This is a genomic window from Pseudomonas sp. MF6776 (assembly GCF_016613125.1).
Taxonomy (GTDB): Bacteria; Pseudomonadota; Gammaproteobacteria; order Pseudomonadales; family Pseudomonadaceae; genus Aquipseudomonas; species Aquipseudomonas iridis.
This window is the reverse complement of the sequence record NZ_JAENSQ010000021.1, coordinates 56,170-97,748: the sequence shown is the minus strand read 5'-3', so window position 1 is coordinate 97,748 and position 41,579 is coordinate 56,170. Positions and strand designations below refer to the sequence as shown.

33 protein-coding genes and 1 rRNA gene (1 of these 34 running past the window's edge) are annotated in these 41,579 nt (G+C 58.6%); 20 read left to right on the top strand and 14 right to left on the bottom strand.

Going from position 1 to position 41,579, the window contains the following annotated elements:
* Together rrf and mrdA are read left to right on the top strand one after the other, a co-directional pair.
* Positions 1-75, top strand: a 5S ribosomal RNA gene (gene rrf, locus JJD74_RS31530); the annotation flags it as partial.
* 220 nt (positions 76-295) lie between these two features.
* Complete coding sequence (gene mrdA, locus JJD74_RS21735) at positions 296-2,188, top strand: penicillin-binding protein 2 (RefSeq protein WP_200616778.1); 1,893 nt, start codon at positions 296-298, stop codon at positions 2,186-2,188.
* A 12-nt stretch (positions 2,189-2,200) separates the two neighbouring features.
* Here mrdA and JJD74_RS31150 read toward each other — a convergent pair whose 3' ends face one another.
* The 3 genes from JJD74_RS31150 to JJD74_RS21725 are packed head-to-tail and all read right to left on the bottom strand — an operon-like array spanning position 2,201 to position 3,722.
* Entirely contained in the window at positions 2,201-2,332 is a 132-nt protein-coding gene (locus tag JJD74_RS31150) for a hypothetical protein (RefSeq protein WP_258558318.1), read from the bottom strand.
* Positions 2,333-2,340: 8 nt separating this feature from the next.
* Positions 2,341-2,745 carry a lysozyme inhibitor LprI family protein gene (locus tag JJD74_RS21730; protein ID WP_042560184.1) on the bottom strand — a complete coding sequence of 135 codons (405 nt, stop codon included), beginning with the start codon at positions 2,743-2,745 and terminating at the stop codon, positions 2,341-2,343.
* A 56-nt stretch (positions 2,746-2,801) separates the two neighbouring features.
* Positions 2,802-3,722, bottom strand: a complete 921-nt coding sequence (locus tag JJD74_RS21725; protein WP_200616777.1) for an ADP-ribosylglycohydrolase family protein — start codon at positions 3,720-3,722, stop codon at positions 2,802-2,804.
* 197 nt (positions 3,723-3,919) lie between these two features.
* Here JJD74_RS21725 and JJD74_RS21720 point away from each other — a divergent pair, with 197 nt between their 5' ends.
* Together JJD74_RS21720 and JJD74_RS21715 are read left to right on the top strand one after the other, a co-directional pair.
* Positions 3,920-4,408 (top strand): SRPBCC family protein, encoded by a 489-nt coding sequence (locus JJD74_RS21720; RefSeq protein ID WP_042560182.1) that lies wholly within the window; start codon positions 3,920-3,922, stop codon positions 4,406-4,408.
* 7 nt (positions 4,409-4,415) lie between these two features.
* Positions 4,416-5,216, top strand: a complete 801-nt coding sequence (locus JJD74_RS21715; RefSeq protein ID WP_200616780.1) for an aminoglycoside phosphotransferase family protein — start codon at positions 4,416-4,418, stop codon at positions 5,214-5,216.
* 289 nt (positions 5,217-5,505) lie between these two features.
* On the opposite strand, the gene acnA is transcribed toward JJD74_RS21715, so the two are convergent.
* Positions 5,506-8,247, bottom strand: a complete 2,742-nt coding sequence (gene acnA / locus JJD74_RS21710) for an aconitate hydratase AcnA (RefSeq protein WP_200616776.1) — start codon at positions 8,245-8,247, stop codon at positions 5,506-5,508.
* Positions 8,248-8,469: 222 nt separating this feature from the next.
* Here acnA and rlmM point away from each other — a divergent pair, with 222 nt between their 5' ends.
* Both rlmM and tusA read left to right on the top strand, forming a co-directional pair.
* Positions 8,470-9,543, top strand: coding sequence for a 23S rRNA (cytidine(2498)-2'-O)-methyltransferase RlmM (gene rlmM, locus JJD74_RS21705; RefSeq protein ID WP_042560180.1), 1,074 nt, complete (start codon positions 8,470-8,472; stop codon positions 9,541-9,543).
* A gap of 164 nt (positions 9,544-9,707) precedes the next feature.
* Positions 9,708-9,959, top strand: a complete 252-nt coding sequence (gene tusA, locus JJD74_RS21700; protein WP_115147206.1) for a sulfurtransferase TusA — start codon at positions 9,708-9,710, stop codon at positions 9,957-9,959.
* Positions 9,960-10,095: 136 nt separating this feature from the next.
* Here the strand turns inward: tusA and JJD74_RS21695 are convergent, their stop codons facing one another.
* Positions 10,096-11,505: an MATE family efflux transporter gene (locus JJD74_RS21695; RefSeq protein WP_200616775.1), complete on the bottom strand. Its 1,410-nt coding sequence runs from the start codon at positions 11,503-11,505 to the stop codon at positions 10,096-10,098.
* A gap of 215 nt (positions 11,506-11,720) precedes the next feature.
* Between JJD74_RS21695 and pdxB the strand changes: the two genes are divergently transcribed.
* Entirely contained in the window at positions 11,721-12,863 is a 1,143-nt protein-coding gene (gene pdxB / locus JJD74_RS21690) for a 4-phosphoerythronate dehydrogenase PdxB (protein WP_200616774.1), read from the top strand.
* A 75-nt stretch (positions 12,864-12,938) separates the two neighbouring features.
* Here the strand turns inward: pdxB and JJD74_RS21685 are convergent, their stop codons facing one another.
* Positions 12,939-13,118 carry a PA1571 family protein gene (locus JJD74_RS21685; RefSeq protein ID WP_042560177.1) on the bottom strand — a complete coding sequence of 60 codons (180 nt, stop codon included), beginning with the start codon at positions 13,116-13,118 and terminating at the stop codon, positions 12,939-12,941.
* A 258-nt stretch (positions 13,119-13,376) separates the two neighbouring features.
* On the opposite strand from JJD74_RS21685, the gene JJD74_RS21680 reads away from it, so the two are divergent.
* The gene (locus JJD74_RS21680) at positions 13,377-15,155 is read left to right on the top strand and encodes an ABC transporter transmembrane domain-containing protein (protein WP_200616773.1); all 1,779 of its coding nucleotides are present in this window, start codon (positions 13,377-13,379) and stop codon (positions 15,153-15,155) included.
* A 100-nt stretch (positions 15,156-15,255) separates the two neighbouring features.
* Here the strand turns inward: JJD74_RS21680 and JJD74_RS21675 are convergent, their stop codons facing one another.
* A complete protein-coding gene (locus JJD74_RS21675; RefSeq protein ID WP_200616772.1) occupies positions 15,256-17,184 on the bottom strand; it encodes a transglycosylase SLT domain-containing protein in 1,929 nt (642 codons plus the stop codon).
* A 214-nt stretch (positions 17,185-17,398) separates the two neighbouring features.
* Here JJD74_RS21675 and JJD74_RS21670 point away from each other — a divergent pair, with 214 nt between their 5' ends.
* Entirely contained in the window at positions 17,399-19,315 is a 1,917-nt protein-coding gene (locus tag JJD74_RS21670; protein ID WP_115147209.1) for an ATP-binding cassette domain-containing protein, read from the top strand.
* Positions 19,316-19,435: 120 nt separating this feature from the next.
* Here JJD74_RS21670 and JJD74_RS21665 read toward each other — a convergent pair whose 3' ends face one another.
* Positions 19,436-19,873, bottom strand: a complete 438-nt coding sequence (locus tag JJD74_RS21665) for a universal stress protein (protein WP_042560173.1) — start codon at positions 19,871-19,873, stop codon at positions 19,436-19,438.
* Between the two features lie 103 nt (positions 19,874-19,976).
* Here JJD74_RS21665 and JJD74_RS21660 point away from each other — a divergent pair, with 103 nt between their 5' ends.
* From JJD74_RS21660 to JJD74_RS21630, 7 genes are all read left to right on the top strand, one after another.
* Positions 19,977-20,414, top strand: a complete 438-nt coding sequence (locus JJD74_RS21660; RefSeq protein ID WP_200616771.1) for a hypothetical protein — start codon at positions 19,977-19,979, stop codon at positions 20,412-20,414.
* A 527-nt stretch (positions 20,415-20,941) separates the two neighbouring features.
* Complete coding sequence (gene fadB, locus JJD74_RS21655; RefSeq protein ID WP_042560171.1) at positions 20,942-23,089, top strand: fatty acid oxidation complex subunit alpha FadB; 2,148 nt, start codon at positions 20,942-20,944, stop codon at positions 23,087-23,089.
* Positions 23,090-23,121: 32 nt separating this feature from the next.
* Entirely contained in the window at positions 23,122-24,297 is a 1,176-nt protein-coding gene (gene fadA / locus JJD74_RS21650; RefSeq protein WP_042560170.1) for an acetyl-CoA C-acyltransferase FadA, read from the top strand.
* 98 nt (positions 24,298-24,395) lie between these two features.
* Positions 24,396-24,632 carry a DUF1653 domain-containing protein gene (locus tag JJD74_RS21645; protein ID WP_042560169.1) on the top strand — a complete coding sequence of 79 codons (237 nt, stop codon included), beginning with the start codon at positions 24,396-24,398 and terminating at the stop codon, positions 24,630-24,632.
* A gap of 114 nt (positions 24,633-24,746) precedes the next feature.
* Positions 24,747-27,377 carry a type I DNA topoisomerase gene (gene topA, locus JJD74_RS21640; protein WP_042560168.1) on the top strand — a complete coding sequence of 877 codons (2,631 nt, stop codon included), beginning with the start codon at positions 24,747-24,749 and terminating at the stop codon, positions 27,375-27,377.
* Between the two features lie 143 nt (positions 27,378-27,520).
* Positions 27,521-28,045 carry a DUF6586 family protein gene (locus tag JJD74_RS21635; RefSeq protein WP_200616770.1) on the top strand — a complete coding sequence of 175 codons (525 nt, stop codon included), beginning with the start codon at positions 27,521-27,523 and terminating at the stop codon, positions 28,043-28,045.
* A gap of 106 nt (positions 28,046-28,151) precedes the next feature.
* A complete protein-coding gene (locus tag JJD74_RS21630) occupies positions 28,152-28,385 on the top strand; it encodes a hypothetical protein (RefSeq protein ID WP_042562149.1) in 234 nt (77 codons plus the stop codon).
* Between the two features lie 97 nt (positions 28,386-28,482).
* Here the strand turns inward: JJD74_RS21630 and sulA are convergent, their stop codons facing one another.
* Positions 28,483-28,956 carry an SOS-induced cell division inhibitor SulA gene (gene sulA, locus JJD74_RS21625; RefSeq protein WP_042560166.1) on the bottom strand — a complete coding sequence of 158 codons (474 nt, stop codon included), beginning with the start codon at positions 28,954-28,956 and terminating at the stop codon, positions 28,483-28,485.
* A gap of 10 nt (positions 28,957-28,966) precedes the next feature.
* On the bottom strand, positions 28,967-29,575 hold the full coding sequence (gene lexA, locus JJD74_RS21620) for a transcriptional repressor LexA (protein ID WP_200616769.1): 609 nt from the start codon (positions 29,573-29,575) through the stop codon (positions 28,967-28,969).
* A 229-nt stretch (positions 29,576-29,804) separates the two neighbouring features.
* Here lexA and JJD74_RS21615 point away from each other — a divergent pair, with 229 nt between their 5' ends.
* The 3 genes from JJD74_RS21615 (at position 29,805) to JJD74_RS21605 (ending at position 32,431) form a co-directional block, all read left to right on the top strand.
* Positions 29,805-30,512, top strand: a complete 708-nt coding sequence (locus JJD74_RS21615; protein WP_042560164.1) for a TetR/AcrR family transcriptional regulator — start codon at positions 29,805-29,807, stop codon at positions 30,510-30,512.
* Positions 30,513-30,670: 158 nt separating this feature from the next.
* Positions 30,671-31,681, top strand: a complete 1,011-nt coding sequence (gene nagZ / locus JJD74_RS21610) for a beta-N-acetylhexosaminidase (RefSeq protein WP_200616768.1) — start codon at positions 30,671-30,673, stop codon at positions 31,679-31,681.
* A 12-nt stretch (positions 31,682-31,693) separates the two neighbouring features.
* Positions 31,694-32,431 carry an S-methyl-5'-thioinosine phosphorylase gene (locus JJD74_RS21605; RefSeq protein ID WP_200616767.1) on the top strand — a complete coding sequence of 246 codons (738 nt, stop codon included), beginning with the start codon at positions 31,694-31,696 and terminating at the stop codon, positions 32,429-32,431.
* 140 nt (positions 32,432-32,571) lie between these two features.
* Here the strand turns inward: JJD74_RS21605 and JJD74_RS21600 are convergent, their stop codons facing one another.
* Genes JJD74_RS21600 through mfd form a run of 3 tightly spaced genes read right to left on the bottom strand, consistent with a single transcriptional unit; the run spans position 32,572 to position 39,300 of the window.
* Positions 32,572-35,262, bottom strand: coding sequence for a DEAD/DEAH box helicase (locus JJD74_RS21600; protein WP_200616766.1), 2,691 nt, complete (start codon positions 35,260-35,262; stop codon positions 32,572-32,574).
* Between the two features lie 11 nt (positions 35,263-35,273).
* Complete coding sequence (locus JJD74_RS21595) at positions 35,274-35,840, bottom strand: CsiV family protein (protein WP_042560160.1); 567 nt, start codon at positions 35,838-35,840, stop codon at positions 35,274-35,276.
* Between the two features lie 10 nt (positions 35,841-35,850).
* The gene (gene mfd, locus JJD74_RS21590; RefSeq protein WP_042560159.1) at positions 35,851-39,300 is read right to left on the bottom strand and encodes a transcription-repair coupling factor; all 3,450 of its coding nucleotides are present in this window, start codon (positions 39,298-39,300) and stop codon (positions 35,851-35,853) included.
* Positions 39,301-39,654: 354 nt separating this feature from the next.
* Here mfd and JJD74_RS21585 point away from each other — a divergent pair, with 354 nt between their 5' ends.
* Positions 39,655-41,118 (top strand): glyceraldehyde-3-phosphate dehydrogenase, encoded by a 1,464-nt coding sequence (locus tag JJD74_RS21585; RefSeq protein WP_042560158.1) that lies wholly within the window; start codon positions 39,655-39,657, stop codon positions 41,116-41,118.
* A gap of 185 nt (positions 41,119-41,303) precedes the next feature.
* Here the strand turns inward: JJD74_RS21585 and JJD74_RS21580 are convergent, their stop codons facing one another.
* A protein-coding gene (locus JJD74_RS21580) for an MFS transporter (RefSeq protein WP_042560157.1) crosses the window boundary here: on the bottom strand, positions 41,304-41,579 show its 3' portion. It continues 1,023 nt past the right edge of the window; the window shows 276 of its 1,299 coding nt (coding positions 1,024-1,299); its start codon lies off the right edge, out of view; the stop codon is at positions 41,304-41,306.

Sequence of the window (41,579 nt, the reverse complement as noted above, 5' to 3'; positions counted from 1 at the left end):
GAACTCAGCAGTGAAACGATGCATCGCCGATGGTAGTGTGGGGTTTCCCCATGTGAGAGTAGGTCATCGTCAAGATTAAATTCCGAAACCCCAATTGCGAAAGCAGTTGGGGTTTTGTTTTGCCCGCGAAAAAGTTCTCGGGTGAGTCGAACCCTAGCTTTCACAAGCGTTGCCATTGGGAAAAACCTTCTTAAGTGGCCGAGCAGTTTTTGTTATGGTGCAACTCGCTTTTTTTCATGGACTGATTTTTCGCCAAAGGATAGGCACTCACTTATGCCAAAGAGTTGCTGTAGAAATGCCTGAACCCATCCCGATCAAGGATCACGAAAAAGAGACGCGTCTGGTCAACAAGCGGTTGATCGCCTGCGCCCTTTTTGTCTTCGCAGTCAGCTGCGCCCTGGTAGCGCGTCTGTACATCCTGCAAGTCGTGGAGTTCGACTACCACTCGACCATTTCCGAAAACAACCGTGTCCATGTCCTGCCGATCCCGCCAACACGCGGACTGATCTACGACCGAAACGGCGTGCTCCTGGCAGATAACCGTCCCAGCTACAATCTGACCATCACTCGCGAGCGCGCTATCGACGTCAATCAGGAGCTTGACGAGGTTATTGATCTCCTGCACCTCCCCGTCGAAGACCGTGCGGTGTTCGACAAAGCCATGAAACAGTCCCGTCATCCATTCACGCCGGTGACGCTGTTTTATGAACTGACCGAAGAGCAGATTGCCGTTTTGGCAGTCAACGAGTTCCGTCTGCCTGGGCTCGATGTCGAGCCACAGTTCGTTCGACATTACCCGCTCGGCATGCACTTCGCTCACTCCATAGGCTATGTCGGCCGGATTAACGAAAAAGAATCCAAAACCCTCGACTCGGTGGAATACCGTGGCACTCAGTCCGTCGGCAAGACTGGCATCGAACGTTTCTACGAAGCCCAGTTACACGGGCACGTCGGTTATGAGGAGGTTGAAACCAATGCCCAGGGCAGGGTGTTACGTGTGCTCAAACACACTGACCCTGTACCCGGCAAAAACATCGTCCTGAGCCTTGACGTGAAACTGCAAGAAGCCGCCGAAGCCGCCTTGGGTGGTCGTCGTGGTTCGGTCGTGGCGCTGGATCCGTCCACCGGGGAAGTGCTGGCCATGGTCAGCAACCCGAGTTTCGACCCCAACCTGTTCGTCACTGGTATCAGCTCCAAAGAGTATTCGGCGCTGCGTGATTCTATTGACCGGCCACTGTTCAACCGCGTGTTGCGCGGCTTGTACGCACCGGGCTCGACCATCAAGCCAGAAGTAGCGATCGCGGGGCTCGATGCAGGCGTTGTCACACCGCAGACCCGAGTCTTCGATCCGGGTTACTACCAACTTCCGGACTTCGATCACAAGTACCGTAACTGGAACCACAGCGGCGACGGCTGGGTGGACATGGACGCTGCGATCATGCGTTCCAATGACACCTACTTCTATGACCTGGCGCACAAGCTTGGCATTGATCGCCTGCACGACTACATGTCCATGTTCGGTCTCGGCGAAAAAGTCTCGCTGGACATGTTTGAAGAGTCTCCTGGTCTGATGCCATCCCAAGCCTGGAAACGCACTACACGTCGACAAGCATGGTTCCCGGGAGAAACGGTGATTCTCGGCATTGGTCAGGGTTATATGCAGGTCACGCCGCTACAACTGGCACAGGCCACTGCACTGATCGCCAACAAAGGCGTGTGGAACCGCCCACACCTGGCCAAGACTGTCGATGGTGTGGCGCCGGTCGATCAGAATCCGATGCCGAACATTCTGCTTAAGGATCCGCGCGATTGGGAGCAGGTCAACCACGGCATGCAGATGGTAATGCACGATGCCCGGGGCATTGCCCGTGCGGCGGCGGCGGGTGCGCAATATCGTATCGCTGGTAAAAGTGGTACGGCACAAGTGGTAGCGATCAAGCAGGGTGAGCGCTACAACCGCGCGAAGACGCTCGAGCGCCACCGCGATAATGCCTTGTTCGTCGGCTTCGCCCCAGCGGAGCACCCGAAGATCGCGATTTCGGTAATGATAGAAAACGGTGAGGCCGGTGGTCGTGTCGCCGGGCCGGTGGTACGGCAAATCATGGATGCCTGGTTACTTGATCAGGACGGACATCTCAAGCCGCAGTACGCGGCGCCGTCCAAAGCGCCGGATGATCCGCACGTGTAACCGGCAACAGCATCACAGCACATGCTCACGCAGGCTGGGGCTGTGCTGGAAGTTGTCGAGGTCTACGCCTGCATGCAAAGGACTAGTTGCCGCAACCGTACCGACGCTATCGCTGGCTTGCCAGCGATAGCGTCTTGTAGTCACTACAACAATCAGGCCCCTGGCACCGGGCAACTCATGTCACCTTCTTCACACTTCAAGTACTGCTTCAACGCTTCAACCCGCACCTTGGTCACAGCGGTCATGCAATTGCTATAAATCAGCGGATACACACTTCCGCCCGTCACGCCCGAAGACGAAAACTTGCACTCGGCATCACGAAAACCGATCCATGCGCGTTGCGCACTGACCAACAGCTTCTTGCCGTCAGGGTTGTCCTTCAAACGCCCGGTGATCTGCTGATACACAGCGTTCAATTCTTTGTCGGCAGCTTTGTAATCCTGCCCGGCGCACTGATTCATCGTCGCCTGATCACTGGCGTTGGCGCAGTCAACGGCGGCGTGGGTGAGGGTGGTGAATAGCAAAGGCGTCAGGGCCAGGAGCTGACGTGGGGACATGGAGATTCTCGCTGTGTCGAATGTAAGTGCAGAACAGTGTAGTGATTGCACAGGATCTATTCAGGTACTTGTTGTCTTGAGGCTTCCAGCAAGCGGTCCGCTGTAGCCGCAATCTCTTCACCGTCATGCAGCAGGTCCAGCCAATTGGCGGGAATGGCTCGAACGCCGTAGTGGGCGCCGGCCAGCTGGCCAACGATCGCTGCCGTGGTATCGGCGTCATCTCCCAGATTGGCGGCTTGCAGGATTGCCGCCGCAAAACTGTCGGTGTGCTGAAAACACCAAAGCGCTGCTTCCAGCGACTGGACGCAGTAGCCGCTACCGCAGATTTCGTCTATTGATTTCGTGAAATAGTTACCTCGAGCAATCTCCGCGACTTTCGGTTGGCTGAAGGTTGAGTCTGGCAAAAAGCGCAGTTCTGTTTTGGACGCTCCAAGCAGTGCTTTGTTGATCAGCTCTGCCAACAGTTGGCAGCTTTCGATTGCCTCGGGTGCTGCGTGGGTAGTTCGCGAACTTTCGCTGGAGAATTTTCTGACTTTCCGGTCGTCCGGGAAGTAAAACAGCACCACCGGTGCCAGTCGCATCAGAGAGCCGTTGCCAGCACTATTGGGCTCGGTCGACCCCGCAAAGGGCTCACCTGTTTGCTGGTATTGCGACAGCGCCTGACTGACGGTCATGCCGATATCAAAGCATTCGCCGGTCGAACTCAGGTAACCCCATTTCCACCAATTGAGATAGCGCCCCATTTGATCAGTGGCGTCGAAGCCGTTCTTGATCAACAGGCTTTCCGCCAGGCAGAGCGCCATCGAGGTGTCATCGGTCCACTGTCCAGGCTTGAGGTGGAAAGGACCGCCGCCGACCATGTCAGTCAATGGTTGGAATGAATGGCGTGGCTTGAACTCTACCGTGGTGCCGACCGCGTCGCCGCAAGCCAGACCTAGCAAGGCGCCACGATAACGTTCGGGGAGGGATGGCTGCATGATTCGTCCTTGTTCGGTTCAGCATCGATGGAAAAGGTATCAGCTTCACCCGCTGGGTTGTGGTGAAAATTGTTCGATTCACCAATGGAAAATGCAGCCGGATGTTTCCTGTCTTTTGCACAGCTGAACCGCTTTGATACAACTTCACCTTGGACATGTGGTCATACAAGCCTACTGTTCAGAACAGGAGGTGACGTATGAAACCAGTACCCAATAGTTTCGAACGCAAAATCACGCTCAAGGCGTCGCGTTCACATGTCTGGCGTGCATTGGTTGATGCCGAGGCGTTTGGCCAGTGGTTTGGTGTGGCGCTGGAGGGCAGGCGTTTTATTGCCGGAGAATGGACGCAAGGGCAGGTCACGTATCCGGGTTATGAACATGTGTTGTGGAACGTATTGATCGAACGGGTCGAGCCGCAGCAATTGTTCTCGTTCCGATGGCATCCGTATGCGGTCAATCCGAAGATCGACTATTCCCAGGAACCGACAACGCTGGTCAGGTTCGAGCTGGAAGACTTTGAGGGTGGCACGTTGCTCAAGGTGTCTGAGTCCGGTTTCGCGCACATTCCCGACATCCGCCAGAAAGAGGCCTATTACATGGACAGCCGTGGCTGGGAAGAACAGTTGAGCAGGCTTGAACAGTTTCTCGCGGAAAGCGCCCGGGCACGTGAGCGTGACGGTGGTTGAGAGCGCGATCTTCGACCCTTGGCTCAAACGCTGGTCACTGGTGCCGGACGGGGCACCGATCATCACCCCCGGCAGCCGTTTGTTGCCGGTGCGCCTGGGTGATGCGCCCGCCATGCTGAAATTGGTCGATGATACGGATGAGAAGTACGGCAACCTGCTGATGATTTGGTGGGATGGCGACGGTGCCGCACGGGTGTTGGCTCATCATGAGGATGGCTTGCTGATGGAGCGGGCCATCGGCAGGCGTTCGTTGATGCATATGGCGATGAACGGCGAGGACGACGAAGCCAGCCGCATTCTGTGCAAAGCGTTGGCACGTTTGCATACACCACGCGCGATACCGGCACCGCCGCTGTTGGAGTTGACGCCGTGGTTTGCTTCTCTGCGAGTGGCGGCCGCACAAGAGGGCGGGCTCTACGCCTTGAGTCTGCAAACCGCCGAAGCCTTGCTTGCCGACCCGCAGGAGGAGGTGGTACTGCACGGTGACATGCACCACGACAACGTTCTGGATTTCGGTGCGCGCGGCTGGCTGGCGATTGATCCGAAACGGGTTAGGGGAGAGCGCGGTTTCGACTACGCCAATCTGATCTGTAACCCGGATCTACCGAGCGCCGGCGACCCTGAGCGCCTCCAGCGGCAAGTTGAAGTGATCGCCGAGGCCGCAGGGCTTGATCGTCGCCGACTGCTGCAATGGGTGCTGGCGTTTGCCGGATTGTCCGCTGCCTGGTTTCTGGAGGATGGCCTGCAGAATAGGGCCTCTGGGCAGTTGAAAGTCGCGCAAATCGCGGCGGGCATGCTCAATGCCTGACCCTTCTAAGGGTTTTCGGAAGTGCTTCTATGGCGAATGTCTTACACGCGATGGTAGCTATTACGACTATTGTCGATTGGATCCACCACGTAATCTACGTCCATCAACTGAAGCACAGGGAGTACTTCAGGATCAAGGATGATCGACCATTGCAAGGATCGCTGCCGACAGGGAGTCGATAATGGTCTTGGGAAAAACCCGCTTCGGCGGGTTTTTTTTCGCCCCAAGAAAAGTACGGAACCCTGTAGGAGCTGCCGAGCTCACGGCAGTTCCTACAGGGGGCACGTGTTTATGAAGCGATTAGCTGCCGCAGCACATAATGCAGAATCCCCCCTGACTTGAAGTACTCCACTTCATTCAGGGTGTCGATGCGGCACAGCACTTCGATTTTCTCCTGTCGCCCGTCTTCACGAGTGATCACCAGAGGCAGGTTCATGCGTGGTGTCAGGGATACGCCGGTCAGGCCTTGAATCTCGAAGGTTTCCTTGCCGGTCAGGTTCAGACTCTTGCGGTTCTGATCGAGTTTGAATTGCAGCGGCAAGACGCCCATGCCCACCAGGTTGGAACGGTGTATGCGCTCGAAGCTCTCGGTGATCACGGCTTTGACGCCCAGCAAATTGGTTCCTTTGGCCGCCCAGTCGCGGCTGGAGCCGGTGCCGTATTCTTGCCCGGCAATCACCACCAGCGGTGTTCCGGACGCCTGATAGCGCATGGCGGCATCGTAGATCGGCAGTTTCTCACCGGACGGAATGTAGATCGTGTTGCCACCTTCTTCGCCGCTGAGCATCTCATTGCGTATACGAATGTTGGCGAAGGTACCGCGCATCATCACTTCGTGGTTGCCGCGACGTGAACCGTAAGAGTTGAAGTCCCGCGGCTCGACGCCTTTTTCGCGCAGATAACGCCCGGCCGGGCTGTCAGCCTTGATGTTGCCGGCAGGGGAAATGTGGTCGGTGGTCACCGAGTCGCCGAGCAGCGCCAACATCCGCGCCCCCTTCACATCCTTGATCTCTGGCAACGGGCCGGAAATGTCGTCGAAGAACGGTGGATGCTGGATGTAAGTCGAATCGTCCTGCCACACATAGGTGGCGGCCTGTGGCACCTCGATGGCTTGCCACTGTTCGTCACCGGCAAACACTTCGGCGTATTCCTTGTGGAACATGGCAGTGCTGACCTGACTCACCGCGTCGGCGACTTCCCGGCTGCTTGGCCAGATGTCACGCAGGTAAACCGGATTGCCCTGTTGGTCGTTGCCCAGCGGTTCGCTACTGATGTCGGTACGAACCGTGCCAGCCAAGGCATAAGCTACCACCAGCGGTGGCGAGGCCAGCCAGTTGGTTTTCACCAGTGGGTGCACGCGGCCTTCAAAGTTGCGGTTGCCGGACAGCACCGAAGCGACGGCGAGGTCAGCTTTCTGGATGGCTTTTTCGATCGGTTCCGGCAATGGCCCGGAGTTACCGATGCAGGTGGTGCAGCCATAGCCGACCAGCGAAAAACCAAGCTGGTCGAGGTATTGCGTCAGCCCCGCCGCCTTGTAGTAGTCAGTGACCACTTTCGAACCTGGCGCCAGCGAACTCTTTACCCACGGTTTGCGCGTCAGGCCTTTCTCCACGGCTTTTTTCGCCAAGAGCCCTGCAGCCATCATCACACTCGGGTTGGAAGTGTTGGTACACGACGTGATCGCAGCGATGACCACCGCGCCGTTTTTCAGGCGATAGGTGTGGCCGTCGTGTTCATACTCCGTTTCGCCGACCAGATCGGCATTGCCCACCGCGACGCCGCCACCGCCCTCGCTTTCCAGGCGTCCTTCTTCCTTGCTCGTCGGTTTGAATTGCAGGTCAAGGAAGTCACTGAAGGCTTGTGCGACATTTGGCAGCGAGACGCGGTCTTGCGGGCGTTTCGGCCCTGCCAGGCTGGCCTCGACGCTGCCCATGTCCAGCGCCAGACTGTCGGTGAACACCGGCTCCTGACCGGGCAGACGCCACAACCCCTGGGCCTTGGTATACGCCTCCACCAGTTTCACCACTTCCGTTGGCCGTCCGGACAGACGCAGGTACTCCAGCGTTACGTCATCGACCGGGAAGAAGCCGCATGTCGCACCGTATTCCGGGGCCATGTTGGCGATGGTCGCACGGTCAGCCAGCGGCAGGTCGGCGAGGCCATCACCATAAAACTCGACAAATTTGCCGACCACGCCTTTCTTGCGCAGCATCTGCGTAACGGTCAGCACCAGGTCGGTGGCGGTGATGCCTTCCTTTAGTTTGCCGGTGAGTTTGAAGCCAACCACTTCCGGAATCAGCATCGACACCGGTTGCCCGAGCATCGCCGCTTCCGCTTCGATCCCGCCGACACCCCAGCCGAGCACGCCGAGGCCGTTGATCATGGTGGTGTGGGAGTCGGTGCCAACCAGCGTGTCGGGAAAGGCGTAGGTGCGGCCGTCTTCATCCTTGGTCCACACGGTGCGGCCGAGGTATTCGAGGTTGACCTGGTGGCAGATCCCGGTGCCCGGCGGCACTACGCTGAAGTTGTCAAAGGCACTTTGCCCCCAGCGCAGGAAGGCATAGCGTTCGCCGTTGCGCTGCATTTCGATGTCGACGTTCTGCTCAAATGCGCTGGGCGTGGCGAACTTGTCGACCATCACCGAGTGGTCGATCACCAGATCCACCGGGGATAGCGGATTGATTCGCTGCGGATCGCCGCCGGCCTTGGCCATGGCCGCGCGCATCGCCGCGAGGTCGACCACGGCGGGGACGCCGGTAAAATCCTGCATCAATACGCGGGCAGGGCGGTACTGGATTTCCCGGTCGGAGCGACGCTCCTTGAGCCACGCAGCAATTGCCTTGAGGTCGGCGCCGGTGACAGTTTTTTCATCTTCCCAGCGCAGCAGGTTTTCCAGCAGGACTTTCAGCGACATTGGCAGTTTGTCGATATTACCCAAGCTTTTGGCAGCATCCGGCAAACTGAAATAGTGGTAGGTTTTGTCGTCGATTTTTAGTGTTTTAAGGGTCTTCAGGCTATCTAGGGACGGCATTGCAATCACTCCTTTGAATCCGCACTGCTACGGATTGAGGGGACGGGCAGAGCTATCAACGTAGCCCTGTTTTCATTAGCTGGCTAATAACTGGACTCTATGAAGAGAACCAAGGTTCCGACATCGGCTATCATGCGCCGGTTTTCGTGACAGGCTTTGCTTCAACGCAAGGCCTGAGCATCGCGCAGGGGCCGAATGTTCGCCCGCTGCTCAGGAGTAAGAATGAACACCCTATTCATGCATTGCCGGCCAGGTTTCGAAGGCGAAGTCTGCTCGGAGATTTCCGACCTTGCTGCCCAGTTGAACGTGTCCGGTTACGCCAAGGCGAAAACCGCCACTGCGTACGCGGAGTTTGTCTGCACCGAAGAAGACGGCGCCGAGCGTCTGATGCGCGGTCAGCGTTTCGCCGAGCTGATCTTTCCGCGCCAATGGGCGCGCGGCGTTTTCATTGATCTGCCGGAAACCGACCGCATCAGCGTGATCCTCGCGCACATGGCCGAATTCCCGGTGTGCGGCAGTCTGTGGCTGGAGGTCGTCGATACCAACGATGGCAAAGAGCTGTCGAACTTCTGCAAGAAATTCGAAGGCCCGCTGCGCAAGGCGCTGACGGGTGCCGGCAAACTGGTTGAAGACGCAAACAAGCCGCGTCTGTTGCTGACATTCAAAAGCGGCCGTGAAGTATTTCTGGGTATGGCTGATGCCGGTAACTCGGCGATGTGGCCAATGGGCATTCCCCGCCTGAAGTTTCCGCGTGAGGCTCCAAGCCGTTCGACGTTGAAGCTGGAAGAAGCCTGGCACCATTTCATCCCGCGTGATCAGTGGGAAGATCGTTTGCACAGTGACATGACCGGCGTTGACCTTGGTGCAGCGCCCGGTGGCTGGACCTGGCAACTGGTCAACCGCGGCATGCTGGTGACCGCTATCGACAACGGCCCGATGGCCGAAAGCCTGATGGAGACCGGCCTGGTGCAACACTTGATGGCGGACGGTTTCACCTTCAAGCCCAAGCAGCCGGTGGACTGGATGGTCTGTGACATCGTCGAGAAACCGGCGCGTAACGCGGCGATGCTCGAAGAGTGGATCGGCGAAGGGCATTGCCGCGAGGCGGTGGTCAACTTGAAACTGCCGATGAAGCAGCGTTATGCCGAAGTGAAGCGTTTGCTTGAGCGCATTGCCGATGGTTTCAAGGCGCGCGGTATCAAGGTCGATATCGGCTGCAAGCAGCTGTATCACGACCGCGAGGAAGTGACCTGCCATCTGCGCCGGCATGACGTGAAGAAAACCAAATCCCGCTAAATGCAAACGCCCCCCGTGCAGGAGCTGCCGCAGGCTGCGATCTTTTGATCTTTCAAAAAGCAAAGATCGCAGCCTTCGGCAGTTCACAGGGGATTAGTGCGAAGCCACAGGTGACCGAGCACCCGGCAATGCGCGACAATGCCGGCCAGTTTCAGGAGTTAATCATGAGTGAAATGATCGATACCCCGGTCGACGGCACCCTCGACGCTACCGGCCTCAATTGCCCGGAGCCGGTAATGATGTTGCACCAGCACATCCGTGATCTGGTACCCGGTGGCCTGCTCAAGGTGATCGCTACGGATCCCTCGACCCGCCGCGACATTCCCAAGTTTTGCGTGTTTCTCGACCATGAACTGGTCGGCCAGCACGAAGACGCCGGGACTTATCTGTACTGGATCCGCAAAAAACAAGCCTGAGCCTCAGGCCAACGCTAAACCAAATGTGGGAGCCAGCCTGCTGGCGATGTGGTAGTCAATTCAACGTCTATGTTGACTGACTCTCCATCATCGCCAGCAGGCTGGCTCCCACATTTTTTGTCTCGCGTAAAAGGACTCAGCCCAGCGAGCGACTGATCCGAATGCGCTTGCGCGCGCTGCGAGTCAAGCGGATCGACAGCATCAGCGCGGCGCAGCTCAGGCCGACGATAAGACCCTGCCACAACCCGCTCGGGCCACGCGGCTCGCCGAGCCAGTCGGTCAGGCCGAGGGCGTAACCCACTGGCAGGCCGATGCCCCAATAGGCGAACAGCGTCAGGATCATCGTTACTCGCGTGTCCTGATAACCGCGCAGCGCGCCGGCAGCGGTGACCTGGATCGCGTCGGAGAACTGGAACAGCGCCGAATACACAATCAGCATCGCCGCGATATGAATCACTGTCGGGTCAGCCGTGTAAATCGCCGCAATCGGCTCACGCAGCAACAACATCATACTCGCCGAGAGACACGCATAGGCCAGTGCAGTCCCCATGCCGACGCCGGCGGCGAAACGCGCCTCGCGTGGTTCCTCACGGCCCAGGGCCTGACCGACGCGCACGGTCACGGCCATGCCCAGCGAATAAGGAATCATGAACACCAGTGAGCTGACGTTCAGCGCAATCTGGTGCCCGGCGACCACGGTAGCGCCGAGGCTGCCGATCAACAGCGCGATCACCGCGAAGATGCTCGACTCGGCAAACACCGCGATGCCGATTGGCAAACCGATGGCCAGCAGACGCTTGATCACCGCCCACTGCGGCCAATCGAAACGGCTGAACAATTCACTCGAACGATACGCCGGGGCCCAGCGCTCATAACCGGCCAGACCCAGCGCCATCACCCACATCACGATCGCCGTGGCCCAGCCGCAACCGACGCCGCCCATGGCCGGCACGCCAAAGTGGCCATAGATGAAGATGTAGTTGAGGGGAATATTCAGCGCCAGCCCGCATAAACCCAGCACCATCGCCGGACGAGTACGACCGAGGCCGTCACTGAAGCAGCGCAGCACATGATAGAACGCCACCGCCGGCAAACCGCTGGCTATGCCATGCAAGTACTGCATGCACGGGCCGATCAGCTCGGGATCGACATTCATCAAATGCAGAATCGGCTCTGCGGCAACCAGCATCGCGGTAGCGATCAAGCCCACTACCAGCGCCAGCCACAATGCCTGGCGCACGATCGGACCGATCTCGCTATGGGTTCCGGCGCCGTAACGCTGGGCGACTTTGGGAGTGGTGGCCAGCAGGGTGCCGGTCATCAACAGAAATACCGGCACCCAGATCGAGTTGCCCAGTGCTACCGCCGCCAGATCCTTTGGACCGACGCGCCCGGCCATCACCGCATCGACAAAGCCCATGGCCGTGGTTGCCAGTTGCGCGATGATGATCGGCACCGCCAGGGCAAGCAGAGTCTTGAACTCCAGGCGAATCCGCGCGGGGCGGGAGAGGGAGAGGGCGACAGGTTGGTCAGTTACAGGATTCACAGGCAAAGCGTCCACAGATGTTGATGCGCAAGGCGGCGCATTCTACGCCGCTGACGTGTTGGTCAGGAAAAATCCTGTGTTGCGGATTTGTAATCACTCATGGCTTTGCGCCGTCCTCGCCACAGGGGGCATGTCGTTGTCGTGATTGGAATCAAACCCCGCTGGCCCAACCGCGTATCTGCACCTAAACTGCCGATCCGCCCAAGGAGCCCGCCATGCTGATTGTTGCTGACGAAAATATCCCGCTGCTCGATGCCTTTTTTGCCGGTTTTGGCGAGATCCGCCGAGTGCCCGGCCGTTCCATTGACCGTGCGACGGTCGAGCAGGCCGACGTGTTATTGGTGCGTTCGGTGACCAACGTCAACCGCGCGCTGCTCGTGGGCAGCAAGGTTCGCTTCGTTGGCACCTGCACCATCGGCACTGATCACCTGGATCTCGAATATTTCAACGAGGCGGGCATCACCTGGTCGAGCGCGCCCGGCTGCAATGCCCGAGGCGTGGTCGACTATGTGCTCGGCAGCCTGATGACGCTTGCCGAAATCGAGGGCGTTGATCTGACTCAGCGTACTTACGGAGTCGTCGGCGCCGGTGAAGTCGGTGGGCGCCTGATCAACGTCTTGAAGGGCCTGGGCTGGAACGTGAAAGTCTGTGATCCGCCACGTCAGGCTGCCGAGGGGGGGGATTACGTCAGCCTGGAGCAGATCATCGGACAGTGCGACGTGATCAGCCTGCACACACCGCTGACCCGCAGCGGTAACAGTGCGACTTGGCACCTGTTCGATCAACAACGTTTGCAGCAACTCAAACCTGGCGCGTGGTTGATCAACGCAGCGCGTGGGCCGGTCGTGGATAACGCTGCGCTACGCGAAGTGCTACTGGAGCGCGAAGACCTGCAAGCGGTGCTCGATGTCTGGGAGGCCGAACCCGAGGTCGATGTGGCTCTTGCCGAACTCTGTGTGCTGGCCACGCCGCACATTGCCGGTTACAGCCTCGACGGCAAGCAGCGCGGCACGGCGCAGATTTATCAAGCGTACTGCGAGTTCATTGATCAGCCTGCGAGCATCCAGCTCAATGACCTGCTGCCGGCGCCGTGGTTGTCGCAAGTAACCTTGCATGCCGACAGTGATCCGGCCTGGGCGTTGGCGATGTTGTGCCGTGGCGTGTACGACCCACGCCGGGATGACGCGGATTTTCGCCGCAGTCTTGTAGGCAATGTCGCCGAGCAACGTGCGGCGTTCGATGTTTTGCGCAAGCAGTATCCGGTTCGGCGCGAGATTGAAGGGTTGAAAGTACGGATCGAGGGGCATTCGCCAACGTTGCGCCAGATCGTGACAGCGCTCGGAGCAGTAGCTCTCTAGCCCATTCCCCCGTAGGGCGGAAGCAGGCATAAAAAACCCGGCCAGATGGGCCGGGTCAGGAAGACGGTGGCTATATCACTCTTGTTCGGCAGGCTTGACCAATCGCTTCTCCAGTTCGCGGCAAGCGTCCTGGATCATGTCTTCAGTGATCGGTACTTCGCGGCCTTTTTCATCAATAATCGAGCAACCCAGAGTCTGGCCGGGTTTGGTACGGATCACTTGAATCTTGTCTTCGCTGCTTTGTTGCAAGGACATGGCCTGTCTCCTCATCAGGTTGTGCGCCTAGGTTAAAACCCCCACGTGACCGGGCTGTGACAGCTCCCTGCGATCCGTCGGCGGCGGCATCTCTACTCAAACAGAAATGACCGCTCGCCTCAATCGGGACTTTAGACCAATAGCAACTATGGCCTAGTCTTTGGGGGCATATTTAAACTGACTCATTGTGATTTACAGAGTTCCACCCCATTTGAGTGTGTAGGCTGGCCCTATCCATAAGCACACGTGTGAACCCGAATGATCTCGATGCTTTCCTCGCGGCACCGGCGCGCCTTGCGCCTGACCAGTCATTTCCTCGTGCCTTATCGCTGGCAGGCCTTCGGTGCGCTGCTCGCATTGATCGTCACCGCCGGCATCACCTTATCCATGGGGCAGGGCATCAAGTTGTTGGTTGATCAGGGTTTCATGACCCAATCGGCGGATTTGCTCAACCAATCCATTGGACTGTTCATGCTGTTGGTCCTGGGCCTCGCGGTCGGCACCTTCGCCCGGTTTTATCTGGTCTCCTGGATCGGCGAACGTGTCGTCGCCGACATCCGTCGACAGGTGTTCAACCACCTGGTGTACCTGCATCCCGGTTTTTACGAAGACAATCGCAGCTCGGAAATCCAGTCACGCCTGACAGCAGATACGACATTGCTGCAATCGGTGATCGGCTCGTCGCTTTCGCTGTTTCTACGCAATCTGTTGATGGTGATCGGCGGCATCGTTCTGCTGTTCATCACCAATCCCAAACTCACCAGCATCGTGGTGATCGCGCTACCGCTGGTGATTGCACCGATCCTGATTTTTGGTCGACGTGTGCGCAATCTGTCGCGACAGAGCCAGGACCGGATCGCCGACATTGGCAGCTATGTGTCCGAAACCCTCGGCCAGATCAAAACCGTGCAGGCGTACAACCATCAAATACAGGACGAGCAACGTTTTGCCTCAACGGTCGAGCAGGCTTTCGAGACCGCACGCAAACGGATCTTCCAGCGTGCCTGGCTGATTACATTGGTGATCGTGCTGGTGCTTGGCGCTGTCGCGGTGATGTTGTGGGTCGGTGGTATGGACGTGATCGCCGGGCGGATTTCTGCCGGTGAACTGGCGGCGTTTGTGTTCTACAGCCTGATCGTCGGCAGCGCGTTTGGTACGTTGAGTGAGGTGATCGGCGAGCTTCAGCGCGCTGCGGGTGCCGCCGAGCGGATTGCTGAATTGCTGCGTTCGGAAAATATCATCCAGCCACCGGAGACTGGATTGGTGACATTGCCCGCGCGCGTGCGCGGTGAGCTGGAATTGCAGGATGTGTGCTTTGCCTACCCCTCGCGTCCAGAAAGCTTCGCAGTCGATGGCTTGAATCTCACGGTCAGGGCCGGCGAAACCCTGGCGCTGGTAGGACCATCCGGCGCGGGTAAATCCACGGTGTATGACTTGCTGCTGCGCTTTTACGATCCTCGTGAGGGCCGGATTCTACTGGACGGCGTGCCGCTGACCAGCCTCGACCCGCTGGATCTGCGCCGTTGTTTTGCCCTGGTTTCACAAACGCCAGCACTGTTTTTCGGCAGCGTGGAGGAGAATATCCGCTATGGCTGCCCAACGGCCACGCTTGAGCAGGTCAAGGAAGCGGCGAGAATCGCCCACGCCCACGACTTCATCGAGCAAATGCCTGACGGCTACCAGACACATTTGGGCGACGGCGGGCTTGGACTTTCCGGCGGCCAACGCCAGCGTCTGGCCATCGCTCGGGCGTTGCTGGTCGACGCGCCGATTCTGTTGCTGGACGAAGCCACCAGCGCCCTTGATGCGCAAAGCGAACACCTGATCCAGCAAGCCTTGCCGAACCTGATGCAAAACCGCACCACGCTGGTCATTGCCCATCGCTTGGCCACCGTAAAAAATGCCGACCGGATCGCGGTGATGGATCAAGGCAAACTGGTCGCGGTGGGTACACATCAGGAATTGATTGCGAGCAATCCGTTGTATGCGCGGTTGGCGGCGTTGCAGTTCAACGATGGACAGGCGGCCGTCGTGTAGACGCTGCCCCAGGTTGTGACCTTTTGATCTTTGCACGTTACAAAAAATGCCCGTATCTCGCGATACGGGCATTTTTTATTACTCGGCGTTAGCCTGCTGATCACTGATCATCGAAATAGCGTTCATGCCAATCCACCAGCGGCTGCGGTGAGTTGAGCTTCTGGCCGTAGATCACCGAATAGGACAGCACGTTCTGTACGTACTGGCGCGTTTCGTCGAACGGGATGCTTTCCACCCACACGTCGAAGCTCAGGTGATCGGCGCCGCGCAGCCATTGACGCACGCGTCCGGGGCCGGCGTTATAGGCGGCGGAGGCGAGGACACGGTTGCCATTGAACTGGCTGTGCACCTGGCTCAGGTAAGCGGCACCGAGCTGGATGTTCTTGTCCGGGTTCAGCACTTGCTGCGGCGAGGCCAGGGGGATGTTGAACTTGCGTGAAGTTTCCTTGGCGGTGCCGGGCATCAATTGCATCAGGCCGCTGGCGCCAACGCCGGAGCGGGCGTCGTCCATGAACGCACTTTCCTGACGGGTGATGGCGAACACCCAGCTCGAATGCAGACCACGAACCTTGGCCTCACGCACCAGGGTATCGCGGTGGGCCATCGGGAAACGGATGTCCAGATCGTCCCAGTATTGCGCCTGACTGATGGTGCGGATCGCCGGGAAATACCACTTCAGGTCGTAGGCCAGTTTGGCCTGGGCAACCATTTCGTCGCGGTTGAAGTGACGGCTGACGTGGTACCACTCGCGGCGTCCGTCGACGATCTGCCCGCGTGCATGGAACTCAAGTGCGCGGCGCACGCCGGGCGTGTTGCGTACCTTGTTGATCAGTGCCTGGCTAAGCACCAGCGGTTTATTGTTCAGCGAGTAAGGAGATTGCGAACGGTCAGCGGCGAGGAAACCGTAGAAATCACGCTCGCGCGAAAGATTTTTGTACAGGGGCTGCGCTTCCGGGTTCTGCGGTTGCGCCAGCTCAAGACTGCGCGCCTGCCAGTAACGCCAGCGGTTGGTGGTAGCCAGATCCTGCGGCAGACGGCGGGTCAATTGATAAGCATCGTCCCAGCGCGCCAGACGAAGAAGCAGGCGCAGGCGCCATTCGGAGACGGTGTTGTCACGCAGTTCCGGGTCGTATTTGGTCATCACGTCCAGTGCGCGGCTGTCGAAGCGGCGGGCCAGCGTCAGGCCGATTTCCCTGGCGATCGCGACTTTCTCATCACGGGAGAAATGCATGCTGCTGGCGTATCCGTCGAGCAGCGCCATGGCTTTGTCCGGATCCTGACGGGCGAGGCGGCGCAGGCCGAGGCTGACAACATCGGACATCGGCTCATCGGCCGGAGTAAAACGCGACGGCTGGTTGAGCAGTTCGGGTTTCTGCGCCACATCCACCAACAGGCGACCACGGGGGGCGAGGGTGGTCAGGCCGTTGATCAGGCTGTTGGCCAGCGGATAGTTGCGCGCCTGGGCGGCAAGCTTGGTGCGCTCCCAGCGCTTCTGTTCGGTCAGTTGACCCTCGGCGGCCCACATGCCGAACAGTGCATCGCACGCGGCGGGTTGCGACTTGCCGGTCAGCCAGAGCTTTTCGGTGGCGGCGTAACCTTCGGTCTTTTTGTTGTGGCTGATCTGGTACTGCGCGTTCAGGCAGTCCAGTTCGGTGAAATTGAGCTTGGGATCGTAATACTTGACGAAGGTCGCCCAGTCACCGCGATCGGCCAGCCAGCGCAACCAGCGCAGCTTCATCCAGTTGGCCTGGGGCAGGTCACCGTGCTCGGCGAGGAATTTCTCTATTTCCGCATTGCTGGCGCTTTTCAGGCGTGCGGTCAGCTCGTCGTAAGCAAGATACGGCTCGAGGGGGTAATCGGCCAGCGCCTGGCTATAGCGCATATATGGGCCGGTATCGCCCTTGGCCAACGCGCGTTTGGCTTCATCGTAATACTGACGCTGGGTGGACAGGTCCACCGCCTGGGCGGATTGAACGGCAGCGGCGGAGAGTAGCAAACAGGACAAAACACTGAAGAGGCGACTGCGCATGAGACATCCGGGCAGAGAAATCATGACAAGTGCCGACATCAATCAGCACTGAATTATCTGTAGCTTAGCCTTTTGCCGGCGAGCGGCGAAAGCTTTGCGGGCCTTGCAGCACAAGTTCGCAACAAATGTTGTGCAGAGTGCTTCGACAGACAAATTGCCGGCCTGCTGAAGCCTCAAGTCAGGTAGAATGCGCCCCCGGTTTTTGGAGAAGCTCATGACCCTGCTCAAATTCAGCGATGTGTCCCTTGCGTTCGGCGCTATGCCGTTGTTGGACAAGGTGTCCTGGCAGATCGCCCGTGGTGAGCGGGTGTGCATCATCGGCCGCAACGGCACTGGCAAGTCCAGCATGATGAAACTGGTCAAGGGCGACCAGAAGCCTGATGACGGCTCGGTGTGGCGTGCCCCCGGTCTGAAAATCGGCGAACTGCCGCAAGAATTGCCTGTGGCCGACGAGCGGACAGTATTCGACGTGGTGGCTGAAGGCCTCGACGGCGTTGGCGCGTTGCTCGCTGAATACCATCACTTGAGCCAGAACATCGTTACCGATGCCGATCTGGACAAGCTCATGCACGTTCAGCACGACCTCGAAGCCCGTGATGGCTGGCGCTTGCAGACCCTGGTCGACAGCACCCTCAGTCGCCTGCAACTGCCGGCCGACAAGACCCTCGCCGAGTTGTCCGGTGGCTGGCGTCGTCGCGTGCTGCTGGCGCAGGCGCTGGTGTCCGAGCCGGATCTGCTGCTGCTCGACGAGCCAACCAACCACCTGGACATCGGTGCGATTGCCTGGCTTGAAGAAGCGCTGAAAGATTTCCAGGGCGCCGTGTTGTTCATCACGCACGACCGTTCCTTCTTGCAAAACCTCGCCACGCGCATCCTGGAACTGGATCGCGGCGGCCTGATCGACTGGAACGGCGACTACGCCAGCTTCCTCGTGCACAAAGAAGCCGAGCTCGCTGCCGAAGCCACTGCCAACGCGCTGTTCGACAAGCGTCTGGCCCAGGAAGAAGTGTGGATCCGTCAGGGCATCAAGGCCCGTCGTACCCGTAACGAAGGTCGCGTGCGCGCCCTGAAAGCCCTGCGCGTTGAGCGCAGCGAGCGTCGTGAGCGTACCGGCAAGGCCAACATTCAGCTGGACACCGCCGACAAGTCCGGCAAGCAGGTGATGGTGCTCGAGAACGTGAGCTTTGCTCATCCGGGCGGCCCGTTCCTGATCAAGGATTTCTCGATGGTTCTGCAGCGCGGCGACCGTATCGGTCTGCTTGGCGCCAACGGTACCGGCAAGACCACCCTGTTGAAGCTGATGCTCAACGGCTTGCAGCCAACCAGCGGTAAAGTGGAAGAGGGTACGCGGATCGACGTGGCGTACTTCGACCAGTTGCGCCATCAGCTGGATCTGGAAAAAACCGTAATCGACAACGTCGCCGAAGGTCGTGACTTTATCGATATCGACGGTCAGAGCCGTCACGTACTGAGCTACCTCGGTGACTTCCTGTTCAGCCCGCAGCGTGCTCGCACGCCGGTCAAGGCGCTGTCGGGTGGTGAGCGTGCGCGTCTGTTGCTGGCCAAGCTGTTCAGCAAGCCAGCGAACCTGCTGGTACTCGACGAACCGACCAACGACCTGGACGTGGAAACCCTCGAGCTGCTTGAAGAAGTGCTGCTGACGTTCAACGGCACTGTGCTGATGGTCAGCCACGACCGGGCATTCCTCGACAACGTGGTCACCAGCACCCTGGTCTTCGAAGGTGAAGGCAAGGTGCGGGAATACGTCGGCGGTTATCAGGACTGGATCCGTCAGGGCGGCTCGCCGCGTCTGTTAGGCGTGACCGAGAGCAAATCGGGCAAAGCTGACCTGAACTCGGCAGTGGTTACTGCTGAGCCGGCCGCTGCTGCGCCAGTTGCTGCTCCGGCTGCCAAGAAAAAGCTGAGCTACAAGCTGCAGCGCGAGCTGGAAGCGTTGCCGGGCGATATTGATGCCAAGGAGCAGCAGATCGCTGCCGTTGAGGCTGAAATGGCCGACAGCGGTTTCTATCAGCGTCCTGCGGCAGAGACTGCCAAGGTCATTGCCTCGCTTGAGCAATTGCAGGCGGAACTGGAAGCGTTGGTAGAGCGTTGGGCCGAGCTGGATGCCTGATTGCTTCAGCCATTAAAAAGCCCGGCCTCATTCGCGTGAGGCCGGGCTTTTTGCAGGGGCTGCCGATGGCTGTGATCTTTTGATCTGCAAGACCGCAGCCTTCGGCCGCTCCTGCAGGATTTAGCGTTTGACCAGATGCACCGCCAGCACATCGCAAGGCGCGCCGTGCAGCACATCATTGGCTGTCGAGCCCAGCAATAGCGCCAGACCATGACGGCCATGGCTGCCGACCACGATCAGATCGCATTGCTGTTCCTTGGCGAAGTGATGGATTTCCTGACGCGGCTGGCCGTAGGTCAAGTGGCAATTGGCGCCTTCAAGCTCGGTGTACTTGAGCTTAAGGCGCTCAAGGCGTTCCTTGGCCTGATCGAACTGCTGCTGTTGCAGTTGTGACAGGTCCATCGGTACGTCTCCGCCAAAAGCCATGGCCATCGGTTCGACGATATGCACCAGCGACAGCTTGGCGCCGTTGCTCACCGACAGCTCGCGGGCGCGGTGGATGACGGGGTCGCACTCTTCAGTCAGATCTACGGCGACCAGGATGTGGTGGTAGGGCATGAGGCGCTCCTCGTGAGGGTTCAATATTGGTAAGTATGGCTGGTTTCAAGCGCATTGGTTCCGAAGTGAAGCAATGGGCTCATCAGAAAACGGGAGTACAGATATGACGGTCTGGATAGTGGTGTCAATCCTGTTGGTGGTATTGAGCCCACTGGCATGGTTGCGCCCATCGCGCGCGCAGAGCGGTCGAATCGCTCTGCGCATGGAGGCGCGTCGTATTGGCCTGGCCATGCAACTGGCGCCTCAGGAGTGGCCGCACTGGCTGTCGCAAGAGCCGCCGGATCCGTGCGCGCAATACCATCGGCCGCGTCGCGGTAATCAGCCGGCATGCTGGACCTACTGGCAAAAATCGCCAGGCGTGTGGGTCAATCAGTGGCAGGAAATCTGCGAGGATCGGGCGCTGCTCAATCATTTCGAAAAGTTGCCAGGCAACGTCTTCAAGATCGAAGCGGATAAGCAGATGATCGCCTTGTACTGGGGCGAGAAGGGCGAAGCCACGGTTTTGCTGGATATCGACGCCACTCTGAAAGCGCTGGCGTGACCCACGGATTTTTCGCACCGCAACGGTGCGAAACGTCCGGCAGACGAGCAATAAAAAGCCCGACATGATTCATCGGGCGGGGTTGGCCAGGCAGGCCGGAAACTTTTCTACCACTGACCCGGCTTCAAACGGGCAGCGCATTTACCTATCGTCCCGTGAGCGTAGACTTTTAAACAGGCCTCGCTGTGAATTAGGGCGACTTTTCTAACTATTGATCCTATGAATGGCTTCACATGCAGGCGCGTGTTGTGGATCTGTGTGGTACGGAAATGACCGCAAAGTCGCATTCCAACCCGCATTTTGGGCGATTGACAATTGTTGGAAATTCCGTGAAGGTGACGTACCCAAATCAAACGGGCGTATGAATTGAGCGTTTGTCTTACAGACTGCTCCTACAGAATCCCGACTATCGCGTTGGCGGGTGTGCCGGGTGGATTGGTGTCAGCATCGACGAAAAAGCGTCCTGCCTAGCCATTCGCCTGCGTCCGACGTGTACTGTTCAGCTTCCATATCGTGGAGATCAGTTGATGATTTACGAAGGTAAAGCCATCACGGTTAAAGCTCTTGAAAGTGGCATCGTCGAATTGAAATTCGACCTCAAGGGTGAGTCCGTCAACAAGTTCAACCGTCTAACCCTGAACGAACTGCGTCAGGCCGTAGACACCATCAAGGCAGATGCTTCGATCAAGGGCGTGATCGTCAGCAGTGGCAAGGACGTGTTCATCGTCGGCGCCGACATCACCGAATTTGTCGAGAACTTCAAGCTGCCGGATGCGGAGCTCGTTGCTGGCAATCTCGAAGCCAACAAGATCTTCAGCGATTTCGAAGACCTCAACGTTCCGACTGTCGCCGCGATCAATGGCATCGCCCTGGGTGGCGGTCTGGAAATGTGCCTGGCGGCTGACTACCGAGTCATGTCCACCAATGCCAAGATTGGTCTGCCGGAAGTCAAACTGGGCATCTACCCAGGCTTCGGCGGCACCGTACGTCTGCCGCGCCTGATCGGTGCCGACAACGCCATCGAGTGGATTGCCTCCGGCAAGGAAAACCGTCCGGAAGACGCGCTGAAAGTTAGCGCAGTCGATGCTGTGGTTGCTCCAGAGAAACTGCAGGAAGCTGCCCTTGAGCTGATCAAACGCGCCATTTCCGGCGAGTTTGACTACAAGGCCAAGCGCCAGCCGAAGCTGGAAAAGCTCAAGCTGAACGCTATCGAACAAATGATGGCTTTCGAAACCGCCAAAGGTTTCGTCGCCGGTCAGGCTGGCCCGAACTATCCGGCGCCGGTTGAAGCGATCAAGACCATTCAAAAAGCTGCAAACTTCGGTCGCGACAAGGCGCTGGAAGTTGAAGCCGCCGGTTTCGTCAAACTGGCCAAGACCTCTGCCGCGCAGAGCTTGATCGGTTTGTTCCTGAACGATCAGGAACTGAAGAAAAAGGCTAAGGCCTACGACGAAATCGCCAAAGACGTGAAGCAGGCCGCTGTATTGGGCGCCGGTATCATGGGTGGCGGTATCGCTTATCAGTCGGCCTCCAAAGGCACGCCGATCCTGATGAAGGACATCAACGAGCACGGTATCGAGCAGGGTCTGGCCGAAGCCGCCAAGCTGCTGGTTGGCCGCGTTGATAAAGGTCGCATGACCCCTGCGAAAATGGCTGAAGTGCTCAACGGCATTCGTCCGACCCTGTCCTACGGTGATTTCGGTCACGTCGATCTGGTCGTTGAAGCTGTGGTCGAGAACCCGAAGGTCAAGCAAGCCGTATTGGCCGAAGTTGAAGACAAGGTCAAAGAGGACACCATCCTCGCGTCCAACACTTCGACCATTTCCATCAGCCTGTTGGCCAAGGCCCTCAAGCGTCCGGAAAACTTCGTCGGCATGCACTTCTTCAACCCGGTGCACATGATGCCGCTGGTGGAAGTGATCCGTGGCGAGAAGTCCAGCGAGCTGGCTGTTGCCACCACCGTTGCCTACGCCAAGAAGATGGGCAAGAACCCGATCGTCGTCAACGACTGCCCGGGCTTCCTGGTCAACCGTGTACTGTTCCCGTACTTCGGCGGTTTCGCCAAACTGGTCAGCGCCGGTGTGGACTTCGTCCGTATCGACAAGGTCATGGAAAAATTCGGCTGGCCGATGGGCCCGGCGTACCTGATGGACGTGGTCGGCATCGACACCGGTCACCACGGTCGTGACGTCATGGCGGAAGGCTTCCCGGATCGCATGAAAGATGACCGTCGCTCGGCCATTGACGTGCTTTACGAAGCCAAGCGTCTGGGTCAGAAAAACGGCAAGGGCTTCTACGCCTACGAGACCGACAAGAAGGGCAAGCAGAAGAAAGTTGCCGATCCGTCGGTACTGGAAGTGCTCAAGCCGATCGTTTACGAGCAGCGCGAAGTCACTGACGAAGACATCATCAACTGGATGATGATCCCGCTCTGCCTGGAAACCGTGCGTTGCCTGGAAGACGGCATCGTTGAAACCGCCGCTGAAGCCGATATGGGTCTGGTCTACGGTATCGGTTTCCCTCCATTCCGTGGCGGTGCGCTGCGCTACATCGATTCGATCGGTGTTGCCGAGTTCGTTGCCCTGGCTGACCAGTACGCTGATTTGGGCGCGCTGTACCACCCGACCGCGAAACTGCGTGAAATGGCCAAAACCGGCCAGCGGTTCTTCGGTTAAGCGTCCCAACTTTTGAGCGAGAGTGAAATTTTATGAGCTTGAATCCAAGAGACGTCGTGATTGTCGACTTCGGTCGTACTCCGATGGGCCGCTCCAAGGGCGGCATGCACCGCAACACCCGCGCCGAAGACATGTCGGCGCACCTGATCAGTAAATTGCTGGAACGTAACGTCAAGGTTGATCCGAACGAAGTCGAAGACGTGATCTGGGGCTGTGTCAACCAGACCCTGGAGCAGGGCTGGAACATCGCGCGCATGGCGTCGCTGATGACCCAGATCCCGCACACGGCTGCCGGTCAGACTGTCAGCCGCCTGTGTGGCTCGTCGATGAGCGCGCTGCACACTGCTGCGCAAGCGATCATGACCGGTAACGGTGACGTGTTCGTCGTTGGCGGCGTCGAGCATATGGGTCACGTGAGCATGATGCACGGTGTCGATCCGAACCCGCACATGTCGCTGTACGCGGCGAAAGCCTCGGGCATGATGGGCCTGACCGCTGAAATGCTCGGCAAAATGCACGGCATCACTCGCGAACAGCAGGACGCCTTTGGCGTGCGCTCCCACCAGCTCGCCCACAAGGCGACTCTGGAAGGCAAGTTCAAAGACGAAATCATCCCGATGCAGGGTTACGACGAGAACGGTTTCCTGAAACTGTTCGACTACGACGAAACCATTCGTCCGGAAACCACCCTGGAAAGTCTGGCGGCCCTCAAGCCGGCGTTCAATCCGAAGGGCGGCACCGTGACGGCCGGTACTTCGTCGCAGATCACTGATGGTGCCTCGTGCATGATCGTGATGTCGGCTCAGCGTGCGCAGGACCTGGGTATCCAGCCGATGGCGGTGATCCGTTCGATGGCAGTGGCGGGTGTGGATCCGGCAATCATGGGCTATGGTCCAGTTCCGGCAACACAAAAAGCCCTGAAGCGTGCGGGCCTTGGCATCAACGATATCGACTTCTTCGAGCTCAACGAAGCTTTCGCCGCACAGGCTCTGCCAGTGCTGAAAGATCTGAAAGTGCTCGACAAGATGAACGAGAAGGTTAACCTGCACGGCGGCGCGATCGCCCTGGGTCACCCGTTCGGTTGCTCCGGTGCTCGGATTTCCGGCACTTTGCTGAACGTGATGAAGCAGAATAGCGGCACCTTCGGGGTGGCCACTATGTGCATTGGTCTCGGCCAAGGCATCTCCACCGTCTTCGAACGCGTTTAAGCGTCTCGTCGATGGAAGCCGGGGCCAAGTGCCCCGGTTTTTGTTTTTGTGGATTTATTTTGTTTTTATTTTGAAAAAAATTGAGGGAGGGCCAAACCATGCCGATACAACCTGGGCTCTACCAGCATTACAAAGGTCCGCAGTACCGCGTTTTCAATGTCGCGCGGCATTCCGAGACGGAAGAAGAAGTGGTGTTTTACCAAGCCCTGTATGGCGATTACGGCTTTTGGGTGCGTCCCCTGAGCATGTTTCTGGAGTCCGTCGAGGTTGACGGCGAGCAGGTCCCACGCTTTGCTTTGGTGCAAGCCGAACCGAGCCTGTTTTCCAAGGCATAAGGGGAGTGCGCGCAATACCCTGCGCTTGACCTCACCTTGTATCAACTATATATAGCGGTGCCGCGTCAGGCGCCAACCGCCTTTCACTTCTAGAATTCAGGAATTTTCTGATCCATGGGCAAATCGCTGGTCATTGTGGAATCCCCGGCTAAGGCCAAGACCATCAACAAGTATCTGGGCAACCAATACGTGGTGAAGTCGAGTATCGGCCATATCCGAGACCTGCCCACCAGCGGTTCGGCTAGCGCCAGCAAAGAGCCAGCCGCCAAGCGCGGCAAGGCTGCCGCAGGCGAAGGTCCGGTGCTCACGCCGAAAGAGAAAGCGCGCAAGCAGCTGGTCTCGCGTATGGGTGTCGATCCCGATCATGGCTGGAAGGCCAAGTACGAGATCCTCCCGGGCAAAGAGAAGGTCATCGAGGAGCTGCGCCGGCTCGCCAAGGATGCTGACACCATCTATCTCGCAACCGACTTGGATCGCGAGGGGGAAGCCATTGCATGGCACCTGCGCGAAGCCATTGGTGGTGACGACAGCCGCTACAAGCGCGTGGTGTTCAACGAAATCACCAAGAAGGCGATCCAGGAAGCCTTCTCCAAGCCAGGCGAGCTGGACATCGATCGTGTCAACGCTCAGCAGGCGCGTCGTTTCCTCGACCGCGTTGTGGGCTACATGGTCTCGCCGCTGCTGTGGGCCAAGATCGCCCGCGGCCTGTCCGCTGGTCGTGTGCAATCGGTCGCCGTGAAACTGGTGGTTGAGCGTGAGCGTGAAATTCGCGCGTTCAACCCGGAAGAGTACTGGGAAGTGCATGCCGATCTCGGCAGCGCCAAAGGCTCGACCGTACGTTTCGAAGTAGCGCGTGAAAAGGGCGAAGCCTTCAAGCCGCTCAACGAAGCCCAGGCCATGGCCGCGCTGGAGAAACTCAAGTCCTCCAGCTACAGCATCGTCAAGCGCGAAGACAAACCGACCAGCAGCAAGCCGTCGGCGCCGTTCATCACGTCCACCCTGCAGCAGGCGGCGAGTAACCGTCTGGGCTTCGGCGTGAAGAAAACCATGATGATGGCCCAGCGTCTGTACGAAGCCGGCTACATCACTTATATGCGTACCGACTCGACCAACCTCTCGGCAGACGCCGTGACGATGGCGCGTGCTTACATCGAAGATGAGTTCGGCAAGAAGTATTTGCCGGAAACGCCGAACGTCTATAGCAGCAAGGAAGGCGCGCAAGAGGCTCACGAAGCCATTCGTCCCTCCGACGCCAACACCATTCCAAGCAAGCTGGCGGGTATGGAGCGCGATGCTGAGCGTCTCTATGAGCTGATCTGGCGTCAGTTCTTGGCTTGCCAGATGCTACCGGCGCAATACCTGTCGACGACTGTCAGCGTCGGTGCTGGTGATTTCGAGCTGCGCGCCAAGGGTCGTATCCTGAAGTTTGACGGTTACACCCGCGTAATGCCGCAGATTGCCAAACCTGGCGATGACGACGTTCTGCCCGATATGGCGCAGGGCGACGTGATGAAGCTGATCAAGCTTGATCCGACCCAGCACTTCACCAAGCCGCCGGCGCGTTACTCGGAAGCCAGCCTGGTTAAAGAAATGGAAAAACGCGGTATCGGTCGTCCTTCGACTTACGCTGCGATCATTTCGACTATCCAGGATCGCGGTTACGTGACCCTGCACAACCGTCGTTTCTATTCGGAAAAGATGGGTGACATCGTTACCGAACGTCTGTCGGAGAGCTTCTCGAACCTCATGGACTACGGCTTCACCGCCGGCATGGAAGAGAACCTCGATGACGTGGCTCAGGGCGAGCGCGACTGGAAGAACGTGCTGGACGAGTTCTACGGCGACTTCAAAAAGAAACTCGAAGTAGCCGAGAACCCGGAAAGCGGCATGCGTGCCAACCAGCCGGTCATGACCGACATTCCATGCACCACTTGCGGCCGTCCGATGCAGATCCGTACCGCATCGACCGGCGTGTTCCTCGGTTGCTCGGGCTACAGCCTGCCGCCGAAAGAGCGCTGCAAGGCCACCGTCAACCTGGTGCCGGGCGACGAAATCGCTGCTGACGACGAAGGTGAGTCGGAGTCGCTGGTGTTGCGTGGCAAGCATCGCTGCCCGATCTGCAGCACGGCGATGGACGCTTACCTGCTCGACGAGAAGCGCAAGCTGCACATCTGCGGTAACAACCCGGATTGCGCCGGCTACGAAATCGAAGAGGGCAGCTATCGCATCAAGGGCTACGAAGGTCCGAGCCTGGAATGCGACAAGTGCGGCAGCGAGATGCAGCTCAAGACCGGCCGTTTCGGCAAGTTCTTCGGCTGCACCAATCCGACCTGTAAAAACACCCGCAAACTGCTGAAGAGCGGTGACGCGGCGCCGCCGAAGATGGATCCGGTGAAGATGCCTGAGCTGAAATGCGAAAAGGTCAACGACACCTACATCCTGCGCGATGGTGCGTCCGGCCTGTTCCTGGCGGCCAGTCAGTTCCCGAAAAACCGCGAGACCCGTGCTCCGCTGGTGATCGAGATTCTTCCGCACAAGGATGAAATCGATCCGAAGTATCACTTCCTGTGCGAAGCACCGCAGAAGGATCCTGATGGTCTGCCAGCGGTGATCCGCTACAGCCGCAAGACCAAGGAGCAATACGTGCAGACCGAAGTCGACGGCAAGCCAACTGGCTGGAAGGCGTACTTCGACGGTGGCAAGTGGACTGTTGAAGACAAGCGCTCGAAGGCCAAGGCTGAGTAAGCGTTAGTCTGATACTGAAAGGCCGCATGAGAACCCTCGGGTTTTCATGCGGCCTTTTTGTTTTGTGCTTGCGGTGTGATCCGTTGATCCACGACACTGTCCGGTCTGTGTGAAGCAATTATTTCGTTGTGGAGGCTGCCGTCATGGCCCACGAACTCTATACCCGCACCAATCAGAAAATCTATTTCGCAGGCCTGTCGCTGGAAGCCTTGGCTCGAGCTGAAGAAGGGCGGGCGATGAATTCTCTGGCGCTGATTCAGGCTGGACGTGAATCGGCGTTGTTCCACCTCTATGGCGCGCTATTGGGGCTGTGCCATGAAATTGCCGGGTTCTATCGCCTGCCTCAGGCGAGTGCACCACGGGCCGAGATGCTGTTGACGCGTGAAGTGCTCGAGTCGATCGCGATTCCGGAACTGGCGGAAATGGTTGAACTGGCAACCAATCCGAAGACCTGGCTGGCAGAATTGCTGGCCGCGCATTCGGCATTGTTCCAGCCGCCTCGCGTGCCACACAAGCCCAAGGGCGATGTGACACAGCCGTTGATTCAGGCTGTTAATCTGGATGAAGAAGAGGCTCCGCAAGAGTTGAGCCGTGAAGAACTTGAGAGTTGGCGGCAGAACCTCAAGAGCCTGGCTATTCGTTTTCGCGAAGGTTTGAACGAATGCTGACGATGATTGACACGGTGGCAATCTGAAACATGCTGCTGGTCAAGATCACGAGCGAAGCCTGAATGATGTCTATATAATGCCTGCCTTTCGTGGAGAACAGACCTATATGCCAACGTCCTTTCTAGAAATTGTCGAGTTACCCGACGGCCGAATCGAACTGCGCAGGGCTGAGGACGAGGGTTCTCTGGTGACTCTGGATTTCTCCGAGGACGCCAAGACATTCCTGCAGGGCCAGCACGTGGAAATCGCAAAAGCGATGTTGAGCGTTGGCGTGCAGATGGCAGGCCGAATGATCGAAGGTGAGTTTGAAAAAGATGAGGGGTCTCGGGTTCTTCATTGATTCCCGACGGCTTTTTGATTTTGTCACTACCGCTTCAGATCGGCTTCTCTATCCCTGGAGAAGCCCTGCGCTTCACACAGCGCTTATAGCTTGTCAATCAACCCAATCGAATGTTCAAACTCTGAGCGTCGCCCGTGCGTGCAGCGCTGATCAACAGTTGCCGTGAACTTGTGTTCAGTGGGTTGAGCCAGGTGACGACTGTGTGGCTGCGGCCCAGACGCAAGGCTTCGCAAGCGAGTTGTTGAGCACTTTGAGTGCCTCTCGGTTGCAACAGCAGGATGCGCTCTCGATTCAGACCAGCATCGCGCAGCCATGTTTGGGTCAGGCTGGCAGGTGGCGCAATCAGCGTCAGCCAGCGTGCGTCCAGATCGTCGCTGAGCTCACGAAGGATCGGCGCCAGCAGATTCAGGCAGTTCCCGGCGGCACCACGCAGTGACAGCTCACTGAATACTTCGGGTTCAGTATTCCAGGGGCGCTCGACCACGTCTTTCAGGATCGGCGCCATCGGTTGCGCCATGAACGCTTCGAATAACGGCAGTTGTGTTTGCTGAGGTGTGTGTGGGAACTGCATAAAGCCTCCTTTAGCGGCGGATTACGCCGACACTCAAGCCTTCGATCACCAGTTCCTGATCTTTCAGGTCAACTTCGATAGGGGCGAACTCGGGGTTTTCGGCCATCAGCCAGACCTTGCTGCCTTCGCGCTTGAAGCGTTTTACGGTCACTTCATCGCCGATGCGAGCAACGACGACCTGGCCATTACGCGCTTCGCGGGTGGTGTGAACCGCCAGAAGGTCGCCGTCGAAAATACCGATGTCCTTCATGCTCATGCCGTGCACGCGCAGCAGATAGTCCGCACGTGGGTGGAAGAACGCTGGATTGATATTGCAGGACTCTTCGATGTGCTGCTGGGCAAGGATTGGCGCGCCGGCAGCCACCCGGCCGATGATTGGCAGGGAAGAGTCGTCGGCCTTGGCTTCGAAGCCAGGGATGCGAATGCCGCGAGAGGCGCCGGGCGTCATCTCGATGGCACCCTTGCGGGCTAGTGCCTTGAGGTGTTCTTCCGCCGCGTTGGGCGACTTGAACCCTAATTCCTGAGCGATTTCCGCGCGGGTTGGCGGATAGCCATTGTCTTCGAGGCAACGTTTGATAAAGGCCAGAATCTCGGCTTGGCGTGGCGTCAGCTTTAGCATATTGATCGCTCTGTTTTTTTATACAGTGACTGGGATTATATACAGTGAAGCGGTCTTGGCAATGCCCGTTTTTTTGCAAGCCGCCAGACGGTCAGTGGACGTGCTTATTAATGCGTCGTCCTTGTGTGGTTAAATAGCTGACTGACCATTCCCAAAACGAACCGACAGGCTTGACAAGACACAGGCTGAAACGTATGTTTCAAACAAGTGTTTGTCAGGCGGAGTAGCCATGGCCCAGTCGGAAACCGTTGAACGCATTCTTGATGCTGCAGAGCAGTTGTTCGCGGAGAAAGGTTTCGCTGAAACCTCATTGCGTTTGATCACCAGCAAGGCTTGCGTAAATCTGGCTGCGGTCAACTATCATTTCGGCTCCAAGAAAGCGCTGATTCAGGCGGTGTTCTCGCGCTTCCTCGGGCCTTTCTGCGCCAGTCTCGATAAAGAGCTGGAACGCCGTCAGGCCAAACCTGAAAACAAGCCGACCCTCGAAGAGCTGCTGGAAATCCTCGTCGAACAAGCCCTCGTGGTTCAGCCTCGCAGCGGTAACGACCTGTCGATCTTCATGCGTCTGCTCGGCCTCGCGTTCAGCCAAAGCCAGGGTCACCTGCGCCGTTACCTGGAAGACATGTACGGCAAAGTGTTCCGTCGCTACATGCTGCTGGTCAACGAAGCGGCACCTAACATTCCCCCGATTGAATTGTTCTGGCGCGTGCACTTCATGCTCGGCGCGGCGGCGTTCAGCATGTCCGGCATCAAGGCGTTGCGCGCGATTGCCGAGACGGATTTCGGCGTCAATACCTCCATCGAGCAGGTCATGCGCCTGATGGTGCCGTTCCTCGCTGCGGGTATGCGCGCTGATACCGGCGTAACCGACGCTGCCATGGCCACTGCGCAATTGCGCCCGCGCAGCAAATCAACGCCGGTGGCCGCCAAGGTTTAACCGCGCACGGGTGGGCGCGGCAGCTTGTATCCGCTAAGCTAGCCGCCCATGCCGACTCTCGTTCTGAATCCGTTCTCCATCGATATCGCCGACCTGCCGGGCACTGCCCTCGGTGGCGATTTCATGCGGATCGGGTTTTTCGTTTTCAAGGAATCTCTATGACTGCTGGCCTGCAAGGCTCGTTGATGGTGGACGTCGCCGGTACCTGGCTGACGGCTGAAGATCGCCAATTGTTGCGTCAGCCAGAAGTGGGTGGCCTGATCATTTTTGCCCGCAATATCGAACATCCGCGCCAGGTGCGTGAGCTCAGCGCGGCGATCCGTGCGATTCGCCCGGACTTGCTGCTGGCGGTGGATCAGGAGGGCGGTCGCGTGCAGCGTTTGCGTCAAGGCTTCGTGCGTCTGCCGGCCATGCGCGCCATCGCAGACAATCCGAATGCCGAATACCTGGCTGAGCAATGTGGCTGGATCATGGCGACCGAAGTGCTGGCCGTCGGCCTCGACCTGAGCTTCGCCCCAGTGCTGGATCTCGATTACCAGCGCAGCGCCGTGGTTGGTACTCGTTCGTTTGAGGGTGATCCCGAGCGTGCCGCGTTTCTCGCTGGCGCCTTCATCCGGGGCATGAACAGCGCCGGAATGGCCGCCACGGGCAAGCATTTCCCCGGTCACGGCTGGGCCGAAGCCGACTCCCATGTTGCGATCCCCAACGACGAGCGCAGCCTTGACGAGATCCGCGCCAACGACCTCGTGCCTTTTGCCAAACTGAGCAAACAACTGGCCGCGGTCATGCCGGCACACGTCATCTATCCCCAAGTCGATTCGCAGCCCGCTGGCTTCTCTCGGCGCTGGTTGCAAGACATCCTGCGAGGCGAGTTGCAGTTCGACGGCGTGATTTTCAGCGACGATCTGTCGATGGCCGGCGCCCACGTGGTTGGCGACGCCGCCAGTCGCATCGAAGCCGCACTCTCTGCTGGGTGCGACATGGGCCTGGTCTGCAATGACCGCGCCGCTGCCGAATTGGCCCTGAGTGCCGCGCAGCGCATGAAGGTCAAACCGTCTGCGCGTATCGCCCGTATGCGCGGTCAGGCGTTTGCCAGCACTGACTACCGCCAGGATCCACGCTGGCTGCAAGCCATCGGCGCACTCAAAGACGCCCAATTGATCGACTAAGGATTTTTCGTTATGACGGTTTACGCAATCATCGGTGGCACCGGCCTGACCCAGCTCGAGGGCTTGAGTATTCGCCAGTCGCTGGCAGTGGACACGCCATATGGTGCGCCTTCGGCCGACGTGCAGATTGGCGAATATGCCGGCAAGGAAGTGCTGTTCCTCGCGCGTCACGGGCACCCGCATCGCTTTCCACCGCACAAGGTCAACTACCGCGCCAACCTTTGGGCGCTGAAGCAGGCCGGTGCCGAGGCGATCATCGCGGTCAACGCCGTGGGTGGTATTCATCCTGCGATGGGTACGGGGCATTTCTGCGTGCCGCATCAAATCGTCGACTACACCAGCGGGCGCGAACACACCTATTTCGCCGATGACCTGGAACAGGTCACTCACATCGATTTCAGCTTTCCCTACAGCGAGCCGTTGCGTCAGCAATTGATTGCGGCTGTGGCTGCCGAAGGTTGCGATTACAGCGATCAGGGTGTTTATGCCTGCACGCAGGGACCGCGTCTGGAAACCGTGGCCGAGATCGTGCGTCTGGAGCGTGATGGTTGCGACATCGTTGGCATGACCGGTATGCCGGAAGCGGCGTTGGCACGTGAGCTGGATCTGGATTACGCGTGTCTGGCGCTGGTGGTGAACCCAGCGGCGGGCAAGACCACGCAAGTGATCACCATGGCCGAGATCGAGCAGGCGTTGCATGCCGGCATGGGCAAGGTGAAATCGACGTTGGCGCGGGTGCTCAAGGGCTGATCAGGCCTGTACCGAGTTGACTCCATCGCTGGCAAGCCAGCTCCCACAGGTTTTTGTATTGTTCACAAAATAGTGTTCAATCCCAAATCACTGTGGGAGCTGGCTTGCCAGCGATAGCTATCTAACAGACGACAAAGATCTCAACGTTTGTCGAGCTTGTCCGGCAACGGCGCAAACAACGCTTCAATATCGTCATTCTGCAACTTCCAGTCCCCAGCCTTGCGCCCATCCAGCACGCCCGCTGCCAGATCAGACTTCTCTTTCTGCAAGTGCTGAATCTTCTCTTCCACCGTGCCTCGGGCAATCATCTTGTAGACGAACACCGGTTTCTCCTGGCCGATCCGATAGGCGCGGTCGGTCGCCTGATTTTCGGTCGCGGGGTTCCACCACGGATCGTAGTGAATCACCGTATCCGCTTCGGTCAGGTTCAGGCCAACGCCACCCGCCTTCAGGCTGATCAGAAAGATCTGACGATTGCCGCTCTGGAATTCCTTCACCGGTGTGCGCCGATCGCGGGTTTGACCGGTCAGAAGTGCATAGGAGATTTTACGTTTCTTCAGTTCGTCCTCGATCAGTGACAGCATCGAGGTGAATTGCGAAAACAGCAGAATCCGCCGACCTTCTTCGAACAGCTCTTCGAGCATTTCCATCAGGCTGTCGAGCTTGCCGGAAGTGCTGCCGCGGGCGGGCAGGGTGGCGCCATTGACCAGGCGCAAATCACAGCAGACCTGACGCAGCTTGAGCAACGCTTCAAGAATGATGATCTGGCTGCGCGCCACGCCTTTGCGGGTGATCTCGTCGCGGACTTTTTTGTCCATGGCCAGGCGCATGGTTTCGTACACGTCGCGCTGCGCTTCGTTGAGATCGACCCAGTGAATGATTTCAGTTTTGGGCGGCAGCTCGGTGGCAACCTGTTCCTTGGTGCGGCGCAACAGAAACGGTTTTATCCGACCATTGAGGTGCTGAAGTCTGACCTCGCTACCGCGTTTTTCGATCGGCACACGGTAGTCGGCGTTGAAGCTTTTGACGTCGCCAAGCCAGCCCGGCAGCAGGAAATGGAACAGCGACCAAAGCTCGCCCAAGTGATTTTCCAGCGGTGTACCGCTCAGACACAGGCGTTGACGAGCATTCAGCTCGCGCGCCGCTTGCGCCGCTTTGCTGTTGGGGTTCTTGATGTACTGCGCCTCGTCCAGCACCAAGACATGCAAAGGCTGTTGCACCAGACGTTCGATGTCCTTGGGCAGCAGCGCGTAGGTAGTGAGGATCAGGTCGAAGTCAGCCAGATTGTCGAAGTGCTTTTTGCGACCGGCGCCATAAAGCGCGAGCACTTTCAGTTGCGGTGTGAAATGCGCCGCCTCATCGAGCCAGTTCGGGATCAGGCTGGTAGGCATCACCACCATGCACGGACGATCCAGGCGTCCGGCGATTTTCTCGCTGAGAATATGCGCCAGCGTCTGTAGGGTTTTACCCAAACCCATGTCATCCGCGAGTATCCCGCCGACTTCCAGCTGGCGCAGCGACTGCATCCAGCTCAAGCCTTCGAGTTGGTACGGACGCAATGTTGCGTTCAGGCCTTCGGGGGCTTCGATGCTGAAATCACGAATGTCGCGTAGGCGTTGAGCAAGCGTGCGGATCTGCTCGCCGCCCTCCCACAGCAGCGGCAGCCCCTCCAGCGAATTAAGGCGCGTGGCGTCAGCCTTGCTCAGGCGCAGGGTGGTTTCGCCAGGTTCCTGCAAATAAAACTCGCCGAGCGTGGCCAGCACCGGTTTCAACCGGCCGAGCGGCAACGCCACCTGCAACGGCCCATGCTCGAGGTTGCGCTGTGGAATGTTGACCAGAATCAGCTCGTCGTCACGGCGCCGCGCGAGGCGCTCCGGATTGAGGATTTCCGCGTGCGAGCGCATCAGGTTGAGCAGGATTGGCAGCAAACTGAGGCGCTCGCCATTGACGATGATCCCCAGTTCCAGATCAAACCAGTCGCGCTCCGGCGCCTGTTCAACCGTGGCGTACCAGTCATCCACCGCCGTCAGGTCGAAGCCGAACTCTTCGTCGATCTGCAATTCCCAGCCTTGGGTGCGCAGCTTTGGCAGTTCGTTGAGGGTGAAGGTCAGCCAGGCGCTGTCATTGACCATTTCATACAGTTCGCCAGCGCTTTCCGGCAAGGCTTTGCTCTGCCGGGTGGCGATACGAAAGCCGAGGATTCTTAACTGTTCGCGGTAGGACTGTTCCACTTCCGGGTGGCGTTTTATCCGCAAAGTCTGGTTTTCCTGGCGGATCAGGATGTCGCTGTTTTTCTGCCCGCTGACGTATTCGTCCAGATAGCTGAACGACAACGCCGCGCGATGCTGAATGTAGCGCTGCATCTTGCCGTTACGCGGTTCAAATGCACTGAACTCGACGCTGGCCAGCCACAGGCGAGGCATTGGTTGAACGTTGTCGACCAGCACTTGCGGTGGTGCCTTCGGGCCACGGTTTTCCAGCACGGCCTGGAGTTTTTCCAGCAGCTCGGCGTCTTTTGCGGCAGCGGGGTACTCGAGGGTTTCCTGGATTTTCAGCAGCACCGCTGCACAATGCTTGCAGTTGCTGCGAACCGGGCAGGTGCACCGGGCGTCGACCAACAGCAAAGTGCCTTTGGCTGACTCGCGCAGGTGAATGGTCTGACGGTAGACGTTACCGCCAGAGCCTTCGCAACTGGCGGTAATGGTCGCATCGCCGACCTGGGCGATGCGTACCCGGTTTTCCAGGGCGTAGCGGCGACCACGCTCCAGGCTCTGTTCCTTGAATCGGCTGACCCAGGAGGGTGCCAACGGTTTACTCAGGGGCGGGGACATAAGGACTTCGATCAGTCCGGAACGACTTCAGGCGCTTCCCGTGGCGCAGGCGCGGTCAGGGAAGTGATCTTGATCAGCAGGGCCAGATGGCCGTTATCGAGATAATTGAGCTGGCCGTTTTTGGTGTGGCTGTCCTGTTTCAGGCGCTCACTGGCAGTGACCAGGCCATTGGCGTCGATCTGATTGACCCAGAAATCCGCAGCCACGTCGGTGAAGCGCCCGAGTTTCATCTCAAGCGTACCCTCGATCGGGAACTGACCGAATTGCTCGTTGCCTTCGCTGACCGCGACTTTTGCCGGCGTTTCACCGAGGGTTTGCTGCCAGGCCTTGTGCATCAACACGCTGTACTCGCCGCTGGCGGTGAGTTTGGTGACGACGTCATTCAGCGCCGGCGTACGTTTGCTTTCGTCGCCCAAACGCTGGGCGCCCGCGGCCCAGTCTTCCGGCGCGGCGCGGCTGACAATCGCCGGCACTGCGTTCTGGCGCACCAGAATCATTTCGACCTGATACAGGTCATCGGCAAACGCCGAAGGTGCTACCAAGGTGAGTAGCAAAGTCAGTGAGCGAAACAGGCGCATGCGGCGTCCTTCAAGCAGTTTTCGGGATGAGGCGCTCAAACAGCGCCTCTACAGTATTAAAGCGCTCTTCCGGGCGCTCCATCGGCACCTGGAACTTGAACATCGTGGCGCCTTCGAATTTGTAGCGTTTTGGCTGGCTCTGAATCAGTTTGATCAGGGTCATCGGGTCGACTGGAGTCTGCGCTTCAAACTCAATGCGTCCACCCTGCGGGCCACCGTCGACTTTCTTGATGCCCAGCTTTTCGGCCTGCAACTTCAACGCGGTGATGCGCACCAGATTCTTGGTCGGCTCCGGCAGCAGGCCGAAACGATCGATCATCTCGACTTGCAGATCCTTCAGACCTTCCTCGTCGGTGGCCGACGCGATGCGCTTGTACAGGATCAGGCGGGCGTGGACGTCCGGCAAATAGTCTTCCGGAATCAGCGCCGGTACCCGCAGATTGACTTCCGGGCCACCGCCAAGCGGTTGATCGAGGTTCGGTTGCTCGCCCTTGCGGATCGATTTCACCGCGCGCTCAAGCATTTCCATATACAGCGTGAAACCCACGGCTTGAATCTGGCCACTCTGGCCATCGCCGAGCAGTTCGCCGGCGCCACGGATTTCCAGGTCGTTGGTGGCCAGCACGAAACCGGCACCGAGGTCCTGGGTGTTGGCAATCGCCTCCAGACGCTTTTCTGCGTCTGAAGTGATCTGCTGGCGCGGCGGCGTCAGCAGGTAAGCATAAGCCTGGTGGTGACTGCGACCGACGCGGCCACGCAGCTGGTGCAGTTGCGCCAGACCGAACTTGTCGGCGCGCTCGATGATGATGGTGTTGGCGCTCGGTACGTCGATACCGGTCTCGATGATGGTCGAGGCAATCAGGACGTTGAAACGCTTGTGATAGAAGTCGCTCATCACCTGTTCAAGTTCGCGCTCGCGCATCTGCCCGTGGCCGATGGCGATCCGTGCTTCCGGAACCAGTTCGGCCAGATCGGCGGCGCACTTCTCGATGGTTTTCACATCGTTGTGCAGGTAATAAACCTGACCGCCACGCAGCAGTTCGCGGAGCAGGGCCTCTTTGACCGTGCTCTTGTTCTGCTCCATGACGAAGGTGCGCACCGACAGGCGTCGCGCCGGCGGCGTGGCAATGATCGACAGGTCGCGCATGCCCGACACCGCCATGTTCAGCGTGCGCGGAATCGGTGTGGCCGTCAGGGTCAGAATGTCGACTTCGCTGCGCAAGGCCTTGAGCTGTTCTTTCTGACGCACACCAAAGCGGTGCTCTTCGTCGATGATCACCAGCCCGAGGTTTTTGATTTTCACGTCGTCGGACAGCAATTTGTGCGTGCCGATGACGATGTCGATCTTGCCTTCCGCCAGATCGGCAATCGCCGCGTTCACTTCCTTGGCGGACTTGAAGCGGCTCATCACTTCCACGCTCACTGGCCAGTCGGCGAAGCGGTCGCGGAAGCTGTTGTAATGCTGCTGGGCGAGCAGGGTGGTCGGCACCAGAATCGCAACCTGGCGGCCGCCGTGTACAGCGATGAACGCTGCGCGCATGGCCACTTCGGTCTTGCCGAAACCCACGTCACCGCAGACCAGACGATCCATCGGTTTCGGCGCGAGCATGTCGGCGCGCACTGCTTCGATGGTGGTTTGCTGGTCGGGCGTTTCTTCGAACGGGAAACCGGCGCTGAATGTCGCGTAATCGGCTTTCGGATCGGCGAACGCATAACCTTCGCGAGCGGCGCGGCGGGCATAGATGTCGAGCAATTCGGCGGCAACGTCGCGCACCTGTTCGGCCGCTTTGCGTTTGGCTTTCTGCCAGGTCTCGGAGCCGAGGCGGTGCAGCGGGGCCAATGCATCGTCGCTGCCGGTGTAGCGGGCGATCAAGTGCAGGTTGGCCACCGGCACGTAGAGCTTGGCGTTCTCGGCGTATTCGAGGGTGAGAAATTCTGCAGCCTGATCGTCGATTTCCAGAATCGTCAGGCCCAGGTAGCGGCCGACACCGTGATCGATGTGCACCACCGGCGCGCCTTCGCGCAGTTCGGTGAGGTTCTTGATCACCGCGTCGTGGTTGCCGTCGGCGCGCTTCTCGCGACGGCGACGCTGCATGACTCGCTGACCGAACAGCGGACTTTCGGCGACCAATGCCAGCGCCGGGTCGTCGAGCAAAAGGCCTTCGTCGAGCGGCGCAATGGTGATCGCCAGGCGATCCTTGCTCGCGACGAAATCCGGCCAGCTGTCGACCGTTTTCGGTCGCAGTTTCAGGCGTTCGAGCAACTCCAGCAGGACTTCGCGACGGCCCGCCGATTCGGCCGTGAACAGCACGCGTCCGGGGAATTCATCGAGGAAACCTGCCAGTGCTGCCAGCGGTTGCGTGGCCTTGGCTTCGATCGCCAGATTCGGCAGCGCTTGCGCCGGGAAGCGCTCGCGACCGGCACCGACTTCTACGTCCTGTTGGCTGGCGACCACGCGCGGCCAGCTCTTGAGCCTGGCAAAGCAATCTTCCACCGGCAGGAACAATTCCGCCGGTGGCAATAAAGGACGAGCAGGATCGACGCGGCGTTCTTCATAACGATTGCGTACGTCGTTCCAGAAATTCTCCGCCGCTTGCTCGATGCCTGGCAGCGAGAACACTTGCGTGTCCTGGGGCAGGTAATCGAACAGGGTCGAGGTTTCGTCAAAGAACAGCGGCAAGTAGTACTCGATACCGGCCGGTGTGATACCGCTGCTCAAATCCTGAAAGATCGGGCAGCGACGGAAATCAACGTCAAAGCGTTCGCGGAAACGCGCCTTGAAGCGGGTGACCGCATCTTTCTGCAGCGGGAACTCACGGGCCGGCAGCAGCTTGACCGAATCGACCTTGTCGATGGAGCGCTGGTTTTCCGGATCGAAGGTGCGCAGGGTTTCGATTTCGTCGTCGAACAGGTCGATGCGATAGGGCAGCTTGCTGCCCATCGGGAACAAATCGATCAATGCGCCGCGCACGGTGAACTCGCCGTGCTCGTAGACGGTGTCTACATAGCGATAGCCGCTGGCTTCGAGTCGCGAGCGCATTTGCTCGACGTCGAGCTTCTGGCCGACATCCAGCACCAGGCTGCTGCCGAGCAGGAACTTGGTCGGCGCCAGACGATGCAGTGCTGTCGTGATCGGCACCACCAGCACGCCATGCGCCAGCTCCGGCAACCTATATAAGGCGGCAATGCGCTGGGAAATGATGTCCTGATGCGGCGAGAACAGATCGTAGGGCAGGGTTTCCCAGTCGGGGAAATGCAGAACGGGCAAATCCGGGGCGAAGAAACTCAGCTCCTGTTCCAGCCGTTCGGCACTTTGGCTGTCGGCGGTCAGGAGCAGGGTGAAGCGCTTGGCAGCGCTGGCAGCCTCGGCAATCGCCAGGCTGAGGGCGGCACCGGGCAAATTGCCCCAATGCTGTTTACCTGCCGCAGCAGGGAGAAGCGGTAGACGCAGAACAGGCACGGAAGGTTGAGCTCCAGGCGTTGCGACAAAGTCGGTAATTGTAGCGGCGTCCGATGCTGCCTGTCAGTTGCAGACTGTGTCTATCTTCGATGTTTGGGTGAAATGTAGTGGTAACCATAAAAACCAGCACTTTTTTAGCGGTTATGTAGTGCCGAAACCGCGTGGTGTTTCGGAGGGTTACAGACATCGTCTAACAGTCGTCGAAAAATTGACTGTGCTGGAGGCCGCGTATTTACTGGCCTGGAGAAGGGCGTAATTTTTTTGAACGCAAATTTGTTAGCGTTTGCGCGACAAGCGCGCATTGCTACGAGAGGTTCTGAGCGGCATAATGTAGCCCCTTTTTTCTGCCCCTACATGTGGAAGGTTACCGTGACTCAGAAGCCCGACCAGTGTCTTGGTGAATGGATCGACCGTGAAGCACTCGCAGAAGCGATGATCCCGCTTATCGGTCAGCTCTACCGCAATAACAACGTGGTGAGCTCGATCTATGGCCGCAGCCTGATCAACCAGTCTGTCATCGCGATTCTCAAAGCTCACCGCTTTGCGCGCCACCGTTCTTCCGACGACAGCGAACTCTCCGTCCACGAAACATTCCCCCTGCTCAAAGCCATGAGCGAGCTCAAGCTCGGCGCGGCCTCGGTAGACCTGGGCAAGTTGGCGTTCAAATTCCGCAACGAGGGCAACGGCCGCAGTGCCGAGCAGTTCGTTCGTGAAGAAATGGCTGATGTGGTTGGCCAGCAAAACGCCTCGGCCCGCAAAGGCACTGACGTTGTGCTGTACGGCTTCGGTCGAATCGGCCGTCTGCTGGCGCGCATCCTGATCGAAAAAACCGGTGGTGGCGACGGTCTGCGTCTGCGTGCCATCGTCGTGCGTAAAGGCGCCGACAACGACCTGACCAAACGCGCCAGCCTGCTGCGTCGCGATTCGGTCCATGGTTCGTTCAACGGCACCATCACCATCGACGAAGAAAACAACACCATCACCGCCAACGGTAACCTGATCCAGGTGATCTACGCGAAGAACCCGACTGAAGTGGATTACACCCAGTACGGCATCAAAGACGCACTGCTGGTGGACAACACCGGTGTATGGCGTGACGCTGATGGCCTGGGTCAACACCTGGCGTGCCCGGGTATCGACCGCGTTGTTCTGACCGCGCCGGGTAAAGGCAAGCTGAAGAACATCGTTCACGGCATCAACCACGGTGAAATTACCGCTGACGACAAGATCGTGTCTGCCGCTTCCTGCACCACCAACGCCATTGTGCCGGTGCTCAAAGCTGTTAATGACAAGTTCGGCATCATCAACGGTCACGTCGAAACCGTTCACTCGTACACCAACGACCAGAACCTGATCGACAACTTCCACAAGGGCGATCGCCGTGGCCGTAGCGCCGCGCTGAACATGGTTATCACCGAGACCGGTGCTGCCACCGCTGCTGCCAAGGCCCTGCCTGAGCTGGCCGGCAAGCTGACCGGTAACGCGATCCGTGTTCCAACGCCGAACGTGTCGATGGCCATTCTCAACCTCAACCTTGAGAAAGCCGCCACCCGTGAAGAGATGAACGAGTACCTGCGCTACATGGCGCTGCACTCCGATCTGCATAAGCAAATCGACTTCGTCAACTCGCAGGAAGTGGTTTCGACCGACTTCGTTGGCTCGCGCCACGCCGGTGTGGTCGACGCTGAAGCGACCATCACTCAGGATAACCGCGTTGTTCTGTACGTCTGGTACGACAACGAGTTCGGTTACAGCTGCCAGGTGGTTCGCGTGATGGAAGACATGGCCGGTGTAAACCCGCCTGCGTTCCCGCGCTAAGCCTTGGCTGCAAATGAAAACGCCCCGACTTAGGTCGGGGCGTTTTTTTATGCCTTGTAAATCTCTGTTGCCTGTACCGGCCGCATCGCTGGCAAGCCAGCTCCCACAGGTTTCTTGAGAGCTTGCACAATCGCATTCACACCCGAAACCCTTGTGGGGGCTGGCTTGCCAGCGATGGCGTCCTGTCAGGCGCGACCGACCACAGCCGCTTGCGCAGTACGCAGCTCATGCCTGTTGCCACGAAACAGCACCAGCGTCGCAATCAACCCTAACACCGCCGCACCCGTGAGCCAGATCCCCGGCGCAGCCTTGTTACCCAGCACATGAATCAGATAAGTGCACGCTGCCGGTGTAAAACCACCAAACGTCGCCGTTGCCAGGCTGTAGGCCAACGAGAATCCGGTCGTGCGAACTTCCACCGGCATGATCTCCGTGAGCGCCACCACCATCGCGCCGTTATA

Bases quoted from the DNA above. Each gene is read 5' to 3' on its own strand.
- mrdA (WP_200616778.1), top strand. From the start codon at position 296: ATGCCTGAACCCATCCCGATCAAGGATCACGAAAAAGAGACGCGTCTG.
- JJD74_RS21730 (WP_042560184.1), bottom strand. From the start codon at position 2,745: ATGTCCCCACGTCAGCTCCTGGCCCTGACGCCTTTGCTATTCACCACC.
- JJD74_RS21725 (WP_200616777.1), bottom strand. From the start codon at position 3,722: ATGCAGCCATCCCTCCCCGAACGTTATCGTGGCGCCTTGCTAGGTCTG.
- JJD74_RS21720 (WP_042560182.1), top strand. From the start codon at position 3,920: ATGAAACCAGTACCCAATAGTTTCGAACGCAAAATCACGCTCAAGGCG.
- acnA (WP_200616776.1), bottom strand. From the start codon at position 8,247: ATGCCGTCCCTAGATAGCCTGAAGACCCTTAAAACACTAAAAATCGAC.
- rlmM (WP_042560180.1), top strand. From the start codon at position 8,470: ATGAACACCCTATTCATGCATTGCCGGCCAGGTTTCGAAGGCGAAGTC.
- tusA (WP_115147206.1), top strand. From the start codon at position 9,708: ATGAGTGAAATGATCGATACCCCGGTCGACGGCACCCTCGACGCTACC.
- pdxB (WP_200616774.1), top strand. From the start codon at position 11,721: ATGCTGATTGTTGCTGACGAAAATATCCCGCTGCTCGATGCCTTTTTT.
- JJD74_RS21685 (WP_042560177.1), bottom strand. From the start codon at position 13,118: ATGTCCTTGCAACAAAGCAGCGAAGACAAGATTCAAGTGATCCGTACC.
- JJD74_RS21680 (WP_200616773.1), top strand. From the start codon at position 13,377: ATGATCTCGATGCTTTCCTCGCGGCACCGGCGCGCCTTGCGCCTGACC.
- JJD74_RS21675 (WP_200616772.1), bottom strand. From the start codon at position 17,184: ATGCGCAGTCGCCTCTTCAGTGTTTTGTCCTGTTTGCTACTCTCCGCC.
- JJD74_RS21670 (WP_115147209.1), top strand. From the start codon at position 17,399: ATGACCCTGCTCAAATTCAGCGATGTGTCCCTTGCGTTCGGCGCTATG.
- JJD74_RS21665 (WP_042560173.1), bottom strand. From the start codon at position 19,873: ATGCCCTACCACCACATCCTGGTCGCCGTAGATCTGACTGAAGAGTGC.
- JJD74_RS21660 (WP_200616771.1), top strand. From the start codon at position 19,977: ATGACGGTCTGGATAGTGGTGTCAATCCTGTTGGTGGTATTGAGCCCA.
- fadB (WP_042560171.1), top strand. From the start codon at position 20,942: ATGATTTACGAAGGTAAAGCCATCACGGTTAAAGCTCTTGAAAGTGGC.
- fadA (WP_042560170.1), top strand. From the start codon at position 23,122: ATGAGCTTGAATCCAAGAGACGTCGTGATTGTCGACTTCGGTCGTACT.
- JJD74_RS21645 (WP_042560169.1), top strand. From the start codon at position 24,396: ATGCCGATACAACCTGGGCTCTACCAGCATTACAAAGGTCCGCAGTAC.
- topA (WP_042560168.1), top strand. From the start codon at position 24,747: ATGGGCAAATCGCTGGTCATTGTGGAATCCCCGGCTAAGGCCAAGACC.
- JJD74_RS21635 (WP_200616770.1), top strand. From the start codon at position 27,521: ATGGCCCACGAACTCTATACCCGCACCAATCAGAAAATCTATTTCGCA.
- JJD74_RS21630 (WP_042562149.1), top strand. From the start codon at position 28,152: ATGCCAACGTCCTTTCTAGAAATTGTCGAGTTACCCGACGGCCGAATC.
- sulA (WP_042560166.1), bottom strand. From the start codon at position 28,956: ATGCAGTTCCCACACACACCTCAGCAAACACAACTGCCGTTATTCGAA.
- lexA (WP_200616769.1), bottom strand. From the start codon at position 29,575: ATGCTAAAGCTGACGCCACGCCAAGCCGAGATTCTGGCCTTTATCAAA.
- JJD74_RS21615 (WP_042560164.1), top strand. From the start codon at position 29,805: ATGGCCCAGTCGGAAACCGTTGAACGCATTCTTGATGCTGCAGAGCAG.
- nagZ (WP_200616768.1), top strand. From the start codon at position 30,671: ATGACTGCTGGCCTGCAAGGCTCGTTGATGGTGGACGTCGCCGGTACC.
- JJD74_RS21605 (WP_200616767.1), top strand. From the start codon at position 31,694: ATGACGGTTTACGCAATCATCGGTGGCACCGGCCTGACCCAGCTCGAG.
- JJD74_RS21600 (WP_200616766.1), bottom strand. From the start codon at position 35,262: ATGTCCCCGCCCCTGAGTAAACCGTTGGCACCCTCCTGGGTCAGCCGA.
- JJD74_RS21595 (WP_042560160.1), bottom strand. From the start codon at position 35,840: ATGCGCCTGTTTCGCTCACTGACTTTGCTACTCACCTTGGTAGCACCT.
- JJD74_RS21585 (WP_042560158.1), top strand. From the start codon at position 39,655: ATGTGGAAGGTTACCGTGACTCAGAAGCCCGACCAGTGTCTTGGTGAA.